Annotated in this window: 48 protein-coding genes, 1 tRNA gene, 1 pseudogene and 1 riboswitch (2 of these 51 cut by a window edge); of the genes and pseudogenes, 27 read left to right on the top strand and 23 right to left on the bottom strand. The window is 61.3% G+C overall.

Features of this window, described 5'->3' with window-relative positions; genetic code table 11:
• Positions 1 to 809, bottom strand: partial view of a RelA/SpoT family protein gene (locus BLW55_RS18590; protein ID WP_090329769.1) — the beginning only. The gene continues 1,444 nt to the left of window position 1, outside the view; the window shows 809 of its 2,253 coding nt (coding positions 1-809); it begins with the start codon at positions 807 to 809; its stop codon lies beyond the left edge, outside the window.
• Between the two features lie 133 nt (positions 810 to 942).
• Positions 943 to 1,341 (bottom strand): DNA-directed RNA polymerase subunit omega, encoded by a 399-nt coding sequence (rpoZ, locus tag BLW55_RS18585; protein ID WP_007008481.1) that lies wholly within the window; start codon positions 1,339 to 1,341, stop codon positions 943 to 945.
• Between the two features lie 296 nt (positions 1,342 to 1,637).
• Between rpoZ and BLW55_RS18580 the strand changes: the two genes are divergently transcribed.
• Both BLW55_RS18580 and BLW55_RS18575 read left to right on the top strand, forming a co-directional pair.
• Positions 1,638 to 2,228 (top strand): LabA-like NYN domain-containing protein, encoded by a 591-nt coding sequence (locus tag BLW55_RS18580; RefSeq protein WP_007008480.1) that lies wholly within the window; start codon positions 1,638 to 1,640, stop codon positions 2,226 to 2,228.
• Positions 2,225 to 2,890 carry a uracil-DNA glycosylase gene (locus BLW55_RS18575; RefSeq protein WP_090329768.1) on the top strand — a complete coding sequence of 222 codons (666 nt, stop codon included), beginning with the start codon at positions 2,225 to 2,227 and terminating at the stop codon, positions 2,888 to 2,890. Before BLW55_RS18580 ends, BLW55_RS18575 begins: the two co-directional genes overlap by 4 nt.
• A gap of 32 nt (positions 2,891 to 2,922) precedes the next feature.
• Here the strand turns inward: BLW55_RS18575 and smpB are convergent, their stop codons facing one another.
• On the bottom strand, positions 2,923 to 3,396 hold the full coding sequence (gene smpB, locus BLW55_RS18570) for an SsrA-binding protein SmpB (RefSeq protein ID WP_007008478.1): 474 nt from the start codon (positions 3,394 to 3,396) through the stop codon (positions 2,923 to 2,925).
• Positions 3,397 to 3,517: 121 nt separating this feature from the next.
• Positions 3,518 to 4,399, bottom strand: a complete 882-nt coding sequence (gene dapA, locus BLW55_RS18565) for a 4-hydroxy-tetrahydrodipicolinate synthase (protein WP_007008477.1) — start codon at positions 4,397 to 4,399, stop codon at positions 3,518 to 3,520.
• Positions 4,400 to 4,635: 236 nt separating this feature from the next.
• Here dapA and BLW55_RS18560 point away from each other — a divergent pair, with 236 nt between their 5' ends.
• Together BLW55_RS18560 and BLW55_RS18555 are read left to right on the top strand one after the other, a co-directional pair.
• Positions 4,636 to 6,711, top strand: a complete 2,076-nt coding sequence (locus BLW55_RS18560) for a lytic transglycosylase domain-containing protein (RefSeq protein ID WP_090329767.1) — start codon at positions 4,636 to 4,638, stop codon at positions 6,709 to 6,711.
• A 165-nt stretch (positions 6,712 to 6,876) separates the two neighbouring features.
• Positions 6,877 to 7,764 carry an alpha/beta fold hydrolase gene (locus tag BLW55_RS18555; RefSeq protein WP_090329766.1) on the top strand — a complete coding sequence of 296 codons (888 nt, stop codon included), beginning with the start codon at positions 6,877 to 6,879 and terminating at the stop codon, positions 7,762 to 7,764.
• A gap of 87 nt (positions 7,765 to 7,851) precedes the next feature.
• On the opposite strand, the gene BLW55_RS18550 is transcribed toward BLW55_RS18555, so the two are convergent.
• From BLW55_RS18550 to BLW55_RS18540, 3 genes are all read right to left on the bottom strand, one after another.
• Positions 7,852 to 8,787: a tyrosine-type recombinase/integrase gene (locus BLW55_RS18550; RefSeq protein ID WP_081784668.1), complete on the bottom strand. Its 936-nt coding sequence runs from the start codon at positions 8,785 to 8,787 to the stop codon at positions 7,852 to 7,854.
• A 402-nt stretch (positions 8,788 to 9,189) separates the two neighbouring features.
• Positions 9,190 to 10,332, bottom strand: coding sequence for a porin (locus BLW55_RS18545; RefSeq protein WP_025030096.1), 1,143 nt, complete (start codon positions 10,330 to 10,332; stop codon positions 9,190 to 9,192).
• A 161-nt stretch (positions 10,333 to 10,493) separates the two neighbouring features.
• Positions 10,494 to 10,584: transfer RNA gene (locus BLW55_RS18540), tRNA-Ser, on the bottom strand.
• A 495-nt stretch (positions 10,585 to 11,079) separates the two neighbouring features.
• On the opposite strand from BLW55_RS18540, the gene BLW55_RS18535 reads away from it, so the two are divergent.
• Both BLW55_RS18535 and BLW55_RS18530 read left to right on the top strand, forming a co-directional pair.
• Positions 11,080 to 12,192: a porin gene (locus BLW55_RS18535; protein WP_007008474.1), complete on the top strand. Its 1,113-nt coding sequence runs from the start codon at positions 11,080 to 11,082 to the stop codon at positions 12,190 to 12,192.
• A 161-nt stretch (positions 12,193 to 12,353) separates the two neighbouring features.
• Complete coding sequence (locus tag BLW55_RS18530; RefSeq protein WP_090329765.1) at positions 12,354 to 13,466, top strand: pyridoxal phosphate-dependent aminotransferase; 1,113 nt, start codon at positions 12,354 to 12,356, stop codon at positions 13,464 to 13,466.
• A 63-nt stretch (positions 13,467 to 13,529) separates the two neighbouring features.
• Here BLW55_RS18530 and BLW55_RS18525 read toward each other — a convergent pair whose 3' ends face one another.
• From BLW55_RS18525 to BLW55_RS18505, 5 genes are all read right to left on the bottom strand, one after another.
• Positions 13,530 to 13,964, bottom strand: coding sequence for a 6,7-dimethyl-8-ribityllumazine synthase (locus tag BLW55_RS18525; protein WP_090329764.1), 435 nt, complete (start codon positions 13,962 to 13,964; stop codon positions 13,530 to 13,532).
• Between the two features lie 83 nt (positions 13,965 to 14,047).
• A riboswitch (FMN riboswitch) is annotated at positions 14,048 to 14,200 on the bottom strand.
• A 60-nt stretch (positions 14,201 to 14,260) separates the two neighbouring features.
• Positions 14,261 to 15,364, bottom strand: a complete 1,104-nt coding sequence (locus tag BLW55_RS18520; RefSeq protein ID WP_090329763.1) for a DUF1513 domain-containing protein — start codon at positions 15,362 to 15,364, stop codon at positions 14,261 to 14,263.
• Entirely contained in the window at positions 15,345 to 16,415 is a 1,071-nt protein-coding gene (locus BLW55_RS18515) for an imelysin family protein (protein WP_090329762.1), read from the bottom strand. Before BLW55_RS18515 ends, BLW55_RS18520 begins: the two co-directional genes overlap by 20 nt.
• A 135-nt stretch (positions 16,416 to 16,550) precedes the next feature.
• A complete protein-coding gene (locus BLW55_RS18510) occupies positions 16,551 to 17,585 on the bottom strand; it encodes a P1 family peptidase (protein ID WP_007008469.1) in 1,035 nt (344 codons plus the stop codon).
• Complete coding sequence (locus BLW55_RS18505; protein WP_040665141.1) at positions 17,582 to 18,403, bottom strand: M55 family metallopeptidase; 822 nt, start codon at positions 18,401 to 18,403, stop codon at positions 17,582 to 17,584. The genes BLW55_RS18510 and BLW55_RS18505 overlap by 4 nt, the downstream gene beginning before the upstream one ends.
• A 294-nt stretch (positions 18,404 to 18,697) precedes the next feature.
• On the opposite strand from BLW55_RS18505, the gene BLW55_RS18500 reads away from it, so the two are divergent.
• The 6 genes from BLW55_RS18500 to BLW55_RS18475 all read left to right on the top strand — a co-directional run bounded on the left by BLW55_RS18500 (position 18,698) and on the right by BLW55_RS18475 (position 25,005).
• Entirely contained in the window at positions 18,698 to 19,891 is a 1,194-nt protein-coding gene (locus tag BLW55_RS18500; RefSeq protein ID WP_090329761.1) for an MFS transporter, read from the top strand.
• A 47-nt stretch (positions 19,892 to 19,938) separates the two neighbouring features.
• Complete coding sequence (locus BLW55_RS18495) at positions 19,939 to 20,505, top strand: cysteine hydrolase family protein (RefSeq protein WP_090329760.1); 567 nt, start codon at positions 19,939 to 19,941, stop codon at positions 20,503 to 20,505.
• 303 nt (positions 20,506 to 20,808) lie between these two features.
• Positions 20,809 to 21,417, top strand: coding sequence for a TetR/AcrR family transcriptional regulator (locus BLW55_RS18490; protein ID WP_090329759.1), 609 nt, complete (start codon positions 20,809 to 20,811; stop codon positions 21,415 to 21,417).
• A 13-nt stretch (positions 21,418 to 21,430) separates the two neighbouring features.
• Positions 21,431 to 22,591 carry an isovaleryl-CoA dehydrogenase gene (locus BLW55_RS18485; RefSeq protein WP_090329758.1) on the top strand — a complete coding sequence of 387 codons (1,161 nt, stop codon included), beginning with the start codon at positions 21,431 to 21,433 and terminating at the stop codon, positions 22,589 to 22,591.
• Positions 22,592 to 22,646: 55 nt separating this feature from the next.
• Positions 22,647 to 23,372: a flavodoxin family protein gene (locus BLW55_RS18480; RefSeq protein ID WP_090329757.1), complete on the top strand. Its 726-nt coding sequence runs from the start codon at positions 22,647 to 22,649 to the stop codon at positions 23,370 to 23,372.
• A gap of 25 nt (positions 23,373 to 23,397) precedes the next feature.
• The gene (locus tag BLW55_RS18475) at positions 23,398 to 25,005 is read left to right on the top strand and encodes a carboxyl transferase domain-containing protein (protein WP_090329756.1); all 1,608 of its coding nucleotides are present in this window, start codon (positions 23,398 to 23,400) and stop codon (positions 25,003 to 25,005) included.
• Between the two features lie 18 nt (positions 25,006 to 25,023).
• Here the strand turns inward: BLW55_RS18475 and BLW55_RS18470 are convergent, their stop codons facing one another.
• Both BLW55_RS18470 and BLW55_RS18465 read right to left on the bottom strand, forming a co-directional pair.
• Positions 25,024 to 25,650 (bottom strand): DUF922 domain-containing Zn-dependent protease, encoded by a 627-nt coding sequence (locus BLW55_RS18470; protein ID WP_007008461.1) that lies wholly within the window; start codon positions 25,648 to 25,650, stop codon positions 25,024 to 25,026.
• Positions 25,651 to 25,841: 191 nt separating this feature from the next.
• Positions 25,842 to 29,558, bottom strand: coding sequence for a TonB-dependent receptor (locus BLW55_RS18465; protein WP_244509137.1), 3,717 nt, complete (start codon positions 29,556 to 29,558; stop codon positions 25,842 to 25,844).
• Between the two features lie 914 nt (positions 29,559 to 30,472).
• On the opposite strand from BLW55_RS18465, the pseudogene BLW55_RS18460 reads away from it, so the two are divergent.
• Positions 30,473 to 32,427: pseudogene (locus BLW55_RS18460) on the top strand (acetyl/propionyl/methylcrotonyl-CoA carboxylase subunit alpha).
• An 86-nt stretch (positions 32,428 to 32,513) separates the two neighbouring features.
• On the opposite strand, the gene BLW55_RS18455 reads toward BLW55_RS18460, so the two are convergent.
• Positions 32,514 to 32,780, bottom strand: coding sequence for an SEL1-like repeat protein (locus BLW55_RS18455; protein ID WP_007008458.1), 267 nt, complete (start codon positions 32,778 to 32,780; stop codon positions 32,514 to 32,516).
• A gap of 573 nt (positions 32,781 to 33,353) precedes the next feature.
• Between BLW55_RS18455 and BLW55_RS18450 the strand changes: the two genes are divergently transcribed.
• Positions 33,354 to 33,698, top strand: coding sequence for a DUF2147 domain-containing protein (locus BLW55_RS18450; protein ID WP_007008457.1), 345 nt, complete (start codon positions 33,354 to 33,356; stop codon positions 33,696 to 33,698).
• 94 nt (positions 33,699 to 33,792) lie between these two features.
• On the opposite strand, the gene BLW55_RS18445 is transcribed toward BLW55_RS18450, so the two are convergent.
• Entirely contained in the window at positions 33,793 to 34,701 is a 909-nt protein-coding gene (locus BLW55_RS18445; protein WP_090329754.1) for a LysR family transcriptional regulator, read from the bottom strand.
• Between the two features lie 99 nt (positions 34,702 to 34,800).
• On the opposite strand from BLW55_RS18445, the gene BLW55_RS18440 reads away from it, so the two are divergent.
• Both BLW55_RS18440 and BLW55_RS18435 read left to right on the top strand, forming a co-directional pair.
• On the top strand, positions 34,801 to 35,151 hold the full coding sequence (locus tag BLW55_RS18440) for a DMT family transporter (protein ID WP_244509136.1): 351 nt from the start codon (positions 34,801 to 34,803) through the stop codon (positions 35,149 to 35,151).
• Entirely contained in the window at positions 35,148 to 35,465 is a 318-nt protein-coding gene (locus BLW55_RS18435; RefSeq protein ID WP_090329752.1) for an SMR family transporter, read from the top strand. The genes BLW55_RS18440 and BLW55_RS18435 overlap by 4 nt, the downstream gene beginning before the upstream one ends.
• Before the next feature lie 63 nt (positions 35,466 to 35,528).
• Here the strand turns inward: BLW55_RS18435 and BLW55_RS18430 are convergent, their stop codons facing one another.
• Complete coding sequence (locus tag BLW55_RS18430; RefSeq protein WP_007008453.1) at positions 35,529 to 36,233, bottom strand: glutathione binding-like protein; 705 nt, start codon at positions 36,231 to 36,233, stop codon at positions 35,529 to 35,531.
• 225 nt (positions 36,234 to 36,458) lie between these two features.
• Here BLW55_RS18430 and BLW55_RS20860 point away from each other — a divergent pair, with 225 nt between their 5' ends.
• The 4 genes from BLW55_RS20860 to BLW55_RS18420 are packed head-to-tail and all read left to right on the top strand — an operon-like array spanning position 36,459 to position 39,450.
• On the top strand, positions 36,459 to 36,629 hold the full coding sequence (locus BLW55_RS20860; RefSeq protein WP_007008452.1) for a hypothetical protein: 171 nt from the start codon (positions 36,459 to 36,461) through the stop codon (positions 36,627 to 36,629).
• 25 nt (positions 36,630 to 36,654) lie between these two features.
• A complete protein-coding gene (locus tag BLW55_RS20855; protein WP_177175111.1) occupies positions 36,655 to 36,828 on the top strand; it encodes a hypothetical protein in 174 nt (57 codons plus the stop codon).
• 46 nt (positions 36,829 to 36,874) lie between these two features.
• Positions 36,875 to 38,374, top strand: a complete 1,500-nt coding sequence (locus BLW55_RS18425; protein ID WP_007008451.1) for an AMP nucleosidase — start codon at positions 36,875 to 36,877, stop codon at positions 38,372 to 38,374.
• Positions 38,375 to 38,430: 56 nt separating this feature from the next.
• Positions 38,431 to 39,450 (top strand): endonuclease/exonuclease/phosphatase family protein, encoded by a 1,020-nt coding sequence (locus BLW55_RS18420; RefSeq protein ID WP_244509135.1) that lies wholly within the window; start codon positions 38,431 to 38,433, stop codon positions 39,448 to 39,450.
• Between the two features lie 262 nt (positions 39,451 to 39,712).
• Here the strand turns inward: BLW55_RS18420 and BLW55_RS18415 are convergent, their stop codons facing one another.
• The gene (locus BLW55_RS18415) at positions 39,713 to 40,564 is read right to left on the bottom strand and encodes a class I SAM-dependent DNA methyltransferase (RefSeq protein WP_090329750.1); all 852 of its coding nucleotides are present in this window, start codon (positions 40,562 to 40,564) and stop codon (positions 39,713 to 39,715) included.
• Between the two features lie 5 nt (positions 40,565 to 40,569).
• Positions 40,570 to 42,252 (bottom strand): electron transfer flavoprotein-ubiquinone oxidoreductase, encoded by a 1,683-nt coding sequence (locus BLW55_RS18410; protein WP_090329749.1) that lies wholly within the window; start codon positions 42,250 to 42,252, stop codon positions 40,570 to 40,572.
• Positions 42,253 to 42,784: 532 nt separating this feature from the next.
• Between BLW55_RS18410 and BLW55_RS18405 the strand changes: the two genes are divergently transcribed.
• From BLW55_RS18405 to BLW55_RS18390, 4 genes are all read left to right on the top strand, one after another.
• Positions 42,785 to 43,330, top strand: coding sequence for a DUF2585 family protein (locus BLW55_RS18405; RefSeq protein WP_342027746.1), 546 nt, complete (start codon positions 42,785 to 42,787; stop codon positions 43,328 to 43,330).
• Between the two features lie 82 nt (positions 43,331 to 43,412).
• Complete coding sequence (locus BLW55_RS18400) at positions 43,413 to 43,991, top strand: hypothetical protein (protein WP_090329747.1); 579 nt, start codon at positions 43,413 to 43,415, stop codon at positions 43,989 to 43,991.
• A gap of 72 nt (positions 43,992 to 44,063) precedes the next feature.
• Positions 44,064 to 44,885 (top strand): uracil-DNA glycosylase, encoded by an 822-nt coding sequence (locus BLW55_RS18395; RefSeq protein WP_090329746.1) that lies wholly within the window; start codon positions 44,064 to 44,066, stop codon positions 44,883 to 44,885.
• 217 nt (positions 44,886 to 45,102) lie between these two features.
• Positions 45,103 to 45,852, top strand: coding sequence for a hypothetical protein (locus BLW55_RS18390; protein WP_143038462.1), 750 nt, complete (start codon positions 45,103 to 45,105; stop codon positions 45,850 to 45,852).
• Between the two features lie 44 nt (positions 45,853 to 45,896).
• Here BLW55_RS18390 and BLW55_RS18385 read toward each other — a convergent pair whose 3' ends face one another.
• A complete protein-coding gene (locus BLW55_RS18385) occupies positions 45,897 to 46,286 on the bottom strand; it encodes a hypothetical protein (protein WP_007008444.1) in 390 nt (129 codons plus the stop codon).
• Between the two features lie 138 nt (positions 46,287 to 46,424).
• Between BLW55_RS18385 and BLW55_RS18380 the strand changes: the two genes are divergently transcribed.
• Positions 46,425 to 47,243, top strand: a complete 819-nt coding sequence (locus BLW55_RS18380; protein WP_090329744.1) for a helix-turn-helix domain-containing protein — start codon at positions 46,425 to 46,427, stop codon at positions 47,241 to 47,243.
• On the opposite strand, the gene BLW55_RS18375 is transcribed toward BLW55_RS18380, so the two are convergent.
• A complete protein-coding gene (locus BLW55_RS18375) occupies positions 47,238 to 48,191 on the bottom strand; it encodes a DMT family transporter (RefSeq protein ID WP_007008442.1) in 954 nt (317 codons plus the stop codon). The genes BLW55_RS18380 and BLW55_RS18375 overlap by 6 nt on opposite strands.
• 67 nt (positions 48,192 to 48,258) lie before the next feature.
• Complete coding sequence (locus BLW55_RS18370; protein ID WP_090329743.1) at positions 48,259 to 50,568, bottom strand: xanthine dehydrogenase family protein molybdopterin-binding subunit; 2,310 nt, start codon at positions 50,566 to 50,568, stop codon at positions 48,259 to 48,261.
• 187 nt (positions 50,569 to 50,755) lie between these two features.
• Between BLW55_RS18370 and pepN the strand changes: the two genes are divergently transcribed.
• Both pepN and BLW55_RS18360 read left to right on the top strand, forming a co-directional pair.
• Entirely contained in the window at positions 50,756 to 53,401 is a 2,646-nt protein-coding gene (gene pepN / locus BLW55_RS18365; protein WP_090329742.1) for an aminopeptidase N, read from the top strand.
• Between the two features lie 129 nt (positions 53,402 to 53,530).
• Positions 53,531 to 55,867 carry a PAS domain-containing sensor histidine kinase gene (locus BLW55_RS18360; RefSeq protein WP_177175110.1) on the top strand — a complete coding sequence of 779 codons (2,337 nt, stop codon included), beginning with the start codon at positions 53,531 to 53,533 and terminating at the stop codon, positions 55,865 to 55,867.
• A gap of 1 nt (position 55,868) precedes the next feature.
• On the opposite strand, the gene BLW55_RS18355 is transcribed toward BLW55_RS18360, so the two are convergent.
• Positions 55,869 to 57,393, bottom strand: partial view of a bifunctional [glutamine synthetase] adenylyltransferase/[glutamine synthetase]-adenylyl-L-tyrosine phosphorylase gene (locus BLW55_RS18355; RefSeq protein WP_090329740.1) — the 3' portion only. The gene runs 1,433 nt beyond the window's last position; the window shows 1,525 of its 2,958 coding nt (coding positions 1,434-2,958); its start codon lies beyond the right edge, outside the window; the stop codon is at positions 55,869 to 55,871.

The raw sequence follows: 57,393 nt of genomic DNA, 5'->3' as shown, positions 1-57,393 counted from the left end.
ATGCTGTCGACGAGCACGCGGAAGCCGAAAATGTCGGAAAGCTGCTCGAAGGAAAGCGCCTTGGTCTCCATCTTGCGGAACACCGACCAGGGCTTCTTCTGACGACTCTTTACCGTCGCCTCTATCTGATGTTCGGCGAAGAGATGCGACAGCGCCTCCTCAATGGCCTTGATGACCCCACGATTGCGCTCGAAAAACTCGGCAAGCCGCTCGGTGACCGCGCGGAAGGCCTCCGGGTTGATATGCCGGAAGGCCAGTTCCTCGAGCTCTTCGCGCATATCCTGCATGCCCATGCGTCCGGCGAGCGGCGCATAGATGTCCATCGTCTCTTCGGCGATGCGCAGCCTCTTGTGCTCGGGAACATGGTCGAGCGTGCGCATATTGTGCAGGCGGTCCGCGAGTTTCACCAGAAGGACGCGGACATCCTCCGAGATGGCCAGCAGGAGTTTGCGCAGGTTTTCCGCCTGGTGCGCCTTCTTCGACACGAGGTCGAGACGCTTCAGCTTGGTCAGCCCTTCAACCAGCTTGCCGATATCCGGACCGAACAGCTCGTCGATCTCGTCCCGCGTGGCGCTGGTGTCCTCAATGGTGTCATGCAACAGGGCGACAGCGATGGTCGCCTCGTCCAGATGCATGTCGGTCAGGATAGCGGCAACTTCCAGCGGATGCGAGAAATACGGATCGCCGGAGGCACGGCGCTGGTGGCCGTGCTTCTGCATTGCGTAGACATAAGCCTTGTTGAGTAGCGCCTCATTGACGTCCGGCTTGTAGCGCTGGACACGCTCGACAAGCTCGTATTGACGCATCATGAGCGGCTTCCTCGTTTTTGTTGTTGTTATCTACGCAAAGCAAAACATGCGCCGCGAAATTCACGGCGCATGTTTAAGATAGGCAGGAATGTTTCGGCAAGGAAGAGAATGCCGCGCCGAACATCCGTATCGATCAGAAATCGTCGCTTTTTTCCGGCGGAACGAGGCCTTCGATACCGGCAAGCAGATCTTCCTCGCTCATGCGGTCGAAGGAAATCTCTTCCTCCGGCTGATCGGCACCGGCTTCGGCGGAAGCGGCGGCCGGCTCGCTGATCTCGGGCAGGTCAGCCTCGGGCTCGTCCACCTCGACATGCTTCTGCAGCGAATGGATCAGATCTTCTTTGAGATCGCCAGGCGACAGGGTTTCATCGGCGATCTCGCGCAGCGCAACGACAGGGTTCTTGTCGTTGTCGCGGTCGACGGTGATCGCCTCACCCTGCGAAATCTGACGGGCGCGATGGCCGGCCAGAAGCACGAGCTCAAAGCGGTTATCGACCTTGTCGATACAGTCTTCAACGGTCACACGGGCCATTCAGTGCCCCTTTCATGCGTAAATCTGCAAGGAAATCCAGCGCGTCAATAGCCTGCCACATCGCAAAATTCAAGGCCAACGCTCAACGCCCGCTCTCCGATCAACACGGAAATGGGGCGTGGCGATGGCGGCGCAGCCTGCGTCTCGCGCGCTTGTATTTATGACGAATTTATATATTGGTTGGAACAATCATATTCCAGCGCTATTTCCTCATAAGAGATGGCTTTTTGGTCGATTTTCGGCCCGGAGCCTCTCATTTGAGCGCTGAACGTTTATTTGAAACAGGAATTTTGACGATGTTCGATCCGCGGGAAAAAATTGCTCTCTTCATCGATGGTGCCAATCTCTATGCCACTTCGAGAGCCTTAGGATTTGACATCGATTACAGGAAGCTCCTGAGCAGCTTCCAGGAACGCGGTTACCTTCTGCGCGCCTACTACTACACGGCCCTTGTGGAAGATCAGGAATATTCCTCCATTCGCCCGCTGATCGACTGGCTCGACTACAATGGCTACAAGGTCGTTACCAAGCCCGCCAAGGAGTTCACCGACTCGGCCGGGCGCCGCAAGATCAAGGGCAATATGGACATAGAGCTGGCGATCGACGCGCTGGAACTCAGCGACGTGGTCGACCACTATGTAATCTTCTCCGGCGATGGCGATTTCCGCACGCTGGTTGAGGCCCTGCAGCGCAAGGGCCGCAAGGTGAGCGTCGTATCGACCATCCAGTCCCAGCCGCCCATGATCGCCGACGATCTGCGCCGGCAGGCGGACAATTTCATCGACCTCTCGTCATTGCGCGAGGAAATAGGCCGTGCAACAAGCGAACGGCCTTCCCGCAAGGTGGAACCCGAAGACGACGCAGACGAGACCTTCGACGATCTATGACACCTGTTTCGGCGCGTGAAACCGAGCCGCCGCGCGACTGCCCACTTTGCCCGCGCCTTCACCAGTTCATTGCCGACTGGCGCGCCCGCGAACCCGAATGGCACAATGCGCCCGTTCCCACCTTCCTGCCCGAAGGAGGCGATGACGCCGTCGCATTTCTCATCGTCGGCCTGGCGCCGGGGCTTCGCGGCGCCAACAAGACGGGACGTCCTTTCACCGGCGATTACGCTGGAGACCTTCTTTACAGCACGCTGAAGACGTTCGGCTTCGCCAGGGGCAACTACGAAGCCCAGCCGGATGATAGCCTGTCCCTCGTTGATACGGCGATCATCAACGCCGTGCGCTGCGTTCCGCCGGAGAACAAGCCAGTGGGCGCCGAGATCAACACCTGCCGCCAGCACTTCTTTGCGCCGACGCTGAAGCGCTTCAAGAATCTCCGAGCAGTGCTCACGCTTGGCGTGATCGCCCATCAGTCAACCGTTCGGGCGCTCGGCGGGCGCGTTGCAGCCCATCCCTTCACACATGGCGGGCATCAGGAGCTTGCCGGACTTGCCATTTTCTCGAGCTATCACTGCTCACGCTACAACACGAACACCGGCCGTCTGACGGAAGAGATGTTCGTGAGCGTTTTCCGTGATATACGCGCGTTTCTGGATAAATAGAGTCCGATAGAGGCGCGGCGCCCGGCGCCTCTTCAGCCGTGCTGCTTCAGGAGCCTTGCTTTTTCCCGGTTCCAGTCGCGTTTCTTGGCCGTCTCGCGTTTGTCGTGCAGCTTCTTGCCGCGCGCCACGGCGAGTTGAAGTTTCGCAAGCCCACGCGCATTGAAATAGAGCCTGAGCGGCACGAGCGTCATGCCTTCGCGCTCGATCGACTGGGCCAGGCGCGACAGCTCGCGCTTGGACACCAGCAGCTTGCGCCTGCGCCGGGGCTCGTGGTTGAAGCGGTTTCCGGCGGAATACTCCTGAATATAGGAATTGATCAGCCAGCACTCGCCATCCTCGATGGAAGCATAAGCCTCCTGGATGTTCGAGTGACCGTCGCGCAGCGATTTCACTTCGGTTCCTGTCAGGACGAGGCCGGCTTCCAGCGTATCGAGCACCTCATAGGAGAAGCGCGCCTTACGGTTTTCGGCAATCGTCTTGACGTTGGGATTCTTGTCTTTTGCCATCATTTCCAAATGCGGCGGAAGCGCCGTGGCACTTCCGCTTTCCCTGGGACGGCAGAAGAGCCGCCCGTTCGTTTCACCGCATTTGTGCGACGCCAGGTGCCCTGCCCGGCTGCAAAATGCGTCAGTTCAGCAGCCCTGCATGCTGCATGGCAGCGTCGATGCGCTCCGCAGTCGAGGCCTCGATCGGCACAAGCGGCGAACGCACGGTGTTCTCGACCCGGCCGAGACGAGACAATGCGTATTTTGCACCGCAAAGCCCTGGCTCGATGAAAATCGCCTTGTGCAGCGGCATCAGCCGATCCTGCAACTCAAGCGCCTTTTCCTTGTCATTGGCGAGCGTGGCCGCCTGGAACTCGGCACACAGGCGCGGTGCGACATTGGCTGTCACCGAGATGCAGCCCACCCCGCCATGCGCATTGAAGCCCAGCGCGGAAGCGTCCTCGCCGGAAAGCTGGATGAAATCCTTGCCGCAGGTCATGCGCTGCTCGGAGACCCGGTCCACCTTCGCCGTCGCGTCCTTCACGCCGACAATGTTGGAAAAGTCCTTCGCCAGACGCCCCATGGTCTCCGGTGTCATGTCGATCACGGAACGCGGGGGGATATTGTAGATAATAATGGGCAAACTCGTGGCACGGGCTACAGCCGCGAAATGCTCATAGAGCCCTGCCTGCGTCGGCTTGTTGTAGTAGGGTGTGACCACCAGTGCCGCGTCGGCCTTCACTTCTTCGGCAAACTTTGCCAGCGCGATTGCCTCACGGGTCGAATTGGAGCCTGCACCGGCGATGACCGGAACGCGCCCCTGAGCCGCCTCGACGCATATCCGGACAACCTCGCGGTGCTCCTCATGCGTGAGCGTCGGGGATTCGCCGGTCGTACCAACGGGCACCAGCCCGCTGCTGCCTTCTGCAATCTGCCATTCAACGAGTTCGCGGAACGCTTTTTTGTCCAGGCTGCCATCCCTGGCAAACGGTGTCACAAGCGCTGTGAGAGACCCCCTGAACATAATGTCGAACTCCTGAATGAAATTGATGGTTTGCTGCCAGCCCAGGCCGGCGCCGGATGCTTCTAACCGAAGATCAGGCGGCGCACCATAGTCTTGCCATCTCTTGCCCGCAAGAATCCTGCAAAGATGGTGTGTTACGCCAGTATCCGTAGGCTCTGCGCCATCGTGAAACGATATTGCCTGTTCTGGAAGCAGCTCCTGCTGCCCAAAGGGTCCAACGTTCGGGACGTTTGTGTATGACGACAAAGGCTGCGCTTGCTTCGCTGCTTCTTCTTTCAGTCTCGCCACTCGCGCATGCGCAGGCCCTGCCGGACATGGGCCCGATCCCTTTCGCACGCCCCGACGCGCTCAACTCGCCTGCAGCCGCCATCGATGCGCTGACAAACACCGCCGCCGTTCGCCCGAATGTGATGGACGGCCAGGGCGGACAATCGGCCAACGAACGCGCCCTGATCGCGGGGCTCGATGCGCTCTCGCTAAGCGATCCGGCGACCGCGCGTACCCTTCGCAACCACATGAAGGAAGACAGTCTCGAACGGCGAATTCTGACCTGGGCCATGGCGCTTTCGGCGAGCGACACATTCTCGAGCGGCGAAATTGCGGCCATCGCCAGGGAGCTTGGCGACTGGCCCGGCATGTTGACACTGCGCGAGCATGCCGAGCGCGCGCTCTACCGCGAGAAGCAGCGACCACAGGTGGTGGTGAGCCTGCTTGGCGACACGGAGCCCAGAACCCTCGAGGGCACGATGGTGCTCGCCAGGTCATATGCAGCTTTGGGAGAAGAGGAAAAGGCGCGCGCGCTTGTCTCCGGATTCTGGCGAAAGGCAAAGCTCGATGCGACGGGTGAAACAGCCTTTCTGGAGGCATTCGATGATCTGCTTTCTAGGACCGACCACCGGGTGCGCATGGAGCAGATGCTGTATGACACGCGGGTGCGTTCGGCCGAACGGGTTGCGAAACGCGCCGGCGGCGCGGCCCTGACAAAGGCATGGGCGGCGGTTATTCGTGGTGACAGGAATGCGGAAAACCTACTCGACGCGGTGCCCGAGGCGGAACGCAGCGCCGGATACATCTTTGCCAGGACACGCTTCCTGCGCCGTGCCGGGCGCTTCGATGAAGCTGCCAGGCTGATGCTGACCGCGCCGCGGGATGCGGAAAGCCTGATCGATCCGGACGAATGGTGGGTGGAACGGCGCGTGCTCTCGCGCGAACTGCTCGACACCGGCGATGCGGAGACGGCCTACAGGGTGGCGGCTGCCCACTCGGCAGAAAGCCCCTCACGCGCCGCCGACGCGGAGTTTCACGCGGGATGGTATGCGCTGCGCGCCCTGAAGGACGCGCAAAAGGCCGGGCCGCATTTCGCCCGCATTGCGGAAATTGCCGAGGGTCCGATCTCGAATGCGCGTGCGAATTACTGGCTGGGGCGGGCGGTGGAGGCCGGTGCTCCGGGGGATGCAACCGCCTCCTATGAAGAGGCTGCCCGCTTCGGTGCAACGTTCTACGGGCAACTGGCGACAGCAAGGCTCGGTCGCGCCGCGCTTGCAGCCGATGCGCCGGAACCCGACGACGAAGACCGCCGCCATTTTTCCGCCCGCGAAATGGTGCGTGCAATCCAGCGCCTGGAGAAGACCAATCATCTCTGGCGCGCAGGCAGTCTTTATCGAAAACTGGCAGAGACGCTGGACAGGCCCGGCGAACTGACCCTGCTCGCCCGGATGGCCGAGGCGCGCGGCGATTACACGACCGCCCTGCGGGTCGGCAAGATCGCGGCAGGCCGAGGGCTCGACATCGGCGCACTGGCACACCCGGTGGGTGCCATACCCGTAGCCGCCGCCATCCCTTCCACCCGCCAGGCGCTCGCCTATGCGATTGCCCGGCAGGAAACCGAGTTCAATCCAGCGGCGGTTTCACCGGCCGGCGCGCGCGGCCTGCTGCAGCTCATGCCGGCGACGGCACGGGAGATGGCGCGCAAGAGCGGCCTTCCCTATTCGCGGGCGCGCCTCACAACCGATGCAACCTACAACGCAACCCTGGGGGCGGCCTATCTGGAAGAACAGCTCGCGCGGTTCAACGGTTCCTATATTCTCACCTTCGCCGGCTACAACGCCGGACCGAGCCGCGCGGCCGAATGGATGGAGCGCTACGGCGATCCGCGCGGGAAGCCGGTGGAAGACATTGTGGACTGGATCGAACGCATTCCCTATTCGGAGACGCGAAACTATGTTCAAAGGGTGATGGAGAACCTGCAGATCTACAAAATGCGTCTTACCGGCCGGTTCGACATTGTTGCGGATATTTCCGCAGGAAGCTGATTGAGTTGCCCGCCCCATGACCCGGCTATCGTTGACCGGGGCATCGTTTCACCGCACATGTGCGGACGTCAGGTGCACCTGCCTGATACTAAAATCCTCTGTGCCCGAGGCGTGGAGACAACTGATACGGGACGTCCTGGCTGATACGGGACGTCTCTGGGGGATATGATGTCTGAGCGCGGCTTTCGCGATGTCTTCTATTCAGCGCAGGATGGCCTGAAGCTGCATGCCCGCCTCTATGGCGAAGCCAATCCCGGCCTGCCGCTGGTCTGCCTGCCCGGCCTGACACGCAATGCCCGCGATTTTCATGCCCTTGCCGAAAAGCTCTCCACTGACGCCACCACCCCGCGTAAGGTGATCGCCTTCGATTATCGCGGACGCGGCCTCTCCGACAACGACCCGGACTGGCGACGCTATGACGTGACGGTGGAAGCCGCTGACATCGTTTCCGGCCTTGCCGCGTTTGGGGCGGAACATGCGGCCTTCATCGGCACGTCGCGCGGCGGGCTGATCATCATGGCCCTGGCCGGCGCACGCCCCACCCTCATGAAAGCCGTGGTGCTAAACGACATCGGCCCGGTGGTGGAGGGAGACGGGCTCGCCCAGATCCGCGCCTATCTGCAGCGCGCACCCAAACCCGGTACGATGGCCGAGGCGGTCAAAATCCAGAAGGCCATTCACGGAGAAGCGTTCCCGGCCCTCGAAGATGAAGACTGGTGGCGTTTTACCGAGGCGCTTTACAGAGAAGAGAAAGGGCGCCTGCGCGCCGATTTCGATCCCAAACTACTAAAGCCGCTGAAAGCGATCAACCTCGACACACCCCTTCCCGCACTCTGGCCGCTGTTTGAAGGCCTGAAGGCAACTCCGGTGCTGGCAATTCGCGGCGAAAACTCCCGCCTGCTTTCCAGCCGAACACTTGAGGAGATGGCCGCACGCCACCCGACAATGCAACAGATCGTGGTCGCCGGTCAGGGCCATGCCCCGCTTCTGGAAACGGGAGCGCTGCCGAAAGAGATTGCCGCCTTCATCAGGCGTGCGGAAAAATCAGCCTGAACCCGGACGAGCCAAGGTGCCCGCCCGCCGTTTCGGCGGGCAGGACCAGATTTTCTCCCACAACAGCGGCAAGGCATGGCCGCAAGGCTATGCCTGCTTAGCGGTGGCCGTTTTGGAGCAACGTTCGAGAACGCCGACGCAGGGGTCCAGATCACCTGTTGCCAGATGCGCGTAGCGCATGGTCATGGTCAGTGTCTGATGACCGAGCCACATCTGCACGCGGCGCAGATCGATGCCGCCCTGAACAAGACGGGATGCGCAGGTGTGGCGAAGAACATGCGGCACCACCTGGGTGTCCTGTGACAGCCCAATCTCCGCCTTCGCCTCGTTCCAGATCGTGCGGTACTGCGCCTGCCGAAGCATTGCAAACGGGCCCTTTTCCCCATTTCTGGGAAGGTTCGAGACCTCCTGAGCACGTTTTGTCAATGGTACCGATCGGGCACGTGCCGACTTGGTGATCCAGAAGCTCGCACGCCCGTCCCGCACGTCGTTCCAGGTAAGGCCAATGGCCTCGCCGAGACGACAGCCCGTATCGACCAGAAACACCGAAAGGCGCCAGGCATCCTCGCTGCGCCGGCGGATTGCCGCGAACAGCATTTCCTCCTCGCTGCAGGAAAGGAACCTTATGCGCCCGGAGCGCTCTTTCTGGCGCCGGAATTCCGGCAGGCTGTGAATGTCACCCATCTTATGCGCTTTCCGCAGAAGCTTGCTCAGCGCGGCCATCTTTCGATTGATGGTCGCATTGCTGTTTCCGCGGGCGCGCAGTTTGCCGATCAGTTCATCGAGCAGACTTTGCTCGAACGCACTGAATCGTTTCCCCATCAAGAGCTCATCAAGCTCACCGATGAAGAAGGTGACATTGTATTTATGCGTGCCAGGTTCCCAAAGTATGTCCCCATACTTCGTGAAGAGTTCTTTTAAACTGTACTCAGAAACGAGACGCAAATGCTCGCTACCGAACGTGACGGAATAGCGCGACCTCGAGAGGCCCCACTCGCTACCAGGACTATTGACCGCCCCCATGTCAGGTCACGTCCCGGGCGTTTATGTCAAATGCGTGTTCGGTAAAATTCTGAGTTGTGAACCACCCCTTCGAGATAAAAATTCTCGATTTCCCCAAGCTAGTCATATCCCCGGCTAAGGGGACTAGCACTCGTGACTTAGGCCAGTCCAGAAAAAAAAGCATTTTTTTCACTTACTTATGGCCCCGCCCTGATGAGCCCCTGACGGCGGGTTATGGTTTCTCCTTCCTGGAGTTTTCAAAAAATGTGACGAACTCGCCCTTGAGAGAGCCTGACTGAAGACTTCGCTAAACCCTGTCACCCGAAGCATTTGCGCCTATGACGCCCGCTACCAGCGATGTCTTCAAAGCCAAAACCCGGCGGATCTCTCCGCCGGGTTCCGTATTTTTTCTAACCGCGCATCTTAGAAGTTGCGCTGGAAGCGAACGAAGCCGCTCCAGTTGTCGACATTGCCAGCCGGCGTGTCGAGCTTTCCGTAGTTGACAGCGAGCTTCGCGTCGAAATTCTCGACGATCTCGTAGTCGACCGTGACGCCTGCGCTCAGGAAGTTCACGTCGCCACCCACAACCGAGGAAACAAAGTCGTTGCCGACATTGTCGTAGTACTGAGCACCGATAGAAGCTTTCAGCTTCGGCGTGAACTTGTAGCCAATGAGGCCACCCACGGACCACTCCGAACCGAAACGGATCGTGGACGGGATGCCCGTTCCAGTCACGTTGAACGGATCGGTCGAGTAGAAGTTGATGCCGCTCTCATACGTGGCGATTGCTTCGGCGAACAGACGATCAGTCAGGTTAGCCTTCACGATTGCCTTAAGCGCGAACTCTTCAGCGGTCGCGTCGTAAGCTGCCCAGAGGTCAGCAGAACCCCAACCCTGAGCGATGCCGACCTTACCGACGAAGTTCGGCGTGTAGTCGTAGTTGCTATCGGCTTCTTCAAGAGCGAGCGTTGCGGTAACGCCATTGCCTGCAACAAAGGTGTAGCTGATGAAGTGAACGCGATCGCCACCGCCGCTGTCGAACTCGCCGGAGAGGCCAGCATCGTAAAGCGTGTCAGAGAGACCCATGGAGAGGCCACCAAGCGAGATGATCGCCTGCTGAAGGCCAACACTCGAACCCACGCCAAGCGACAGTGCGTCACCATCGTTGACGCCAGCTGCCGGAAGCGGACCAGCGGTGGTCGCCCACGGCGTTGCCGAACCGGCCGGGGTGTAGCCAGCGTTGTTGCTGGTTGCGCGGAACTTGATGAACGCGCCAAGCGTGCCGTACTCGGTCTCGGAGCGGGCGTCGATGTTCAGCTCGCCGCGAGCGTACTTGTTCCAGCCGTCGTCGTTCTCATCCCAGTTGATCTGGTAGCGAACCATGCCGCCGATCTTCAGGCAGGTCTCGGTGCCGGGGATGTAGAAGAAGCCTGCGCCGTAGACGTCGCAAACGCGCACATATTCCATCGGCTCCGGCTCGGGGACGACGATCGGGTCGGCCGCCTTGGCGCCGGTTGCAGCAGCTGCGAGAGCTGCGGAGCCAATCAGAAGGCTCTTGAGTTTCATGTTCTGACCTCCAGTCAGAATCATGAGAAATCAGAGCCGGCCGCGGCTTCGATGCGCACAAGCGCAGACCAACTCATTGAAATAAAAGGGAAATAATCGCCACTAGAAAAGAGCGAGCTCTTTGCCGCCATTCAGGGAAATGAGAAGCCGGGGGAAATGAATGGCGGAGAGGATGGGATTCGAACCCACGAGACCCTTTTGAGGTCTACTCCCTTAGCAGGGGAGCGCCTTCGACCACTCGGCCACCTCTCCGGCGAAAGGCTGGATAAAGAAAACCGGCCGCACAATCAATACGGCATTCGCGATTCCGTGCTTTATTATAAGGAAATTCTGCATCCTGCCCGGCGCACGATGGGCGGCTGCATGAATCACCGGAAATCGCGGCGAGGAATCGCCGGGCCCGATACCAGTGATTCCGTATCAATTTGACTCGATTCGTCCCTGGACTACGGTAAATCCATCCCCCGGAACGCGTTTGTTATGCCGCTATCCGGCCTCCAAGTGTTAAGAAAGACTTACCCGGCGGCTCAGATCGTGTCATTTGTGCAACAGCCATTCCGGATAGACGACCGTCAGGGGGGCTTGCCGCGTAATCGCGGTTGAACCCGGCGCCCCCATGAGTAATGTCAGGCTCGGAAAGGGGGCGCGAAAGCGCGAACTTTTCTTTTCTTGGGGATGGGGCAGGGAACGCTGTCCTTCAGCAAAATACCCAGACCCGCATTTAGAACTTTGACTGGAGGTCAGAACATGAAACTCAAGAGCCTTCTGATTGGCTCCGCAGCTCTCGCAGCTGCTGCAACCGGCGCCAAGGCGGCCGACCCGATCGTCGTCCCCGAGCCGGAGCCGATGGAATATGTGCGCGTTTGCGACGTCTACGGCGCAGGCTTCTTCTACATCCCCGGCACCGAGACCTGCCTGAAGATCAGCGGCATGGTCCGTTACCAGATCGGTTACTCCGATGGTGACTTCGGCGACTCCGAAGGCTGGGACAAGTATGCTCGCGGCGAGCTGAACATCGACGCCCGCTCCGAGACCGAGTACGGCACGCTTGGCGCATGGATCAAGTTCCGCGGCACAAGCGGCAACACCGGCGCTCTTCCGACGGTCGGCCTGAACGACGGCGACGCTTACTCGCACGGCGTTACCAGCTCGGGTGTGAACCTGCAGCAGGCAGTGATCTCGCTCGGCGGCCTCTCCATGGGTATGTCCGACTCGATCTGGGATACGGGTCTCCACGGCGAGCAGGACCGCGGCTTCTTCCCGTACTCGCGCGTTCACTTCATCGGCTACAACTTCGCAGCAGGCAATGGCGTCACCTTCGCCGTCATGCTCGAAGAAGCTGATGACAACTACGACTGGACGCCGAATGTTGTCGGTAAGGTCGGCATCGCACAGGGCTGGGGCTCCGCAGACCTCTATGCCGCTTACGATGCAACGGCTGAAGAATTCGCGATCAAGGGTATCGTCAAGGCGAACCTCACCGACCGCTTCTTCATCCAGGCTCTGGCGCAGTACGAAAGCGGCGTGAGCTTCTACTCGGCCAACCCGTTCGACGGCATTGCTACCGTGACCTACGGTGGCGTGGCAGTCATGCCGGGTGCAGAATGGTCGCTCGCTGGCGTTATCGGCTTCAAGGCCACGCCGAAGCTGACCGCTTCTATCGGCGCCGCGTACTACAGCGAAGTCGGTCATAACGTTGTCTTCACCGACACCGACGCCTGGAATGTTGGCACGACCATCGATTACGAGATCGTCGAGAACTTCAACGCGAAGCTCGCAGTCAACTACACCCAGTTCGACACGCCGGCTGGCGATGCCGACCAGTTCCACGGCTTCCTGCGCTTCCAGCGCGACTTCTAATCAGAAGAGCCGTATAGCTTGAAGCGGGGCCCGGCATTTGCCGGGCCCCGTTTTTTTGTGTTGCGTGTCGCGGCCGAAGACCGCAAAGCGATTTCACACTTGCCGGGCTTGATGTAGGGTCGCCGCGTTCAATCAGAGAAAGCACAGACCAGACACGGCCCATGACACGACGCCCACCGCTTACCCCACTTGCACAATCCCTCCCTTCCACCGTGCCCTTCGTGGGGCCGGAAACGCAGGAGCGCGCCGCGGGGCGCCCATTTCGCGCCCGTCTCGGCGCCAATGAGAACGGCTTTGGCCCCTCGCCCCGCGTGATCGAGGCCATCGGGAGCGCGGCGCATCACGTCTGGAAGTATGGAGACCCAGAGAGCTCCGACCTGCGCGCGGCGCTGGCCAGCGAGCATGGTGTAAAACCAGAGAACATCGTCGTCGGAGAGGGCATTGACGGTCTTCTGGGCCTGGTCGCGCGCCTTTACATCGAGCCCGGCACGCCGGTCGTGACCTCGCTCGGTGGCTATCCCACCTTCAACTATCATGTCGCCGGCTTCGGCGGTCGGCTGGTGACGGTGCCCTATGCGGGCGACTACGAGAATCTCGAAGGTCTGTGCGAGGCGGCCATCGCCGAAAACGCGCCCCTCGTCTATCTCTCCAACCCAGACAATCCGATGGGCACCTGGTGGGAAGCGGGCGAGGTGCAGCGCTTTATCGAATCGCTGCCTGAAACAAGCATGCTCATCCTCGACGAAGCCTATGGCGAAACCGCGCCGGCGAGCGCCCTGCCCCACTTCGAGCCGGACCGGCCCAATGTCCTGCGCATGCGCACCTTCTCCAAGGCCTATGCGCTGGCCGGCATGCGCTGCGGCTATGTGATCGGCGAGCCCGAGACCATTCGCGCCTTCGACAAGATCCGCAACCATTTCGGCATGCCGGGTGTCACGCAGGCAGCAAGCCTCGCCGCGCTGCAGGACAAGGCGTATCTTCATAAAACACTCGAGCGGGTCAGCGCCTGCCGGGATCGCCTCGCGGCAATCGCCGCCGCGAACGCGCTGACCTCCATCCCCTCGGCGACCAATTTCGTGGCCATCGACTGCGGCGGCAGGGCCACAGCCGAGGCGGTGATGCAGGGGCTGCTTGAGCGCGACGTGTTCGTGCGCAAACCGGCAACGCCGGGGCTCGACCGCTGCATACGCGTCAGCGTCGGCCCGGACGATGAAATCGATGTGTTCGAGGCGGCTTTCGCCGAAGCGCTGGCTGCGGCGCACAACCGGCGCTGAGGATTAGGGGCAGGCAGGCATCGGCACTTCGCGACGCTTCCTCGCCCCTCACCTCAGCCTCTGTCAGGCAGCCAGTGCAGCGCGTGTCCTGCCGATCATCAGGGCGGCTTTTGCTGCTTCGCGCCCCTTCTCGACGAAATGCGCGCGATAGATTGCCGTGTGGTGCTCGGTCGGCTGGAAATGATGCGGCGTCAGCGAGACGGAAAGAACCGGAACGCCCGTATCAAGGCCCGCGCGCATCAGCCCGTCGACAACGGCCTGCGCGACGAAGTCATGGCGGTAGATCCCACCATCCACGACGAAGGCTGCGGCAGCGACGGCGGCATAACGGCCAGAGGCTGCAAGATCGCGCGCGACGAGTGGCATCTCGAAGGCGCCTGGCACGTCAAACACGTCAACCTGATCGGCCGGGATAAGCTCGCAAAAGCCTTCAAGCGCGCGGTCGACAATGCCGGCGTGCCAGTTGGCCTTGATGAATGCATAGCGGGTGTGTGTCATCGTGATCTCCTTTCGCAACGGACACGTCACCCAAGGCGATCACGGGCGATGGACCGCCGCCGAAGAACCGGCACACGGACATCGCGCGTTCTCTTCCATCCGGACTATCACCGTCGGCCCAGGAATTTCACCTGATCTGCTGACCCTTTCCGCAGTCTCGCGAAAAGGCGCTCGCGGGCTTGCGGCCAGTGCCGCTTACCGCCGGTGGGGAGTTTCACCCCGCCCTGAGAACGAGGCGAAGATAAGCACGGGACCGCCCCGGGGCAAGTCGCAAAATGCGGGTTGACGGTGTGTCTTCAAATGCGGCGGAGATGGTTGTCCCAGGCGGGAGCGGCCGGATCGACGGCGCGAACATTTTCGAGCGGCGCATCCGGGCCTGTGCGGACGATAGCGCCCCGCCCGCTGGTGCCCAGGAGACGATGACTGGAGAGTGGCGCGAGCCCGCAGCCATCCTTCAACGAGCGTTCGCCAAGGCACCGGCCCGTCCCGGCATCCCAGAACACAGCGAGCCCGCCGCGCGGTGACGAGGTGGCGACGATCTCGCCGGAAGCATCGGTTGCAACGGAGCCCACGTAGTTGTCGAGGGCCTTCAGGGTCGTCTCCGGGCCGGCGAAGAGCTCGATTGCCCTGCCCCGGCGATGACGGCCAACCAGTGGCGGTCGTGCATCGTCCTCGCCCTGATACTGGGCGCCGAACCAGACGGCGCCGAACCGGTCGAGCGTCATGTGGCGGATAGAGAGTTTGTGCAGTTCGGGGGTAAGCTCCGCCTGCTCGATCATCTCACCGGATTCAAGGTCGACATAGGAGAGGCTCGGCTTCATCGTCGCCAGATTGAGCTTGACCCGCTCATAGTCGGGATGGGTGAGGATGCCGCCATTGGCAATGCAAAGCGTCCTGCCGTCCGCCAGGAGGATCACCTCATGCGGGCCGATGCCACCGGTCTCGAACTCGCCGATGCGACGAAAGCCTGCGGTCGCGTCGTAGAGACCGGTGATGCCGCGTTCGCCTTCGTAATCATTCTCCGTGGCCAGCAGCAGCCTGCCGTCCGGGGTAAAGACGCCGTGCCCGTAAAAATGGCGGTCGGGGGGCGGAGCGAAGGCCAGCGGCTCGCCCTTGCCGTCGACCGAGAAGGCAATGGCAAAGCGGCCCGGCGAACGGGCAAAGGCGACGGCACGCCGGCGCGGTGCATCGATGGCAAAGGAATGCCCACGCGCCTCCAGCGGCAGGACGAGCCGCTCACGCCCGCTCGCGTCGATCACCGCAGCCTCAAAGCCGCCCGCGTTGAGCCGGGCCCCCAGAAACAGCGCCTCCTCATCCGCCCTGGCGTGCTTTGGGCCGAAAGCTGCGGCAGCGCTCGCAAGGGCCAGAAATGTCCGCCGATCAATCTCCATCGAGCGCATTGAACCCCATCACCAGTCCGAGTGCGCCGGAAAGCTCGCCATTGAGTGTGTGCTTCGCCCCTTCCATGGCGATAGTCGCGTAGGAGATGCGGCCGCGGTCCGGTTCTTCGGAGAAGGCCTCTTCCGGTGCCGTTTCGACCGCAAGCACGGCCTCCCGGGCGTGCGAGAGATCGAAGTCCATGCCACGACCGTAGGTATTGACGAGGTCGGACGGGCCATCGACAAAGCCTGCCGCGGCGATGAGCTTCTGCACGCCTTCGATCTGGGCTGCGACGAAAGCGAAGGTGTGGCCGCTGCGCCAGAACGGCGCACGTTTGCCACGGGCTTTCTCGACGGTTTTGCCGAGTGCCGGCAGAAGTTCGGCATTGCGGGCGAATTCCAGCGCCGTGCCGGCGGCCTTGACGATCTCGCCGGCCACTTCCGCGCTCGAACGGTATGGGTCGCGGTCGGCGGCGGGCGCGGTGAAGGCCGCGCGGAAGCTGGTGCCCTCGGCCCATGCCTCCTCCAGCTCCGCGGCAAGACCGGCGATGTTGGCGGAAATTGCCTCAGCGTATGCGCAGCGCCGTGCGTCAGTCGGCAGCGCATCTCCGCCCGCTCCGAAGAGCACATAATCGAGTGCCGGCAGGCCCTGCAGTGCAACGCTCTGGCTGGTGAGATCGTCCGGCAGGGGCTCTTCGGACGCGAGCAGTCCCTGCACCTGGCGCAGGGTGACGCCGCGCGGATCCGGCCAGAAGAAAATGCGTTCGAACCGATTTTCCGCGACCAGTGGCCCGAAGCGTAGGACCGAGACATGCGCAAAGGCTGAAAGCGTGTTGGCAAAGCCCGCATGAACGGCATTCAGATCATCTTCAGGCGTGCCGCTGCAGGCCTTTTCGAGTGCCTCGGACAATGCGCCGCTCGTCTCGCGAAAGCGAGTCAGCGCCGGGGTTACATAGCCCTCAACAACCCTGCTTCCAATGTCGGGGGCGATCATGTCCGGCGTGTCCTGCGCAAAAGCCGGGATGGCCGAAAGGCACAAGATCAGGGCAGATCGGGAAAGACGGGCATGCATCAAAGGTCTCCATAGCCGGGGTCTTTGTGCTGGCTGTCGCACCGAGGGGAGAGGAGATGTGCGAGGGCTGGCCGGAAGCCGGAGCTGGCTCCCTTGCTTCCGGCTTAACGCCGTCAGGGCGCAGGGACAAGGGCGTCAGCCCCCGTTTGGCAAAAGTTGATCGCGCAGGACGGGAAGCCTGAGCCCGTCATAGCCAGTGAGAGGCTCCGCGTTCCAGAGTCCGTTCAGCACCGCCTCTTCCGCCGCCTCCACGGCGGCAAGGAGCAACGGATCGAGCTGCGCCTCGGCCAGCCGCTCGACAGTCTCGATCTCGCTGTCGATGGAAAGCCTGTTGGCAGTGGAAAAGGCCAGAGCCACATCGCCGCTCTGGTCGCCCCAATAGCTTCCAAGCCGACCCAGCGCCGCACCCGCCCGCCGCGCGATGCGGGCAAGCTGACGTGAATCGAGTGGCGCATCGGTGCCATAGACGATGATGACGGAGCCCCTGTCCTGCGGATCGGCCCGACCCGGCTCCGGAGTCTCAATGCGGTCTCCCAGAAGCCTGAGATCGCCCGGCCGCCCGAAATTGGAAAGGACGAGGGCGCCCAGGGTGTGCGTGCGACCGGAAGGCAGTGCGACACGCCGCGACGCGCTGCCTATGGCGCCGGCAAAGCCGAACGTGCGCATGCCGGTGCCGGCTCCCACCGTGCCCTGCGCGAATTTCATTTCAGCAGCGGCCATCGCGTCATTCGCCATGGCTTCTGTGACGGCCAGCGCCTGTATGTCGCTGACACGCCCGTCATTGCACTCCAGAACCAGCGGGTTGACCGTCGGGCGGCTGCGGCCGATTTCAGGGTTTTGCGCAATCGCCCGGCGGATCAGCGCCGCGGTGCAGGCGGCAACGCCGAATGTGTTGGTCAAAAGGATCGGCGTTTCAATGCGGCCCAGTTCGGCAAGCTGCATCAGGCCGGCGCTCTTGCCGAAGCCATTGAGCACCGCGAGACCCGCCGGCACCGGGTTGCGGAACAGGTCGCCATCGTGCGGAAAGATCGCGGTAACGCCGGTGCGCGCGGTCTTCTCCCGATGGGTCCGGTGCCCGACGGTCACACCCGGCACATCGGCGATGGTGTTGGCGGGGCCCGCCGGCAGGTCCCACCATGTGCCTGCCCTGTCGAAGATGCGATCCGTCATGCCAATGCCGCCGCCATCAGTGAGAAGCCTGAGAGGATGCCGATTGCCTCGGCATGGCTCCCGGCGCCAAAGCGTATATCCAGCGCGCCGGTGCGCTCCGTAAACGGCATGAGCGCTGCAGCGTCCGCAAAGAGCTGCTTGCTGAAACTCACATCAATGGTGAGCGGCGACCTGCAGGGCGCTTCCACAACGGCATCTGCCGCCCGTTCAACGGCCCCGCACACCTCCTGCTCGATCTTCTCACGCGCCTCGCCCGGCGAAAGGCTTTCGGCGGCCGTCGCGTTGATGCAGCGTTTGACAGTGATTGAGCGGGCGGCGGGAAACTGCTCAGCGATCTCGGCTTCAAGCCGGTCATCGCCGCTGACGGCAAGCAGCGGCACGCCGATTTCAGCGGCATGACCGGCAAAAAGCGTCGGCTCGCCCGCCCGCACACCGTTCACCTCTATGCGGCGGAAAGCAAGACCGCTGATCGTGTGCGCGAGAACACCGAAATTGTCGGCTGCCGCATGGTAGCCGATCAGCACGGCGCCGGCATGGCCGGCATGAATGCCCTCGATCATCGACAGGGGCCGCGCCCGACCCGACACGACGCGGGCGCGCGGATCGAGCTGATCGACGATCATGTTGCGCATCGGCCCATGCGAATCGGCAACGGTCACCGCATCAGCGCCGCCTGCAAACGCCCCGCGAATGGCGGCGTTGGCCTCTTCGGTCATGAGACGCCGCGCCACCTCATATTCGGGATTGCCGCGCTGGCCCTGAAGAGCCTCATTGACGCCGGCCACGCCTTCGATGTCGACCGAAATGAAGATGTGCATGTGAAGGTCCCCAAAGTGAATCGCTGGCATTCGACTTGAAAAGCCCGGTAATTTCCAGCCCCACGACCGCACGGAAACGAGGCTAGGGGCTTGCGGGTCGACCTGTAGCGTGCAAAACAGGAATTGCGTTCGGCAACCTGCCGCAGGCGGTTCATCCGCAGAACGTCAAAGCACCCTCATTTCCTTCCCCCCGCCCCCCAGCGCAGTACCACTGCGTCTGTTCACCGGTGCTTCCCTCCCCCCTTCTTTCCGGCGCTTCGACTGCAATCCTTCATTTCACTCATGGAGAAACTCATGTCTTCACGGCTTTTTCTGCCGGTGCTTGCACTGGTCGTTTTCTTCGTCGGTGCGACGGAATTCATGATCGCGCCAATGCTGACACCAATTGGAACGGCCTTCGGTGCATCGCCTGCCGCTGCCTCCTGGCTGATATCCGGCTATGCGCTTTCCTATGCGCTTGGCGCGCCGCTCATCGGGCTCATCGCGCACCGGATCGACCGGCGAATGCTCCTGGCTGTCGCGCTGGCGCTTCTTGCCGCAGACGGGCTCGCCGTGGCGTTTGCCCCGACGCTCGGCATCGCCATTGCCCTTCGTGTGCTCGGCGGCGTGGCGGCGGCGGCGCTGATCCCCGCCGTCTTTGCCCTGATTGCCGACAGGCTCCCGGAAGCGCGGCATGCTGAGGCCATGGGGCTCGTGATGCTCGGCATGACGGCCGGCATTGCCCTCGGTCCCGCACTCGCCGGAATTCTGACGCAGGTTTTCGGATGGCGTGCGCCGTTTCTGGCAAGTGCCGCCGGCTGCCTCCTGCTGATATTTCCGGTCGGCCAGGTTCTCCGGTTCGATGGAGAAACACATGCGATGGCGGTCCGGCCGCGTTTCAGGGGCCTGAAACGTGATGTTCTCACGCTCCTTGCGGCAAAGGCTCTCTGGAACGGGGCAGCGGTCGCGGCCTTCGGTCTCAGCGGTGAAATGCTGCGCCAGCGCTTTGCGACAGACACACTTCAGACCGGCCTCTCGGTCGGCTTCTTCGGTGTTGGGCTGGCGATCGGCAATTTTTCAGTCGGCGTTGCCAAACGGATGCTTCGCGGCGATCAGGCGCTACTTTTTGCCGCCGTTCTGCTGCTAATCCTCACCTTCGCCGTGTTCCTGTTCGCACCGCTCCCGCTTGCAGGAGCACTCCTTTGTCTTGGTGGATGGGGCGTGGCGCTGGGTTTTGCCGCACCTGCCAGCACGGCCCTGATCGCACAGAGGGCCGGCGATACACGGGGACTTGTTCTCGCACTTTCCGAAAGCGCCAACAATCTGGCGCTTCTTGCCGTTCTGTCCCTCGCAGCTTTCACCCTTCAGACCATGGGCCCGATCGCCGCAGGCACGGTGCTTGCGGGCGGGCTTGCGACGGGCGCAGCGCTGCTTTTCCTGGACGTTTTGGTCCAGAAGCGCGCGGGAAAACACGGCAATGACTCTTGTGAGCGGGGCTATAGTCGCTAAGGGTCAGGACCCAACTAACAAACAGCGCTCAGGGAAACGAACAGGCAATGACTTTCCAGACTGATTTGAATGATGCCGTTCTTCTGCTGGTCGATTTCCAGCAGGCCTTCGATGGCCCTCCCTGGCCGCAACGCTGGAACAATGATGTCGACCGGAATGCCCTCGCCCTGCTCGCGGCGTGGCGGAAGGCACGGCGGCCCGTCATTCACGTGCGCCATGATTCCGTCGAAACCGGCTCCACCCTTCGCCCGGGTGAACCTGGCCATGCGATGCGGCCGGGCTTCGAGCCGCTGGCCGGCGAGCAACTCGTGACCAAGAGCGTCAACTCCGCATTCATCGGAACCGATCTCGACCTCAGGCTGCGCCGGCTTGGTGCGAAAACGGTGGTCACATGTGGCATTTCCACCGACATGTGCGTCTCGACCACAATCCGCACGGGCGCGAATATGGGATGGGCAATGATGCTGGTGGAGGATGCCTGCGACTGTTTCGCGCTTCCGGATGGCAAGGGAGGCACGCTTAGCGCCGAAGACGTGCACCGCGCTCACGTGGCGACACTCGGCTTCGAGTTCTGCAAGGTCACGTCGACTGACACGCTTCTGGAAGCGCTTTGAACCGAAGCGGGAAAATTCTGGAACCCCGGCCCGGCAGTCGCGTTCTAACTGCAACGGAGCCGCCCGTGTCAACCGGGCATGACGGTATGGAGAACAGGGCCGATTTTCCCGGTTTCCCGCCCTGGCATCAACGCATTGGCATACGTGCTTCTGTCCCGTCCGCGCGGCTCCGTTTTCTCCCCAAGCGCAAAGACCGCCCTGCCCCGTCATCCCGGATATGAAGGAGGCAAAGTTTTCGATCCGCCTCTCTCCATCCTTGAATTAATTGAACGTTCGTTTTATTATTGTAGAAAGGGAGGCTCCATGGCGCGAACGACCGGTTCTGACGGTGAAAAGACGGAAGCGGCGATCCGCGAGGCGGCGCTGGAGCTCATCGCACGGCTTGGCTTCGAGGCGATGTCGATGCGCCAGCTTGCGGGCCAGGTCGGTGTACAGCCAGCCGCGCTCTACCGCTATTTTCCGACCAAGGAAGAACTGCTCTACGCGCTCATGTGCGAGCACATGGAAAACCTGATCGCTTCCTGGGGGGAAGTGCGTCCTGCAACTGGCTCCGAAAAAGAAAGGCCGGCAGGACGCCTTGCAGCATTTGTCGAGAACCACATCCGCTTTCATCTTTCGCGCCGCAACGCCACCCATGTGAGCAATCTGGAACTGCGCAGCCTCTCCGAGGAACGCCTCCGGCACATTCTGGGCATGCGCAGCCAGTATGAAGGCGAGCTGCGGCGCATTCTTGCAGACGGCCAGAGCGACGGCGTGTTCCGCATCGACGATGTAGCGCTGACAGCGATGGCGATCATTCAGATGATCACGGGTGTGATTGTCTGGTTCCGCCCGGAACTGCGGCTTTCCGAAGATGAAGTCGCCGCTAATTACCACACCATGACCATGCGCCTTGTGGGCGCTGAGACGTGACCGGAGGAGACCGATGTACACGGGATCAATGAATTTCGGGCTTGGCGAGGACATCGACGCGCTGCGGGAGATGACGCATCGCTTTGCACAGGAAAAGATCGCGCCGTTGGCGGCGCAAATCGACGAGAGCAACGAGTTTCCCGCCCATCTCTGGCAGGAAATGGGTGCGCTCGGCCTGCTCGGCATGACGGTCGATCCGGACTATGGCGGCTCGGGGCTCGGCTATCTGGCGCATGTGGTTGCGATGGAGGAAATTTCACGGGCATCCGCTTCGGTCGGCCTCTCCTATGGCGCGCACTCCAATCTCTGCGTCAACCAGATCTGCCGCTGGGGGAACGACGCGCAGAAGGAAAAATACCTCCCCGCCCTGTGCTCGGGCGAAACCGTGGGCGCGCTGGCCATGTCGGAAACGGCTGCGGGTTCCGACGTCGTCTCCATGAAACTTCGGGCGGAAAAGCGCAATGACCGCTTCGTCCTCAACGGGTCGAAGATGTGGATCACCAACGGCCCGGATGCGGGCACGCTGGTGGTCTATGCAAAAACCGATCCCACCGCAGGGCCGCGTGGCATCACCGCCTTCATCATCGAGCGCGACATGAAGGGGTTCTCCGTCGCCCAGAAGCTCGACAAGCTCGGCATGCGCGGCTCCAACACGGGCGAACTGGTGTTCGAGGACGTCGAAGTGCCGTTCGAGAACCTGCTCGGCGAAGAGGGCAAGGGCGTCAACGTGTTGATGTCCGGGCTCGACTATGAGCGTGTGGTACTGGCCGGCGGACCGGTTGGCATCATGGCTGCCTGCCTTGATGTGGCAGCGCCCTATGTGCGCGAGCGCCAGCAGTTCGGCCAGCCGGTCGGTTCGTTCCAGCTCGTGCAGGGCAAGCTCGCCGACATGTACACGGCGATGAATGCCTGCCGCGCCTACGTCTATGCCGTGGCGTCCGCCTGCGACCGGGGCGAGACAACCCGCAAGGATGCGGCCGGCTGCATCCTCTATGCGGCGGAGAAAGCAACCCTGACGGCACTTGACGCAATCCAGCTTCTGGGCGGCAATGGCTATGTGAACGAGTTCCCCGCAGGACGGCTTCTGAGGGACGCAAAGCTCTACGAGATCGGCGCCGGAACGAGCGAGATCAGACGCTGGCTGATCGGGCGCGAGATGATGTCGGAGGCGTGAGAACCATGTCCGCTCCCGCGCGTTGACCGTGGTCAGACACGTCAGGAGAAGTATCATGCCGCTGAATGATCTGCAGAAGCGCCTTGCCGATGAAAACACCGCCAATTTTTCGGACCTGAAGGCGCTGTTCATCAACACGACACTGAAACCGAGTGATCGGGCCGCCTCGCACACGGAAGACCTCATGCAGGATTCCCTGGCGCTTATGGATCGGTGCGGCGTTGGGACCGAATACTTGCGCGCCGCCGATTTCAACATTGCCTTCGGGGTGTCGCCGGATATGCGCAAAGAAGGAGCGGCGGTCGACGACTGGCCGGAGAAGATTTGGCCAAAGGTGAGTGAAGCCGACATTCTGGTGATCGGTTCGCCCATCTGGCTTGGTGAGGAGAGCTCCATCTGCCGTCTTATCATCGAACGGCTCTACGCCCATTCCGGCCAGCGCAACGCGAAGGACCAGTATATCTACTATGGCAAAGTTGGCGGGGCCGTCATCACCGGCAATGAGGATGGCATCAAGCATGTAGCAAAGACCGTGCTCTACTCCCTTCAGCATGTAGGCTATACGATCCCGCCCCAGGCCGATTGCGGCTGGATTGGCGAAGCCGGTCCCGGTCCCTCCTACGGCGATGAAACCGAAGACGGCAAACGTGCCGGCTATGACAGCGCGTTCACACGCCGCAATCTGACATTCATGACCTTCAACCTTATGCACATGGCACGCATGCTGCGCGATGCGGGCGGCTTGCCAGAGCATGGGAATCAAACCACGGATTGGGCATAGTGCCCTATTCGCCGCAGGAGATCGCATGACCGTCCTTCAATCGCAGCTTTCCCCTTCCTCCGACGCATACAGGGCCAATTTCAACCGCATGCAGGCGCTGGTCGGCGAAATGGCCGAGAACGCCGCCGTGATCGAGCGCGGCGGGTCGGACGAGGCGCGTGAACGCCATGTTAAACGCGGCAAGCTTCTGCCGCGCGAACGGCTTGCGCAACTGCTCGATGTGGGCGCGCCATTTCTCGAGATCGGCCAGTTCGCCGCCTTCGACATGTATGGCGGGGACATCGCCTCTGCCGGCCTGATTGCCGGTGTGGGGCGCATCGAGGGACGCGAATGCGTCATCGTCGTCAACGACGCCACGGTGAAAGGCGGCACCTATTATCCACTGACGGTCAAGAAGCATCTGCGCGCGCAGGAGATCGCGCTCGAAAACAATCTGCCCTGCGTCTATCTGGTGGATTCAGGCGGTGCCAATCTTCCAAACCAGGACGAAGTGTTTCCCGACCGGGATCATTTCGGCCGCATCTTCTACAATCAGGCCAACATGTCGGCGAAGGGCATTCCGCAGATCGCCTGCGTGATGGGGTCGTGCACGGCCGGCGGCGCCTATGTGCCAGCAATGAGTGACGAAACGGTGATGGTGAAAGGCAACGCCACCATCTTCCTCGGCGGCCCGCCGCTCGTGAAGGCGGCCACCGGCGAAGTGGTAACGGCGGAGGAACTCGGCGGCGCGGAGGTGCATACACGCGAATCCGGCGTTGCCGACCACTATGCGCTGGACGATGAGCATGCGCTCGCGATCGTGCGGCGCATCGTCAAAAACCTGAATCGAAAGAAGAGCATATCGCTCGATCTTTGCAAACCGATTCCACCGGTTTACGACCCGCACGAGATCTATGGCATCATCCCCAGCGATACCCGCCAGCCTTACGATGTGCGCGAGGTGATCGCACGCGTGGTGGATGGCTCCGAGTTCGATGAATTCAAGGCCAATTACGGCACCACGCTCATTACAGGGTTTGCCCATATTTACGGGATTCCGGTGGGCATTCTGGCGAACAATGGCGTGCTTTTCTCCGAAAGTGCGCTGAAAGGCGCGCATTTCATCGAATTGTGCTGCCAGCGGAAAATCCCGCTTGTTTTCCTCCAGAACATCACCGGCTTCATGGTCGGACGCAAATATGAGGCCGGGGGTATCGCGCGCGACGGCGCCAAGCTGGTGACTGCGGTCGCAACCGCACAGGTGCCCAAGGTGACAGCGATCATCGGCGGCTCGTTCGGTGCCGGCAATTACGGCATGTGCGGCCGGGCCTATTCTCCCCGCTTCCTCTGGATGTGGCCCAATGCGCGCATTTCAGTGATGGGCGGCGAGCAGGCGGCAACCGTGCTTTCCATCGTCAAACGCGAAGGCATCGAGCGTAAAGGCGGACACTGGAGTGCGGAGGAAGAGGCCGATTTTCGCCGGCCCATTCTGGAGAAATACGAACGTGAAGGCCATCCGCTTTATTCGAGCGCGCGGCTTTGGGATGACGGCATTGTCGACCCTGCGAAGACACGTGAAGTGCTTGCCCTCTCGCTCGGCTCTGCGCTGAATGCGCCGATCGGCGATACGAAGTTCGGTGTTTTCAGGATGTAGGATTTTGGACGGGCGGCGTCAGTTGCTGCGCTGCCTGTCACCATTGATGAACTCCATGACCAGGCGGTGGACATTGCCGCCATCGCCCATCTCGACCCGGTCGAATTCGCGGCTGCGCTGACGCTGCTCCTGGGACAGGCGGCCAAGATGTTCCTGCAGTTTCACCCGCACCTTCCGGCACCCCGGATCCTGCTCTGCACGCAGGCCGACGGATACGGCCTCGATCTTCTTCACCATGTCGGTGATGATCTCTCCGTGGACACGCTCGTGGGTTCGCACACCGTCACTGAAGCGCTCCCATGCCGCCTGCGTCTGCGGGGGAAGGCTGCCTGAAACCTTCGGCAGGCGATAGGTGATGGTCAGCTTCGGTTTCGCCGATGCCAGAACGCAGGCACCGTCATTGCGCGGCTGATAGTCCCGTTGCCAGGTCAGCCTGAAATCCGTGTAGGCGATCACCCGGCGCACGCCGAGCTTTGGTCCGCGCTCGCCGATGGACCTGTAGAGATCAAGGGCGGTCGATCCGGAAATGGTGTAGGGCTCGATGCGCTCGACCGGCTTCCAGTCAGCCAGCGCCACGCCTGGAAAAAACGCCACTGCCGCAGCTGCATACGCCCAGCGGATATTGACCAAATCCAGTGCCCCCATAATACCCAGCGCTTCCGACCGAATTGCTGCAACTGAAATAACAGACCGCCAGAGCTTCGGAAAGGAAGCCCTGGCGGTTTAGCGTCCCGCGACTTTCGACAATGACTTTGTCCAAATGAGGACAGGTTGCTCTCGCTGTCGGGAATGGAGTGGCGGGCGCCTCCCCCCTCGAGCGACGCCCGCCTCGGGCCTCAGAACTTCCCGACAACGTTCAGGAAGGCTCCGCGGTCGTCCAGCGTCAGATCACGGAGATCGTCTGAGAAGCGCCCGAAATTGTAACCCGCACCGACCTTGAAGTTGTTGCCAACATGCCGGTAGAGGGCTGCGAGGGCGCCGTAGTCCATGGACTCGATTTCCGGAAGATAGAATGCCCGTCCTTCAATCATCGCATCCCAGTTCTTGACCACATGCAGGTCGGCGCGAAGGATGCCAAGATGTGCCGAAGACTTCTCCCAGCTACCCATTGACTTGCTGCCGTCACGGCTCCTTGCCCGGATTTCGCCGAGACGCATACCGTATTTGCCACCAATGGAGAGCCATGGCAGGAGATCGTAGGTCAGGTCAGCGGAGACAATGTGGCTGCGCTGAAGCGGCCCGTTCGTCGAACGCGACATGCTGCTGATCTGGTCATTGCCGGGAAGGTTGTAGAGATATGTATACCGCAGCAATGCGTTCAGCAGATCGTTGTCCACCGGTCGATAGGCGTACCCCAGCGATCCCTCGATATAGTCTCCGTTGTAGTATGTTCCAAATGGCGTCTGTGAGATAACGGCATCGACACTTCCAAGAACCCGACCGTACCCGTCGTGATCCATGGTAGCACCGGCACTCATGACATAGGTGTTGCGGGTGCGGGTTTCGTCGTCGGACCGCTCAAAACGGGCTTCGCCTCGAACGCGTGCGCTGACACCCATCTCTTCATCCTTGAAGCCGACACCCAGCGAACCTGCATAACGTTCGAAGTCGGCATATGGCGATCCGGTCGCGGGATTGATGCGCTCATCCTCGATGTTGCCGGCTTCGATACCGCCATCAAAGGTCCATGCGACATCCGGTGTGTAAATGACACCATAGCGCTGAGCCAGTGAATTGCGGCGTCCGAAGAGATCGAAATCGGCTTCCGAATAGGCCGAGATTACATCGCTCATGCGCTTCTTCACACCCGCGACCACCGCACCATGGTCACGACCCTGCAGATCATAGCCATAGCTGCCATCGGTTGCGCGATCGGGATCGAGGCGATAACCGATGTAGTAGTGATCTTCCGGCGTCGGGTCGTAGGTCAGGGCTGCGAGACCGCCAATTCCCGACTTGCCCCAGGATACCTCACCCTCAGCACCGAGTTTCTCACTCAGACGTACTTCGGCACCAACGCCGTAACGATCATTCTTGGCAATGTTACCTTTCCGATCCACCGTGCCCTGCACGAAACCGTAATAGAGGTAGTCGTCATTCTGCCGATAGTCGACGCGCAGACCTGCATCCAGCCGGGTACCGTCATAACCGGATTTGCCCGAAGCAATCGCTGCCGGCGAATGAAGCTTCGAATATGCAATGCCGAATGCAGCTTTCCAGTAGGCGTCAAAGGCGTAGCTGACTTCAAGCTCCGCATCGCTGCGTTCCCGCCCCTCCTCATTCTGATAATCGTCATACGACAATTTGAGGTTCATGTTGGCGCTCAGAGGAATTTCGGTTTCGACGCCCCAGCTGCGTTCATCAGCATCCACCTGTTCGGTCACGCTGGAAAAACCGGCCTCCTTCTGCTCGTAGTAGCCGCCAAGTCTGCCGGCAGTTCCGAGCCAGCGGAAATCCTTGAAGGCCATTTGACCACGGAGGCTCCAGGCTTTCGCCGAGAGGCCCTCACGCCCCGCCGTATCCTGATCGGCCAGGGTCAGACCGCCATCCGTGGAGCGAGACAGCCCAAAGCCGGGGCCCTTCGAATAGGCAATCTCACCGTCGATATAGGTATCATCTGAACGCTGGACCCTGAGGTCTGCGCCATAGGCTTTCTGGTCAGACAGTCCCGTTGAGTCCTTGATCCCCGTTGCGCCCAGTCGAACATGTTTTCCAACCCAGGTCTGCGCGCGGCCGCCAAAGACGTAGTTCTCCATATCGCCCGCGCGAGCTCGGTATTCGTACTGGGCGACCATATAGGCCTTGAGACCACCCAGTGCGCCATCGCGAACCGCACCGTCATCAATGGAACCGGATGACAAAGGCGCGTCGAGAATGACAACACCCTGCAGATAGTCGATCGTGTAATCTTCGCCATAGACCAGCGCCCGCCGTTCGATGATCCGGCCCGTGACCTTGTCCCGATATTCGATATGCAGCGTTTCGGAGCCCTCTATGATGCGCTGCCTCTTGAGAAAATAGGCTGAGCCGCCGGTCCCCAGGAACTCGTCACGCTGCGGCAGTGTATCAGGTTTGGCGGCAAAGGCCGTTGCTTCGAACTTGGGCTGGCCATTCGCGGTGTTGCCCGCCGAGCGGAGGACCATCTCGGCGCCATAGAGACCGCGATCCACCTGCAGGAAGCGCGTGCCTGAAATCTTGGTCTTGTAGTTGCCCCACATCACATGACTTTCACCGCGCTGCAGGCGCACATAGAATTTCCCGTTTGTGGGAGCATCTTCCACCGAGGTGGAGTCATCCCCATACACAGGATAATATTTGTCTGGATCAATGCGACGGAGGAGTTCCCTCGGGTCTCGGGCATCAAGGTCCCTGAAAAGGTTCCTCACCTCGTTTTCGCCGGTATCGGCGGCTGCTGTGAGAAGGAATTTTCCCTTGATCTTGCCGCGAAGATAGAATGCCAGGCGGCCCGAATTCCACACCTTGTCGAATTCGCCCGTCCGTACCTCCTCAATTCCGCTGTCGCCGGTCCGCTTGCCGACGGTGAAGTCTGCAAGCGCGACATAGAACCAGTCGTTTGTCGGTATGTTGACATCCCGGCTGAAGTAAAGGCCACCCGCCTTCGAACCGCCGTCGACAGCGACATCGACCACATGCTGGCCTGGCGGCAGAATGCGCTGGGTGACGAAAGTGCCCTTTGGATCAAGTGGCACGAGCTCGTCAAAGGCGACGATCCCATATCCATCGGGAACATTCTTGCCATAGACCGTTATCGCACCGCCATAGACCGGAATATTGCGGAAGGCAGTCCGGTCCTCCGCATTGCCCGGCGCCACGCCATGTCCGGAATCGGAGAGGAATTCGCCGCGCGTGCTGGCGATGGTCATCGGCACCGTTTCATCGAAGCGGCCCTTGGCATCGTAGACACGCAGCACATAGCGGAACTCACGGCCGCTTCGTGCGGGCATGACCCAGGCGGCCTCGTCGTTAACATTGATCGGGACGACAGCCACAGGCTTGTTGGCCCAGGCGACATTGTCCTCGTATATGCGCACCTCTGCCCGACTGATGAATGCAGGATAATTGGAGGTCGCATAGAAACGGATTGGCTCCCCTTCCCGAAAGATGCGCTGTACGGGCACGGTCGACACGTTAAGCAATGGCTCGGCGTCCAGCCCGTCGAACTTGATCTGAATATCCACGGAACTCAGATCGAGATCTGTCTTCCGCTGCTTGTCGACGGAACGTGCATTAGGCGAGACGCCAAACATGCCCTCGTTCGTGATCTGGCCACTTTCATCGACGACCTGGCCATCAACGGAAATGACGAACGGGACGGCAGGCCGGTCACCGGGCCCCGCCCGTTCCGTGTTCTCACCGATCCGCAGCCTGCCAACGGAGCTGTTGTCCAGCATCTTTCCCCGCATCGCGGCAGGACAGGCCACACCGCCACAATCGCCCTCGAGGTCGACCAGCGGTGGCAATTCGTCCCCCTTGTATACGGGGGAACCGTCTCCCGGCACGACCATTGGAGCTCCGCCAACCGTTCCCTGCATGGGCGCGCCTCCGACGATACGGGCGTTCTGCCTCAGGGGTGACGGAGAAAAAAGCGGCGGCTCGGGAATAACCTCCCTCCCCTCCATGTCCGCTGCTAAGAGCGGGCCGATTTGCAGAGTAGCCGAGATTGTTACAAGACTACTCGCGAACAGAAAGCGGGATGGTGAATATTTCATCATGGAATTTCCATCTGTTGTCTGCTGACAAGTTCAGCGAATTGCTCCGCTTCACGCCTCCGAAGGTCCCAAACTCACTGTCGTACGCGCGGCCGCTGCGGTTCACCGGGAGTGCAACCCCACCGGTCCGCCTTTTCTCGCCTGTTGTTTTGCTACCCGCGCGCCGAGAGGCCATACGCTCCCGGTTTCGCAACGCTTCACTACTCGAGCAGCTCAAACGCGCGTACAGAGTTTCAAGATCAAATTACGTCGAACGCGAACCGGCTGTTTTGGAATTCCCCGATCGGACCAGGCAAAAGGCCATAAAAGTCAGGCCGTTTCGGGATACACACAGCAGTATTCTCTGCGTCGGAAAACGGATCATCTAAAGAACGCAAAGCACATGTCAGACATGCAAGCCGCATGAACACCCCGACACTTTGGCAAAAACATAATTGAAAGATGCGGTTATGAAGCAGTTGTTTTGGGTATTCTTACCGAATTGCGGGCTCGACGATACTGTATGAATTACCCGGCGCCTGTATCAGGCCTGCGCGGGATTGCCAGATTCAGGAACCTATCCCAAAATGCGGGCCGCTGCACCGGCAGCCTTCAATGCCGTTCCGTGCCGTCGAATCTAGAGGCAACCGCACGTGGCATCGGTTCCTGCGGAATGAATGATGGCCCAAGCAGATTTCCCGCCACAAAACACGCTCAACGCATTATGGTGTCTCTGCTTCGTAGGAGGAACGCTCTGCATGTTTGACAAGATTCTGATCGCCAATCGTGGGGAAATCGCCGTCCGGATCATCCGAACCGCCAGGCGTCTGGGGATCGCCACGGTTGCGGTCTATTCCGATGCGGATCGGGACGCGCTGCACGTGCGCATGGCCGATCAGGCGGTGTGCATCGGCCCGGCTCCGGCGACCGAGAGCTATCTCGATGGAGACAGAATTATCGCTGCTGCGCTTGAAACCGCAGCGCAGGCCATCCACCCGGGCTATGGCTTTCTCTCGGAGAATCCCGACTTCGTCGAAAAGGTGGAGAACGCCGGCCTTATCTTTGTCGGCCCGTCGTCGCAGGCCATTCGGGCAATGGGGCTGAAAGACGCCGCAAAACGGCTGATGGAAAAAGCGGGAGTGCCGGTCGTTCCCGGCTATCACGGCGATACGCAGGCGCTAGTCGCGCTCGCTTCCAAGGCCAATGAAATCGGCTATCCGGTTCTGATCAAGGCGCGGGCGGGCGGCGGCGGCAAGGGCATGCGTCTGGTGTCCGATCCCGATGCGTTCCCGGATGCTCTGGCCGCGGCCCAAAGGGAAGCAAAGGCTGCCTTCGGCGATGAACGCGTGCTGGTGGAAAAATACATCCAGACCCCCGGCATATCGAGGTGCAGGTTTTTGGCGACAACCATGGAAATGCCGTGCATCTCTTCGAACGCGACTGCTCGGCCCAGCGCCGCCACCAGAAAGTGATCGAAGAAGCCCCCGCGCCCGGCATGAACGAAGAAACGCGGGCAGCGATGACCGAGGCAGCCGTGAAGGCCGCCCGGGCCATTTCCTACAGCGGTGCCGGCACGATCGAGTTCATTGTCGATGCCTCGGAAGGATTGCGACCGGACCGGTTCTGGTTCATGGAGATGAACACGCGACTGCAGGTGGAACACCCGGTGACGGAGATGATCACGGGGGTCGACCTGGTGGAATGGCAATTGCGGGTGGCGGCGGGCGAGCCCCTGCCACGCACACAGGACGAAATCACTGTGAGCGGCCACGCAGTGGAAGCCCGGCTCTACGCCGAGGATGCAACACGTGACTTCCTGCCGGCAACCGGCACCCTGCACCATTTGCGCTTTCCCGATGGCATCGAAACCGCGCGCCTGCGCATTGATGCCGGCGTTGCGGAAAAGGATGCCATAACCCCGTTCTACGATCCGATGATCGCCAAGCTGATTGTCCATGCGCCCACACGGGAGGAGGCGATCGAGGGGCTCGCCGGCGCGCTCGAGAAGACCGAGGTCGCCGGCTCGACCGTCAATCTCGGCTTTCTGACACGACTTCTGCGCGACGATGATTTTTCTGCCGGGCGACTGGAGACCGGCCTGATCGGACGCAAGCAGGACGTTCTGACCAAAACTGCCCCTCTTAAGGCGCGGCATCTTGCGGCAGCCATTGCGGCAACGAGCGGAGCCGCATCTTCAGAAGATACATCCGATCCGTTTTCCACAATTTCGGGTTACGGCCATTTCGGGCCGCTCCGCCACAAACGCACGCTGATAAACGGTGAAGAGGCGGTGGAAGCCCGCGTGGCGGCGCAGGCCGATGGCGCGCTGGCAGTTCACCTTGGTGACGATGAAGCCAGCCGGCCAATCATCGTACGCCGCGATGACCCCACCCGCATCGCTTCATGGCCGGGCCATATTACGGTGTTCGAGGGCGCGGATGCGCTGACGCTCAAGGTGCCGGACCGGCTGCAGGCAGCCGAGGAAAGCGGCGGCGGCGACCGGCTCAGAGCTCCGATGCCCGGGCTGGTGAAGCTGGTGCGCGCTTCGGTCAACGAGATGGTCCAGAAAGGTCAGCCGCTACTGGTGCTCGAAGCGATGAAGATGGAGCACACCATCACCGCGCCGCATGACGGCGTCGTCGCCGAAATCGCGACCGAAGGTCTGCAGGTCAATGACGGCGCGATGCTCGTCCGCTTTCAGGAAGCAGAGTAGACTCGCGCACACGTAAAGGCGCCCTGCGTTCAGGACCCGGCCCGTTTCAGACCGGATCCTGAACGTTCCGCCCCCCGGCATCAGCATCAGTGCATCGTCATCCATTCACGGGCATCGCGCAGCGCCCTGGCCAATTCCGGCTTGGACATGCCGGCGGCCAGTTCCGAGCGCAGCTCCGCAGCGCGCTCGGAGCCCTTGATGGCTGCAATGTTGAACCATTTGTGCGCGGCCACCAGGTCGACATCGCAGTCGCGGCCGGTCGCATACATCATTCCAAGTTGAAACAGCACGTCGGCCTGGGTGGACGAACCAGCCGTACCGAAGCCTGCTTCCTGAACGTCGTAACGTGCCATAATCCAAGATCCCTGTTTTTCTCCCGAGAGCCTTTGTTCTTGCCCTTCCGGGCCAGCCCTTCGATGCTTTCGAGAATGCAGGGTGCGGCTGAAATCGCCGTTAAATCTTGTGCTTAATTAGAAGAAAACAAAGTTCAAATTTTCAGTAAATGCCTGATTTTGTTAAGCATCGCAAACCCGCAGGGCATCGGGATTTCAGTGGTGAGAGCCAGGCGAATTCGTTAACGCCGTTTGCAAGATTTCGTTAACCACGCCGCACGCTTGAAGAGGCAATTTTCTGAAAATTCTAATTGTGCGCCGCGCGGTTTCGTCCCTTGCGGCGGGCAGAAAACCGGGCCGGTCACGGCCTTCTGCGCCATTTCCCGCTGCATTCGCGCGAATGCTGCTGTTCAGTCTCCCGCCCGACAGGCGAACCCCTCGAAGAACGCGAGCCATAGCGCGGTGGCGGTACTGCGGGCACCGACCATACTGTTTCAGCTTTTGCCACGGTTGCGGCCTGCCACCACAAAAAGCGGTTGTACTACGTTTACGTTTGCGTAAGCTGAGCCCGCAACATCATTGGGAGGAAGACTGATGATTGGCAGAGTTGTTTTGAGCGGTGCCGCGCTGCTTCTGGCTTGTGGCGTTGCAATGGCCGACCCCATTGAGGGGAACTGGAAGACGGAGTCCGGCGCGACGGCACAGATTGCGCCATGTGGCGGCTCCTATTGCATCACGCTGAAAAGCGGCAAGCACGCCGGCAAGAAGATCGGCACGTTTCAGGCTGCCGGCGGCAGCAAGTATACGGGCAAGATCACCGATCCGGCCAACGACAAGACCTATTCCGGCAAGGGCACGCTCTCCGGCAACAGCCTGAAGATGGGAGGCTGCGTGCTCGGCGGCCTGATCTGCCGCAACCAGACCTGGTCGCGTCTCTAGGGCAGGCGTCATCCAGATCGTTAGCCTCAGATTGAACACAGCCCCCAGTCAGAGCCCTTTCACGCCCTTCCTCCCTGCGGAAGGCGTGGGGGGCTCATTCTGTGATCAGACCTTCACTGCGCATTTGTGCGAGAATGATCTCATGTGCGCGTGATTGCAGTGCGGCTTCGGCCTGCGCCCCGATGGCAAGCGGCTCGCGGCTGCAGACGAAATACGGATACCAGGCCGCACCCAGGCCGTGACTGATCTGTCCTAGCTGCGCATCGTCTTCTTCCGACAACAGGGATTCGGGCACGTAACCCCAGCCCAGCCCATCGCAGATCGCATCCTTGCCAAGCTCGAAGCTGCTGAGCGCGATGCGCTCGCTGCCCATGGCGTCGAGGTGAAAGCGTTCGCGCTGCGTGCTGTCGAGATATGTGATCTGCGGCAGGATGGCGAGATCATCGTCGGCGACGTAGCTCATGGAATGAAGCGGATGGCTCCGGGCCACCATCATGCGCATGCCAATCCGCGCAATGACACGACTGTAGAGCCCGGATGCCGGGCCGGCACGGCCCGAAGCAATGAAATAGGCGATATCGAGCTGCCCTTCGCGCACCAGTTCAGGAAGCACATCGCTTTCCGCATAGCGCATGCTCAGCCGCACGTCCGGCCGCGCCCGGCGAATGGCCCGGATCACATGGCGCCAGAAGTTTTCCGACAGGACATCGTCGCGCCCGATCCTCAGTTCTCGGCCCGCGGTCTCACCACCGCGCGCGCAGCGCTCGATGATGCTGTTGGACAGCGCGATGATGCGGGCACAGTCATCCAGAATGTGCTCGCCCACCGGCGAGAGAGCAAGGCTGTTGCCGCGCCGCACGAACAACGCGGCCCCAAGCTCATCCTCAAGCGCCGCGATCGCCATACTGACCGTGGAGCGGTTGCGCCCAAGTTGGAGCGCCGCTCCCGAGATGGAGCCTGCGCGCGCCGCAGCCACGAAATACTCCAGATAATCCAGTCTCACGGCAAAGCTTCTTCGTCAAAAATCCTGTCGCTGAGCGATTTTCCATACTTGAAATGGGCGGATATCTCAATCGAGTGACATAAAACTTGATCTGACAATATGAGGTCGAAATTGCACTGGTTCTATCTGATCGCTGCGGTCTTTGCAGAAGTGGTCGGAACCACACTCATGAAACTCCTGGTATCCGGCGGCGCGCTTCTTCAGGGAACGCTGGCGGCGATTGCGATGATCGGCATCGCCTATCTCTTTCTGGGGCGCGCAACGCTGCGCATACCGGTCGCGCTTGCCAATGCGTTCTGGGAAGGGTTCGGCATGATCCTGATCGCCCTCACCTCCCTCTACCTTCTCGACGAAACGATCTCGCTGATTCAGGGCGTCGGCATCGGTGTGGCGCTGCTCGGGATCGCTGTGATCAACTATGGTCACCACCAGCAGGGTGAGACACGATGAGCATCTATATGGTTTATGTCCTGGGATCGGTGGCGCTCGACATCCTCGCCAATCTGGCGCTGGAGAAATCGAACGGTTTCGCACGCAGGGGCTGGGGAACCGCTGCCGTCCTGCTCATCATGGCGGCCTTCGCGCTTCTGGCGCTGGCCGTCACCGGCATGGACCTCTTTATCGCCTATGCGGTGTGGGGCGTGCTTTCGATCCTCGGGACGGCGCTGGCCGTCTGGCTCGTCTTCGGCCACCGCCTCAACCTGACGAGTTGGCTGGGTGTGGGCATTCTCATCCTCGCCATCCTGCTGATACGCCTCGGATAGACAAAGGAAGCAGGGCGGGCGCCCGAAGGACGCCCGCCCTGCCTGAAACGTTCAGGACTGAAGTCAGCTGGCGCGCTGCCCGAAGAGAACTTTCTGGGCTTCCTTGTCCTCAGCGATATTGCGGCGATGCTCCTGACCGACCTCCAGCGCGCGCACGACCGCCGGCCGCGCCATGATGGTCTCGAACCAGCGCTTGAGGTTCGGAAAATCGTTGAGATCCTGCCCCTGCTGCTCATACGGCTTCACCCAGCCGATGCTCGCCATGTCGGCGATGGTGTAGTCATCGCCGGCGAGGAACGGCCGGTCTGCGAGACGCTTGTTCATAACGCCGTAGAGGCGGTTGACCTCATTGGTGTAGCGCTCGATGCCGTAGGGAATCTTTTCCGGCGCGTAATTGCGGAAGTGATGCGCCTGGCCGGCCATGGGGCCGAGACCACCCATCTGCCAGAACAGCCACTGATCGACTTCAACGCGGGCACGCTCGTCGGTGGGATAGAACTTTCCCGTCTTGCGGCCGAGATACTGAAGGATGGCACCGGATTCGAACACGGAAATGGGCTCACCACCCGGACCTTCAGGGTCCACAATGGCCGGCATGCGGTTGTTCGGCGCGATCTTGAGGAAGGAGGGCTCGAACTGCTCGCCCTTGCCGATGTTCACAAAGTGCACATCGTAGGGCAGCCCGGTTTCCTCAAGAAAAATGGTGATTTTCCAGCCGTTGGGCGTCGGCCAGTAGTGAAGCTCAATCGGCTTGGTCTGGGTGGTCATGTGTCGTTGCCTCCAGGTGTTGGGCGCCGCGCGGTCGGGGGAGGATCGCGGCGATACCCGGGCAGGTAAGCACCATCTGCACACTTTGCAACGCGCTCGCTGATAAACGATCCGTTATCTGCCCATAATGGGGGGGTTAACACTGCTGAACCCTGGATGAATGCACCTCTCAGTCTCGGTTCAGTCCGCGTCTGCCAAAGTGATGGCGACACTGAGGACGAACCAATGTTGATGCGCCGCTTTTCAATTGTCTGCCTGATCACCGCCCTCTTCGGCATGGGGCTCGCCATACTGGTCGCAGAGGCCGGCAGGCCTTCCGATCCCTGGCAGGACAACCGGCCGTTCTCCTGCTCCGCGGAGCAGGCCGCCCTTTGCGGCAGAACTGCGCTGCGCTGAACGAGACGAGTTGAGGTAAGAGACGATGCGGACGATCACAAATATGGCCCGGGGATTGATGTTTGCCGCCCTGATCGGCTCACCGCTGCTTGCGGTCCAGAACGTCCGTGCCGGTAATGAGAACATCATCGAAGGGGATTATGAACGCTCGAGCGGCGCCGGTCTCGTCCTGATGGTCAGCCTGAAGCGCTCGCGTTAGATCGGGTCGGGCCTTGAGAAGAAAAAGAATATCCATATAAAAGGCCATGGAACATAGAATATACCCTCAGCCCATTCAGACGATTTCGAGCCCCGAGCCTTTTGCCCGGAAAAGCTTTACCGATGCCCGCGAAGCCGTTGCGGCATTGAAGGCGCTCTATGAGCGCAACACCGCATTCCTGCGCGATGCCTTCGCGCAGGTGGCCAAAGACGGCGAGAGCGACCGCCGCTTTCGCGCCTTCTATCCCGAAATCAGCCTTGCCACGGGCTCCTACGCCCAGATCGATACGCGGCTTGCCTATGGCCATGTGGCTGCGCCCGGCGTCTATGCCACGACAATCACGCGGCCCGACCTCTTCGACGACTATCTGATCGATCAACTGAGCCTGGTCATCCGCAATCACGGCGTCCCCATCACCGTCTCCGAATCGGAAACACCGATACCGCTCCATTTTGCGTTCCTCCAGGACACTTATGTGGAGGGCTCGATAGCCGACCGGCTGAAACGGCCGTTGCGCGATCTTTTCGATGTGCCGGACCTCAACGCTACGGACGATCATATCGTCAACGGCACGCATGAGGCCCCGCCCGGCGAGCCCCTGCCGCTCGCACCCTTTACCGCACAGCGGGTCGACTATTCGCTGCACCGGCTTTCTCATTATACGGCGACCGCACCGGCGCACTTCCAGAACTTCGTGCTCTTTACGAACTACCAGTTCTATATCGACGAGTTCTGCGCGCTTGCCCGCGAGATGATGGCCGAGGGCGGAAACGGCTACACCTCCTTTGTGGAGCCGGGCAATATCATCACAAAGGCCGGCGAGACGAGCCCGTCCGCCAGCGCCCTTGCCCGTCTGCCGCAGATGCCGGCCTATCACCTGACGCGTGAAGGACATGCAGGGATCACCATGGTGAATATCGGTGTCGGCCCCTCCAACGCCAAGACGATTACCGACCATGTGGCGGTGCTGCGCCCGCATGCCTGGCTGATGCTTGGCCATTGCGCGGGCCTGAGGAACACGCAGGCGCTCGGCGACTATGTGCTGGCACATGCCTATGTACGCGAGGACCACGTGCTCGACGACGACCTGCCCGTCTGGGTGCCGCTGCCGGCGCTGGCGGAGGTGCAGGTGGCGCTTCAGGAAGCAGTGGCCGAGATCACTGGACTTTCCGGCTATGAATTAAAGCGCATCATGCGCACCGGAACAGTCGCCACCATCGACAACCGCAACTGGGAACTGCGCGAACAGCGCGGACCGGTGCAGCGCCTCTCACAATCCCGCGCAATCGCGCTCGACATGGAATCGGCCACAATTGCCGCCAACGGTTTTCGCTTTCGCGTCCCCTATGGCACGCTGTTGTGCGTTTCGGACAAACCGCTGCACGGTGAGCTGAAGCTGCCGGGCATGGCCACCGATTTCTACAAGAGGCAGGTTTCGCAACATCTCAAGATCGGCATGAGGGCCGTAGAAAAGCTTGCGGCCATGCCGCCGGAACGGCTTCATTCGCGCAAGTTGCGAAGCTTTTTCGAGACCGCCTTCCAATAGCCCGAAAATGCGGTTAGGCGCTGCTGCATCGAGACGGAAACAATGGGCGCGAGGCAATGAAGAGACCGAGAATCGCATCAATGCTGCCGGCCTTTCTGGCCATCGGCGTGGTTCTGGTGTCTTTTCCGCTGGTCGCCGGTTTCTGGGGCAGGCTGCACCCTGCCCTCGATTCCATGGCGCATTTTCGCATTCACCTTGCCGTGCTGATCGCTCTTCTGGCCGCACCGCTGCTTTTTGTGAAAGGCTGGCGTCAGATCGGTGCGGCGGGAACCGTGCTTGGCATTGCAACGCTGAGCGCAACGCTGCTTCCCGTTCAGGCGTCCACCGGTTCGGCAAGGGCCGGAGAGACAGACGCGCCGGCGGCACGGTATAGGCTTCTGCAACTCAACCTGCGATATGACAATGCAACCCCCAAGCAGGTCTTTTCACTGATCGGCCGCACCAAGCCCGACATCGTCACGCTGAACGAAGTCTCGCGCATGTGGGTGGAAGAGCTGAAGTTTCTCGAAGCGGCGTATCCCTATCGCGTGATCTGCCCGCCGCCGGCGCGCATCGGCGGGGTTGCCATTCTCTCGCGCCGGCCCTTCACCGACCCGTCCGCCTTTGCCTGCTATGACCGCGGTTCGATGGCCGTGGCGACGGTTCGGCTTGGCGCGGATGCGGTGGAGATCGGCACGCTGCATCTCGGCTGGCCCTGGCCCTTTGAACAGCATCGACAGGTGGGGCGTGTGGCGCCTGTGCTCGAACGCCTTCCCGATACCGCCATTCTGGCCGGCGACCTGAACGCAACCCCATGGAGCGTGACGGCCCACCGTGTGGCGGCAGCCGGGCGGCTGGATCTCTTGCCGGGGGTCGGTCCCACATGGATGAAGTCGATCGTGCCCGAAAGCCTCCGCCGGCTCGCAGGCCTGCCGATCGACAATCTGTTCACCAAGGGCCGGATCGTGCCATTTTCGGTCGAGCGGCTGGAGGATGTCGGCTCCGATCACCTGCCCGTTCTGCTTGAATTCGGCATCATGCCCGGCAATGAGCCGGCCGAGGTGATCGAAGTGAAGCTCGCCAGAAACGGAAACTAGGGTCAGGACCTATTAATATGGCCGCAATGGTCGGCCTGATCTGTGCGGATACGCGAAGCAAGGCCGCAGGAAGACTTCATGTCTTTCATGGTCTTGCGACAAAGTAGCCCGTGCTGATCAGGCCGATCCGAAGGACGCTCGATAAACCGGCGACCTGCCGCGTCAAACCCCTTGACCAGGGGAAAGGCCCCGCTCTGCGGGCTTTTCCTTGCATCTCTTGGTCTATCGAACGCCATTGTGGCCATATTAATAGGTCCTGACCCTAATCGGCTGGCTTCCTGCGCGCGATGACCAAATGGCCGGGAACCGGCTTTCCCATTTCATGCCGCACCACGATGCCGCCGATGGCGAGCCCCGCAAAGCCGTGCCTGGCGAGCATTTCGGCGAGATAGCTCTCGGAATGGGCGAAGCGCTGATGCGGCCCGACCATGAAGGCGCGCCCGGCGAGCACCTCGTCCGGCAGGGTCTCGCTTGAAAAGGCGAGAACCGCACCGTCCACGGATAGCTCCGCTGCGCCGGCGAAGAAAGCATCCAGATCGCCCAGATAGGGCAAAACATCGGTCGCGGTGATCAGATCGAAGGGTTCGACATCCGCGTGATGGAGAAAGTCCACCGCATCGCCCACATAGAGCGCGTCGTAGACCTCTTTCTCGTCGGTGACCTCAATCATGGTCTCCGAAAGATCAATGCCGGTGATGTGGTCCGCGATGTCGCGCAGAATCTCTCCGGCAAGCCCCGTTCCACAACCGAGATCCAGCATGCGGCTGAACGGCCCCGGCGCCACCTCATCCAGCGCCCTGCGGGTCAGTGCCGGCACATCGTAGCCGAGTTGATCGACCAGAATGCTCTCAAACGCGCCGGCGTGCTGGTCGAACAGGGTCGCCACATAGGCTTCCGATGCGCGCGCCGGCGTCTCGCCCCGTCCCATTGACGCAAGCCGCACCGCGGCACCGCCATGGTCGGCAGGATCGAGAGCGAGCACCTCCCGATAGGCGGCAGCGGCTGCATCAAGATCGCCGGCCTTTTCGAGCGCAAGGGCGCGGTTATAGGCCTCGGCCAGCGCCTCTTCGTCGATGGGGCTGGTGGTTCCGCTTTCGGGGTCGGGCTCGGACAATGGTGTTACATCCCGGTATAGACGGGCCCCTCGCCGCCCTGCGGCGGCACCCAGTTGATGTTCTGGTTGGGATCCTTGATGTCGCAGGTCTTGCAGTGGACGCAGTTCTGCGCGTTGATGACGAAGCGGGCGTCAGCCACATCGCTGCCATCGGTGAGCGCATTGCCGTCAGCATCCACCCATTCATAGACACCCGCAGGACAGTAGCGCGAGGACGGACCGGCATAGACGGCGTATTCCGACGTCTTCTGCAGTTCCATGTCCTTCACCTGGAGATGAACCGGCTGCTCCTCCTCGTGATTGGTGTTGGACAGGAATACGGAGGAAAGACGGTCGAAGGTGAGCACGCCATCGGGCTTGGGATAGTCGATGGGCCTGTGTTTTGCGGCCGGCTCCAGCGACGCCGCGTCGGTCTTGCCATGTTTCAGGGTGCCGAACAGCGAGAAGCCGAACAGCGAGTTCATCCACATGTCGAAGCCGCCAATGCCGACGCCCAGAAGCGTGCCGAAGCGCGACCAGAGCGGCTTGACGTTGCGCACCTTTTTCAGGTCCTTGCCGATGTCCGAGGCGCGCCAGGCGGCCTCATAGCCTTCCAGCGTGTCATTGCCACGCCCCGCGCCCAGCGCTTCCACGACATGCTCGGCGGCAAGCATGCCCGAGAGGACCGCATTGTGAGACCCCTTGATGCGCGGAACATTGACGAAGCCTGCCGAGCACCCGATGAGCGCACCACCCGGAAAGACGAGTTTTGGCACCGACTGATAGCCGCCCTCCGTGATGGCGCGGGCGCCATAGGAGATGCGCTTGGCACCCTCGAACGTATTGCTGATCGCGGGATGCGTCTTGAAGCGCTGGAATTCCTGAAATGGCGAGATGAAAGGGTTTTTGTAGTTCAGGTGAACCACGAAACCGACCGCCACCTGATTGTTTTCCAGATGATAGAGGAAGGAGCCACCGCCGGTTTTCATGTCGAGCGGCCAGCCGAAGGAATGCTGGACGAGACCCGGCCTGTGATTCTCCGGCTTGACCTCCCAGAGCTCTTTCAGGCCGATGCCGAATTTCTGGGGTTCGCGATCCTCGGAAAGGCCGAATTTCTCGATCAGCTGCTTGGCGAGCGAACCGCGTACGCCCTCGCCGATCAGGACATATTTGCCCAGAAGCGCCATGCCGGGCTGATAGTTGGGACCGTGCGAGCCATCGCGCTCGACGCCCATATCGCCGGTGGCGACACCGATGACCGCGCCATCGTCGTTGTAGAGCACTTCGGCGGCAGCAAAGCCCGGATAGATTTCAACGCCCAGTCCCTCGGCATAGCCTGCAAGCCAGCGGCAGACATTGCCGAGCGAGACGGCGTAGTTGCCGTGATTGTTCATCAGCGGCGGCATCAGAAAATTGGGAATGCGCATGGAGCCCGCCGGCCCGAGAACCAGAAACTGATCGTCGGTGACGGGTGTCTTGAACGGGTGATCGGGATCGTCGCGCCACTCCGGCAGAAGCCGGTCGATGCCGATGGGATCGACGACAGCACCAGACAGGATGTGCGCGCCGACTTCACCGCCCTTTTCGAGAACGACGACGGAAAGCTCCGGGTTCAGCTGCTTGAGCCGGATGGACGCGGCCAGCCCCGCCGGCCCTGCGCCGACGATGACCACATCGAATTCCATGCTTTCGCGTTCCACTTCGCTCATTCCACCCTCCGCAGTCTTTTTCTCTCGCGCGCCCCTGCTCTCGTTTCGTGCCGGCGCGATCCGGATACCCATCAGTCCCGCATAACGGTTTCAACGCCGGGCTATAGCGCATCCGCGCGCCTGTCGAAACCGGAGATGTTGCATCAATCCATTCCTGTTTGACGCCAACTGATATTACTTTAACGTAAACGTAAATAATTGAGAAATCAGGCGTAGGCAATTCCTGTTTGCCTCCCGGATCGAATCCAAGCAGTTTCAGCCTGTTTCACGATGGAGGGTGCGGGACATGCACAGCAACACCGCGCATGCCCAGTTTGACCGTGTTCGATCTTGAAGCGACTTTGTTGTGCGAGGTTTGTGGTTCGGCGGGCTCACCATGAGGGTGAGTGCATGACTGCAAAGTCCCGCATTCCTCCTGAGGACCCTGTCAAACAATGCGCCACATCAATGCAGTGGCGTGTCATCTACCATGAAAGAAGTGGCTATGAGTGAAAACCGGCTATTGGCGGCATACAGACAAAGACCGGTTGCCGTGACCGCTTTCTGCGTACTCGCGATCCTTGCCATTCAGGCGTTTTTCCTGAAGTTCATGGGGCAGACGACGATCTGCGACTGCGGGACGGTTAAGCTCTGGTATTCGGACCCATCGGGGCCTGAAACCTCCCAGCACATCGGCGACTGGTACACCTATTCGCACTTCCTGCACGGGCTGCTGTTCTATGGGCTCATCTGGCTTGTCGCGCCGCGTATGCCGGTCGGCTATCGCCTTGCGCTGGCCGTGGGGCTGGAAGCGGCCTGGGAAATGGCCGAGAACACGCCCATGGTGATCAACCGCTACCGGGAATCGGCGCTCGCCCAGGGTTATTACGGAGACAGCGTGATCAACTCGCTCTCGGACACGTTTGCCACCATCGTCGGCTTCTTCTTCGCGCGATTATCGCCCCTCTGGCTCAGCGTTCTTCTGGTGGTTGCGACGGAGATTTTCATGGCGGTCATGATCCGTGACAATCTCACGCTCAACATTCTCCAGCTTGTCTATCCCTCGCAGGCGATTTCCAACTGGCAGTTGGGCGGCTGAAGCCGCCGGCGATACCGTTTCTCCAGAACACCAAACGGCGGTATAATACGGTAGGAAGGGAGGTGTCGTCCTGCCCCGTGCCATGTCCATAACCGCATTCCTCCTGTCTGCAGCCCTACTGGGCGCAGGGCCGGGAGACGACGGTCGCTGGCAGGCCGGACAATATTCCTTTTCCGATGAGCTTGGCGGGTTCCGCATCCAGGCGGTTTCGGGGACAGGCTCGCGCAGCGACCCCGTGCTCCTTAGGCAGGAGCTTTATACGGCCTCTGCCGTTGTGCTGGTCATCCGCACCACCGGGGAGGTGCCGCGTTACGCCTATGACGAACGGGCCGGCGCCGGCTACCTCTTCATCGAAATCGAGACGCTCAATGCAAGCAACCTGCCCTGGGTAGAGTTTGAATTCGAGCTGCAGGAGATGCGCGGCATCTCGAGTGTCTACGGGGACGGCCTCTCTTTCGATCAGAGGAATGTCGGCTCCGCCCAGATCGGCTCCAGCGCATTTGCCACCCACGACCGTAAATTCGAGCCCTATGACCGGCTTCTGTTTCAGTCAGGCACGGTCGATGCGGGCCATTCGGTGACATTTCGGCTCCTGATCACCGACCTGACGCCGAAGCCGGTGTTTTATCTGGTGCAGGACCCGCGCATTCCCGCTTCCTGAACTTGCAACCACGGGCAAAGAAAGAGAAAGTGCCTCTTTCAACATATGCCGACAATCAGGATTTCGGACGCAATGGATTCCGCTGGACTAAGGGAGCTGCTGACCTTCTACGCCGATGCCGGCGTGGACGAGCCCCTTCTGGAGGAAGCGGCGGACCGGTTCGAGGAAACACGCACAGAAGCCGAGAAAAGGGCTGCCCAGCGCCAGCCTGCACAGCAGAAGGCGGTTGCGGCCCCGCAGGCCCGGCCAGCCGCTCCCGCTGCAGCCAGAGCAGCGGTTCCGGACGATGCGCAGGCCGCACGGGCGCGCGAGATAGCAAAAAGCGCCGAAAGCCTGGACGCTCTGCGCGAGCAGCTTTCCGCCTTCGACGGCTGCAACCTGAAGACAACGGCAAAGAACACCGTTTTTGCCGATGGCAACCCGCAGGCCGGCGTGATGTTCGTCGGCGAAGCGCCGGGCCGCGACGAGGATATTCAGGGCCTGCCCTTCGTCGGCCGCTCCGGCAAGCTGCTCGACCGGATGCTGGCGGCAATCGGGCTCGACCGCACATCCGTCTACATCTCCAACGTGATCCCGTGGCGGCCACCGGGCAACCGGGACCCCTCCCCTCTGGAGACGGAAATCTGTCGCCCGTTCATCGAACGGCACATTGAGCTTGTTTCGCCCAAAATTCTCGTGACGCTCGGGAACCCTTCCACCAAGCTACTCCTGAACACGCAGACCGGCATCATGCGGATGCGCGGCAACTGGGCCGTGCACAGGACGCCGTCGGGCCTCGAAATCCCAACGATGCCGACGCTGCACCCGGCCTATCTCCTGCGCAACCCGGCACACAAGAAGCTCGCCTGGCATGATTTCCTGGCCATCAAACTCAAGCTGGAAGAAGCAATCTGAGACTGCAAGCGAACGCGAATTAAGGCCGCATTAACGCTGTTGGCGCAGAGTGGCGCATCTCAACAACGTCCCGGAGTCGAGCATGTTTGTTCGCGTCAGTTCCGGGGGGCGCCTGATTTTTCTGTTACCTTTCCTCATTTTTGGACCAAGAGCCGCGGTCGGCGCTGATCTGGTGATCGGCGGTCCGCCTGTCCCACCCAGCGTGGAAAACGCACCCTTGCTGCTCAAATTCGGACCGCGGTTTTCCGGCTTCATTGAAGTGAACTCTGCCCTGGGCAAGGCGAGCCTGGATGAAGATTCTGGCAAAAGCAGCGGCTGGGCACTACGCGGAGCGGTCAACCTGCCAGTCAGGGAGCGTTGGAATGTCCAGCTCGACGGCCAGTTCGCAAAACTGAAGTTCGAAGACCTTTCCGACCAGACGATGGATTTCGGAGCGCATGCCTATTATCGCAGGGAAAACCGCTACGCCGTCGGTCTCTACGCACAATATGAGCGGCTATCCGCCGAGACCCTGGCACTTGGGCCCATGGAAACGTCAGCCGGGCTGGAAGGTGCGGTTTTTCTCAGCCAGTCGACGGTTCTAGGCCAGGTGGGCCTGGGCAAGGGGCGTCTGGAAGAGCAGGATGCGTCCAAGCTCAACGGCCTTATCGGCGCACGCTATTACCACACAGACAATCTGCGTTTCGATCTGGATGCCGGATTTGAGCAATTGCTGAGCGACGATGCGACGCTGAAGACCTACTCCGTGTCTACCGCCGCCAACTATCGGCTCTCGAACAGACCAATCACTGCCTTTGGCGGATATCGCTACCGTTCCTCCTCGCTGACATCGGGCGCAACCCATAGCGAGGACATGAAATCTCACGGCATCGTGGCAGGGTTTCGCTATCATTTCGGCTCCACCAGCCTGAAAGACGAAGAGCGCAACGGCCCGCTCTGGACCGCCGCGCCATATCTCGATTACTGAAGAAACGAAGGCTGGGCCGTGCGGTTGCGCGGTCCCGGACCCTCTTAGTTTTGCGCAGCGCGCAGGGCTGCCAGCTGAAGCAGAGCGAACACCGCGACTGCAACGGCCTGAACGCAGACGAACGCTATGCCAAGCGGATTGGGAGCGACCCAGCCGCTTGCGAGCAGGGCGAAACTCGCCACAACCCAGACGGCGTTGAGCAGAACAATGTCGATCAGCACAAGGCGCGGTGTTTTCGCACGCGCGGCAATAACCAAAAGCATCGTCACGAACGGCACCAGCACAACACCGGCCCAGAACAGAAGCGCTTCAGGCAGGGCGAGAAGACGCGATAGCGGGCCGGCCGCGACAACAAGGAGCAGCGCGGCACCGCCACTCATGGCAGCGTCGAACCGAAGCGTTTTCCTCAGTGTGGGTGTAAGGGCGAGCGACATGTTCTTGTCCTTCCTGCAAGGGGTTTGTGGCGAGCCAGTTACGGCGTTGACGCAGTGAAGCCTGTCGGATGAACCGCCGCCTGGCGATTACGTGAGAGGTAATGGAAATGTGCGGCGGACAGCTTTAGGGTCTCCGCCATGGAGATCGAGAACACCATCGCATCGAAGAGCAATGCCGGTTCCCTGCTCAAAGAATGGCGCGAAAGACGGCGCATGAGCCAGCTTCACCTGGCGCTCGAAGCCGGCATCTCGCAACGCCATCTGAGCTTCGTGGAAAGCGGGCGATCCAACCCGTCACGCGACATGGTTCTGCTGTTGTCGGAAAGCCTCTCCGTGCCGCTTCGGCAACGCAACCGCATTCTGCTGGCCGCAGGCTATGCGCCCGGCTTTTCCGAGCGAGACCTGCATGATCCGACACTGAAGCCGGCGATGGACGCGGTGCAGACCGTGCTCGACGGCCATGCGCCCAACCCCGCCATCGCCATCGACCGCCACTGGACAATGATCGCCGCGAACGGGGCCATCGCGCCGCTGCTCAGGGGCGTAACGAACGCAGAGCTCCTGAAGCCGCCCGTGAACGTGCTACGCCTCAGCCTGCATCCCGAGGGCCTTGCGCCCAGCATTGTCAATCTCGTCCCGTGGCGGGCGCATGTTCTGGAAAGGCTGCGCCAGCTCATCGACCAGACCGCCGATCCGCAACTGACATCTCTGGAGAAGGAACTCGCGGCCTATCCCGTTAAAAAGAACGGGCCGGAGCCGCGGCCCCAAGCGGCAGACATGATAGCCGTTCCGCTTCGGCTGCGTCTGGGTGAAACCGAACTGTCGTTCATCACCACAACGACCGTTTTCGGCACACCGATGGACGTGACTCTGTCGGAACTCGCCATTGAAAGTTTCTTCCCGACCGACACTGCAACCGCCGCCTTTCTGCGGCAATTGCACGATGGCGCTTCATGAGGCCGGCGGCACGAAACGACGGGCTGCCACACGCTTGAGGCCGAGCCGGCGCTCGCGCCAGATAATGAAGAGTCCTGCCCCGATGACAATCATGCCGCCCACCAGCGTGTAGAGGGTCGGAACATCGCCGAAGGCGAAATAGCCGATGACGATGGCCAGAAGCATGGAGGTGTATTCAAACGGCGCGATGGTCGAGAGTTCCGCGTGACGGTAGCACTCTGTCATGAGAATCTGCGCCACACCCCCGCACACACCAGCCCCCGCCAGAGCGAGATATTGCTCACGCGAGAGATCGGCCCAGCCGAAGGGAATGGTAAACAGGGAGAGCACGGTGGCCGTGACCGAGAACCACAGGACGATGGTGGCGGTCTTCTCCGTCTGCACGAGGCGGCGCACGAGGAGCATGGCGACCGCCGAGCCCGTCGCCCCGCACAGGGCTGCGATGACACCCACCGCCTGAGCGGCTTCAAGGCCGGCATCGCCGGTAAGCAGAGTGAGTTTGGGCCAGGCGATGATGATAACGCCAACAAAACCGACGGCGACGGCGCTCCAGCGGTAGATGCGCACGACCTCGCCCATGAAGATTGCCGACAGCACCACAACGATGAGCGGTTGCGCATAGTTGAGCGTGATTGCATCGGGCAGCGGCAGGCGCGTCAACGCGAAGAAGCCGAGCCCCATGGCCGTGACGCCGACAAGGCCGCGCATGATGTGACTGACGGGGTGTGTGGTGCGAAAGGCCGTTGCCAGTTCCCGACGCCAGGCGAGCATGGCGATGATCGGAAATATGGCAAAGAAGGAGCGGAAGAAGACGATCTGGCCGGACGGCACCATCCCCGCCGATTTGATCAGCGAGGACATCATGACGAACACGGAGACCGAAATGACCTTCAGCGCGATGCCCATTAATGGCTGGCGTTCAGCGCCGACTTCGGTCACAGCGGGCATGATCTGTTTTCCTATAAGGCCGGTAAGGACGCAGGACAGTGCATCGAATTGATCGAGCGTGGCTGCATCACGCCGCGTCCCTGGCCTGCCGGATCGTCTCCCACACACGCGATGGCGTGGTGGGCATGTCGATATGGGCAATGCCATGGGCACGGTAGAGCGCATCCGTCACCGCGTTGAGAACCGCCGGCGTGGCGCCGATCGTGCCAGCCTCGCCTGCCCCCTTTATGCCCATCGCGTTGGTGGTCGAGGGCACGTTGCGGGTCTCAAAATGAATGAACGGAAGATCGTCGGCACGCGGCATCGCGTAGTCCATAAAGCTCGCAGTGACCAATTGCCCATCCTCCGAGTAGACCGTGTCTTCCGTCAGTGCCTGCCCGAGGCCCTGCGCAACACCGCCATGGACCTGCCCGGCAAGCAGGATCGGGTTTACGGTAGCGCCGAAATCGTCGACGATCCAATAAGCAATAACTTGCGTGCGGCCGGTTTCCGGATCGATTTCGACTTCGCAGATATGCGTACCATTGGGATAGGTCGCCTCTTCCTGCACGAACTCGCCGAAGCCCTCCAAATCCTGAGGCGCTTTTGCGGCCCTGGCGATGGCTGCAAAATCGACCGCGCGGTCCGTGCCAACAATGCGCGCTGCACCGCCCGACAGTTCGATGTCATCGAGGGACGCTTCCAGTTCGTCCGCCGCCAGTTTGCGGATTTTCTCAGCCAGGTCTTCGCCGGCCCGCGCGGCCGAGACACCGCCTAACGGAATGGAACGCGAGCCGCCCGTGCCGCCACCGGAGGCCAGCTCGTCGGTATCGCCCTGACGCACGGTGATCCTGTCGATGTCGATATTGAGTTTGTCGGCCACGAATTGCGCATAGGCGGTGGCGTGTCCCTGGCCGTTGGACTGGGTGCCGATCAGAAGCGTGACGGTGCCATCCTCGTTCAGCCGCACATGGGCAGGCTCCGAACCGGCAAAGGCGCAGGCTTCAATATAGGTGGCCATGCCGATGCCGCGCAGTTTGCCGTTGCGCCGCGATTCCTCAAGCCGCTCATCGAACGTGGCCCAGCCGGCGTTCTCCATGCATTTGTTCATGTGCCCCTCGAACTCGCCGACGTCGTAAAGGCGGCCAGTCTGGGTACGATAGGGAAACTGCTCCGGCCTGATGAAGTTACGGCGGCGGATTTCGTCACGCCCGATGCCAAGATCGCGCGCACAGGCGTCCACCAGCTTCTCAAGCAGGAATGCAGCCTCCGGGCGGCCCGCCCCGCGATAGGCATCCACCGGGCAGGTGTTGGTGTAGACGCCGTTGATCGTCACATCGAGCGCCTGAATGTCATAGACGCCTGTCGACATGGAGACGCCGACAAACGGGATGAATGGGCCGTACTGTGAGATATAGGCGCCCATATTGGCCGTGAGACCGACCCGCAGGCCAAGGAAACGCCCGTCGCCATCCATCGCCATCTCGGCGGCCACAACATTGTCGCGCCCCTGCGCATCTGTCATGAAATGCTCATTGCGGTCACCGGTCCATTTGACCGGGCGGCCAAGGCGTTTCGCCGCCTCCATGACCATCGCGTATTCACGATAGACGAAGGTTTTCGGGCCGAAACCGCCACCAACATCTGGCGTAATCACGCGCAGGTTTTCCGGCTCGATGCCGAAGGTCTTGCACAGAATGCCGCGCATGGAATGAACGCCCTGCGAACCGGTGGTCAGCACGTAGCGGTTTTCGTCATCGCGCCATTCGGCAAGTGCCGCGCGCGGCTCCATATAGTTGCAGACGAGACGGTTGTTCACGAATTCAATACGGGTGACATGCTCAGCCCTGGCGAATGCCGCGTCCGATTTTTCCCTGTCGCCCACGTGGTAAAGAAAGGCGCGGTTTGAGCCGAGCTCCGGCCAGACCAGCGGAGCATCCTCGGAAAGGGCGGCGGCGGTCGAGGCTATGGCTTCCTCATCGTCGAAATCGATTTCGATCAGTTCAGCTGCGTCCTGCGCCTGCGCCCGGCTTTCCGCCACCACCAGCGCCACCGCATCGCCCACATACTGCACGCGATCCCGACACAGGATAGGAATGTCGCGCGTGGGGGCGCGTGTTCCGTCGGGCTGTTTCTGCATGGCGCCGGAGCGCAGATCCTTCAGATGCGCCACATCCGCACCCGTGAGCACCAGATGGACACCCGGTGCTGCCCTTGCCTCCTCGACCGACGCAATGGTGAATGTGCCCTTGGCAACAGGCGAACGCACCACGTAGAGATGCAGCGTGCCTTCGGGCAGGAAATCGTCCGTGTAGCGTCCCCGGCCCGTAATGAATGCCGCATCTTCCTTGCGGCGCACGGAGGCACCCATCCCGAATTTCGGCGTCATCACAGTCATGCGGAATCCCTTCTGGCCAATCGCGAATTGGCCGATGTTCGGTGAGCTGGCTGGAAACAGTCGAGCGACATATGCTGTCTTAGTTTTGTCGAGCCTAATGATTGTGTAAAGAGCAACAATTCGATTTTGTTGGACCAGACAGCCCACAGATTGCCGGCCTGCGCCCCGGGCCCTAGAAAGAGTTGAGATGCGTACAGAAAGCGGCCAGATTTTTCGTCTCGAAGACTACCAGCCGAGCAACTATCTCATTCCGGAGGTAGCGCTGGATTTTCAGCTGAACGCCGAGGAAACGCTGGTAACGGCCAGGCTTCAGGTGGAACGCATCGCCCGCGCTCCCGCCGACGCTCCCCTGATTCTGGATGGCGACGGGCTGGTGCTGGAAGCCCTTGCGGTCAATGGCACCGAGGCGGAGCCTGCCGATTATGATGCCTCTCCCGACCGTCTGACGATCAGCCGGCTGCCGGCCTCGCGCCGGTTCGAGTTGACCATCGTGACCCGGATCGCGCCATCGAAGAACACGACGCTGATGGGGCTCTACGTTTCCAGTGGTGTTTTCTGCACCCAGTGCGAGGCCGAGGGCTTCCGCCGCATCACCTATTTCCTCGACCGGCCAGACATTCTGTCCGTCTATACCGTGCGCATGGAAGCAGATCGCAAAGACGCGCCGCTTCTTCTGTCGAACGGCAATCCGGTGGAAAGCGGTGATCTCGCCGACGGGCGTCATTTCGCCGTCTGGCACGACCCCTTCCCAAAACCCTCCTATCTGTTCGCTCTCGTGGCCGGCGATCTCGGTGTGGTGAAAGACCGCTTCACGACCGCTTCCGGGCGCGAGGTCGACCTCGGCATCTATGTCGAGCACGGGAAGGAAAAACGGGCGGCCTACGCGATGGACGCGCTGAAGCGCTCGATGCGCTGGGACGAGGAACGTTTCGGGCGGGAATACGACCTCGACGTGTTCAACATCGTCGCCGTCTCGGATTTCAACATGGGCGCGATGGAGAACAAGGGGCTCAATGTCTTCAACGACAAGTATGTGCTCGCCGACGAGGACACGGCCACGGATGTCGATTTCGCCAATATCGAGGCGATCATCGCGCATGAATATTTCCATAATTGGACAGGCAACAGAATCACTTGCCGGGATTGGTTCCAGCTCTGCCTGAAGGAAGGTCTGACGGTTTTCCGCGACCATGAATTCTCCGCCGACGAGCGCTCGCGCGCCGTCAAGCGCATCGCCGAAGTGCGCGGCCTGCGCGCGCATCAGTTTCCCGAGGATCAGGGCCCGCTGGCCCATCCGGTGCGGCCGCGTCGCTACCGCGAGATCAACAATTTCTACACGGCGACCGTTTACGAGAAGGGCTCGGAAGTTGTCCGCATGCTGCGCACCATTCTGGGCGAGGACGCCTTTCGGGCCGGCATGGACCTCTATTTCGAGCGGCATGACGGGCAGGCCGTAACCATCGAGGATTTTGTAAAAGCCTTCGAGGACGCTTCCGGGCGGGACCTCAGCCAGTTCTCGCTCTGGTACCATCAGGCCGGCACGCCCAATGTGGCGCTTTCATCGCGCTATGACGGCAAGGAAAAAGCGCTGACAGTGGAGATCGAACAATCGGTGCCGCCCACGCCCTCCGAAAGCCGCAAACGCCTGATGCACATACCGCTCGCCTTCGGCCTCGTCGGGCCTGACGGGATAGACCTCGACTATCAGAGCGTGGAAGGGGCGAGCGTCGAAAACGGTGTGATCCACCTGCGCAAGCGCAGACACCAGATCGTGTTCAAGGGGGTGAAGGCCCGTCCCGTCCTGTCGATCAACCGGGGTTTTTCGGCCCCGGTGACCCTTTCGGTTGAAAGTCGGGCCGATGAACAGCTTTTCCTCGCCCGCCACGACAGCGACCCCTTCTCGCGCTGGCAGGCGCTGAACACGCTTCTGACGGATGCGCTGATTGCCGCGAGCAAAGCGGTGCGCGGCGGCAAGAAGCCGGTGTTTGAGGACGAACTCATCTCGGTGACCATCGACCTCGCTGCAGACGAAACGCTCGAAGAGGCTTTCCGCGCGCTGATCCTGAGCGTACCGGGCGAAGCCGATGTGGCACGCGAAATCGGCCGGGACATCGACCCGGATGCGATCCACACCGCACGCGGGGCGCTACTGATGGCCATTGCGCAGGCGGGAAGCCAGACTTTCCGCGCGCTTTACGAGCGTCTGCTCGACAATGCGCCGTTTTCTCCGGATGCGCGCAGCGCGGGACGCCGTGCCCTGCGCAACACGCTGATTGAATTTCTCGCGCTGGAGGATGCCGGCCCCGAGGCCGCCTACCGGCAGTTCGAGGACGCCGACAACATGACGGAGCGCGCGGGTGCGCTCACCGTTCTGGCGCAGCATTTCCACGACACCGACGTCGGGCGGGCAGCGCTCGCGGCTTTCGAGAAGCGTTACCGTGACAACCCGCTGGTGCTCGACAAATGGTTCCAGATCCAGGCGATGATCCCATCGGCCGCGACGGTTTCCCTGCTTCGCAGCCTGATGGAGCATCCGCACTTCTCGCTTGCAAACCCGAACCGCGTGCGGGCGCTCGTGGGCACGTTCTCCATGGCGAACCAGACGGCGTTCCATAGCGCCGATGGCGAGGGCTATCGTCTCGTCGCTGAGACGGTCGCCGCGCTCGACAGTCACAATCCACAGGTGGCGGCGCGTCTTGCCACCGCGTTCCGCTCCTGGCGGTCGCTTGAAAAGGGCCGGCGCGAGCACGCGCGCAAGCTTCTTGCCGAGATGGCCAAGCGGAAAGACCTCTCGCGCGACCTTGCCGACATACTGGAACGAACGCTCGCCTGAGGGCGGGCGTTAATATCTTTTTTACCAAGACCACTGGACAAGGCGAATCACCTTTGATTCCTTATGGATGATTCGGCAGCAGGCGGAGCCGAATCACCGAACTTAACGAGGAACGAGGGAGCCCGTCGGATGGCGAAGGCAGGGGGTTGGGCTTTGCCCCTGATAGCGGGCATGGCTGCCGGGCCACGAACCCGACGCGCAAGGCGCATGGGACTGGCAGGCAACGCCAAGATTATTGCAGCTCCGGCCTATGAACGTCTTCTGGCCATAGAGCCCTATCTGCGCCGTTCCATTCCGGTTCTGATCATCATCTTTCTTCTGGTGCTGGCGGCAGCACGGCTTCTCTCGCTCTTCACCTGGCGCGACGACATCGAACGCGACGCACGGACCATGCTCGCGCTGGCGGCGGATTCGCTGGCCGCAAGCGTGGCAATCGACACGACCGAGACCGAGCCGGCACAGAAGGCGCGCATGCTCATCGAAGAAGCGATGCGCCGCGCCGGATCGGAAGACGAACGCGTGCTCGCCATCACCGATGAACATTTTGGCGTCCTGGCCACCTCGCCCAACGGACAGAACCTCATCGGTCGCTCGCTCGAAGACGTGTTGACGGGCGGCCAGCCGCTCTTCCTGTTCGGCGCGCGCGCCGGAGTGATGAATGTGGAGATTGCTGGTGAGCAGTGGCTGGCGTCGCTTGTCCATGTTGCCGGTCAGGAGGGCGCTGCCGTCGCCCTCACCTCACGCGACGGTCTCTTTGCCGACTGGCGCCGCTCCGTTTCGATGAATGTTTCGCTGTTTGCCCTGACCGCGGGCATCCTTATGGTGATCCTCTACGCCTATTTCAGCCAGGCCGCGCGCGCCCAGGCTGCCGACCGAATTTACATGGAAGCACACCAGCGCATCGACATGGCCATGGTGCGCGGCAAATGCGGCCTCTGGGACTGGGACATGGTGCGCGGCAAGATGTTCTGGTCGCGCTCCATGTTCGAGATGCTGGGCTACGAGACCACCGACGAGATGCTTTCCTTCGGTGAGGTCGCGGCAATCATTCACCCCGACGATGGCGATCTGTTCGATCTGGCCAACCGCATCATGGCGCGCGAGATCGATCATGTGGATCGTGTCTTCCGTATGAAACGCGCCGACGGACAGTGGGTCTGGGTGCGCGCGCGGGCGCAGGTGGTAGACCCGAACGCGCCTGAGCTGCACCTGATCGGCATCGCCGTGGATGTGACCGAGCAGCGCACGCTTGTGCAGCAGACGGAAGCGGCCGACCAGCGGCTGCGCACGGCGATCGAGAGCATCGGCGAGTCCTTCGTGCTGTGGGACTATGCCGAGCGGCTCGTCATGTGCAACACCAAATACAAGCAGGATCTGGGCGTCGACCAGAGCATGATCGTCACCGGCGCGCGTCGCCGTGACATCGAAGCGCTGGCACCGGCCTTCCGCTCAGAACGCAGACTGGCTGTGCCCTCGGGCAATGGCAACGGCGCCACCTATGAGAGGCAGCTCGCCGACGGACGCTGGCTGCAGGTGACGGAACTGAAAACGCGCGACGGCGGCACGGTCTCCGTCGGCACCGACATTACCCAGCTCAAGCAGCACCAGGGCAAGCTTGTCGACAGCGAGCGCCGATTGATGGCGACCATTCACGATCTCAGCCTCGCGCGCCGCGCCGAGCAGGAGCGCACACGCGAACTCAGTGAGCTCAATCGCAAATACATGCGCGAGACCGAGCGTGCCGAGGCGGCAAACCGGGCAAAATCCGAATTCCTGGCCAACATGTCGCACGAGCTGCGCACGCCACTCAACGCGATCATCGGTTTCTCGGAAGTGATGGAGTCGGGCATGTTCGGGCCGCTCGGATCTGAGCGCTACGAGGAATATGTGCGCGACATCTGTTCGAGCGGTTCCTACCTGCTCGGCGTCATCAACGACATTCTCGACATGTCGAAGATCGAAGCCGGCCAGTTCTCGGTCGATTGCGAGGAAATCGATCTGTGCCCACTGATCCGCGAGACCGTACGGGTGGTAGAGCTCCAGGCAGCGGAGAAATCGATCGCCATGAAGATGGACATCCCAGAGCGGATGCAGGTCTTTGCCGACCGCCGCGCAATCAAGCAGATCGTCATCAATCTGCTGTCCAACGCCGTCAAGTTCACCGGCGAAGGCGGGCATATATCGCTGCGCGCGCGCAAGGTCGGGCCGGCGGTCACGCTCACCATTGAGGATTCAGGCTGCGGCATCCCGCGGGATGCCCTGAAAAAGCTCGGCCGCCCCTTCGAACAGGTTCAGAACCAGTTTTCCAAGAACCACACGGGCTCCGGTCTTGGCCTTGCCATTTCCCGCTCGCTGGCGGAACTGCATGGCGGCGTTCTGAAAATCCGCTCGACGGAAGGCGTAGGCACCATCGTATCGGTGCGCCTGCCTGCGGAAGAGCGCAAAAAGCCGGCCGTGGCCGCCTGAGTTAAACGACCGGACCCACCAGTTCTTCGAACAGCCGCCGCACCCTGCCCGCCGTTTCTTCCACATGCGCTTGCAGAATGCCGAGTTCCGGCAGATCGGTCTGCCGCAGCATGAGGTCGGCGAAGCCGGGCGGCGCCTCGTCCGGATCAAAACCGCCTTCAAGGCAAAGCCGTGTGGTCTGCGTGAGGGTCATATAGAGATGATGCGCATCGACGAGTTCCTGGCGCGCCTGAGGCGCGCAGAACGTCTCTGAAAGAGAGGACAGAACCTCACTGGTGGCAGTCGCCTCGCTTTCGGACGGGGTGTTTCCGGTCAGCACGGCCACCTGGGCGATGAATTCGAGGTCGATGAGGCCGCCTGGAACAAGCTTCAGATCCCAGACGTCGCGGGCAGGCTTCTCCTCTTCCAGTAGCCGACGCATCTCGGCTGCTTCGTTGCGGATCTTCTGCGTGTCCCGTGGCAGGGCGAGGATGTCGTGCACCTCCTTTTCGACACGCTCGATCAGCGCCCTGTCACCGACGAAGGCGCGCGCACGCGTGAGTGCCATGTGCTCCCAGGTCCAGGCATCGTTGCGCTGATAGCGCGCAAAAGCATCGATATGCGTGGCGACCGGCCCCTTGTTACCCGAGGGGCGAAGGCGCAGGTCCAACTCGTAGAGCACGCCCTCTGCGGTCGGCGCGGAGACGGCGGCAATCAGCCTCTGGGTCAGGCGCGCGTAATATTCCGAAGGCGCCAGCGCTTTCTGCCCGTCCGAATAGTCGGCATCCTCGTCGTGATCGTAAAGCAGGATCAGATCTATGTCTGAACCCGCCGTCAGCTCGCGGCTGCCAAGCTTTCCCATGCCCAGAATGGCGACACGCCCGCCGGCGATGCGGCCGTGGCGCCCGGCGAAGTTCTCAACCACCGCCTCGAGCGCGGACTCAACCGTGAGATCGGCCAGGTCCGAGAACGCCTTGCCGGCGCGCGCGGAATCGATGGCCCCGGTCAGGAGCCTTATACCGATCAGAAACTTCTGCTCGGCCGCAAAAATGCGCAGCCTGTCGAGTATTTCCTCGTAGATCTGCGCGCCAGCCAGAAAGGTCTCCAGCCGCTCGGAGAGATAGGCCCGGTCGGGGAGCTCGGAGAGTAGCGCCGGATCGAGAAGTCCGTCGAACACGTGGGGCCGCCTGGTGATGATCGCGGCCAGGCGTGGCGCTGCGCCCATGATGCTCACCAGCATGTTGAGCAGGGCCGGATTGGACTGCAATAGCGAGAAAAGCTGAATGCCGGCCGGCAGTCCCGCCAGAAACGCATCGAAGCGCAACAGCGCCTCATCGGCGCGCCGCGTGCTTCCAAAAGCCTCGAGAAGGGCCGGTGTGAGCTCGGTCAAACGCTCGCGCGCTTCTGCCGACTGCGTCGCGCGGTAGCGTCCATAATGCCAGCCGCGGATCACGCGGCACATGTCGCTTGGCCGCTCGAAACCGAGTTCGCTCAGGGTTTCCAGCGTGCCCGGATCGTCCACATCGCCGGTAAAGACCAGATTGCCG

This window comes from Nitratireductor aquibiodomus, from assembly GCF_900105565.1.
Classification (GTDB): Bacteria; Pseudomonadota; Alphaproteobacteria; order Rhizobiales; family Rhizobiaceae; genus Nitratireductor; species Nitratireductor aquibiodomus.
This window is presented reverse-complemented; position numbering and strand designations above follow the sequence as displayed.

Excerpts from the sequence above, each read along its gene's own strand:
- rpoZ (WP_007008481.1), bottom strand. The coding sequence starts at position 1,341 with ATGGCCCGTGTGACCGTTGAAGACTGTATCGACAAGGTCGATAACCGC.
- BLW55_RS18580 (WP_007008480.1), top strand. The coding sequence starts at position 1,638 with ATGTTCGATCCGCGGGAAAAAATTGCTCTCTTCATCGATGGTGCCAAT.
- BLW55_RS18575 (WP_090329768.1), top strand. The coding sequence starts at position 2,225 with ATGACACCTGTTTCGGCGCGTGAAACCGAGCCGCCGCGCGACTGCCCA.
- smpB (WP_007008478.1), bottom strand. The coding sequence starts at position 3,396 with ATGGCAAAAGACAAGAATCCCAACGTCAAGACGATTGCCGAAAACCGT.
- dapA (WP_007008477.1), bottom strand. The coding sequence starts at position 4,399 with ATGTTCAGGGGGTCTCTCACAGCGCTTGTGACACCGTTTGCCAGGGAT.
- BLW55_RS18560 (WP_090329767.1), top strand. The coding sequence starts at position 4,636 with ATGACGACAAAGGCTGCGCTTGCTTCGCTGCTTCTTCTTTCAGTCTCG.
- BLW55_RS18555 (WP_090329766.1), top strand. The coding sequence starts at position 6,877 with ATGATGTCTGAGCGCGGCTTTCGCGATGTCTTCTATTCAGCGCAGGAT.
- BLW55_RS18550 (WP_081784668.1), bottom strand. The coding sequence starts at position 8,787 with ATGGGGGCGGTCAATAGTCCTGGTAGCGAGTGGGGCCTCTCGAGGTCG.
- BLW55_RS18545 (WP_025030096.1), bottom strand. The coding sequence starts at position 10,332 with ATGAAACTCAAGAGCCTTCTGATTGGCTCCGCAGCTCTCGCAGCTGCT.
- BLW55_RS18535 (WP_007008474.1), top strand. The coding sequence starts at position 11,080 with ATGAAACTCAAGAGCCTTCTGATTGGCTCCGCAGCTCTCGCAGCTGCT.
- BLW55_RS18530 (WP_090329765.1), top strand. The coding sequence starts at position 12,354 with ATGACACGACGCCCACCGCTTACCCCACTTGCACAATCCCTCCCTTCC.
- BLW55_RS18525 (WP_090329764.1), bottom strand. The coding sequence starts at position 13,964 with ATGACACACACCCGCTATGCATTCATCAAGGCCAACTGGCACGCCGGC.
- BLW55_RS18520 (WP_090329763.1), bottom strand. The coding sequence starts at position 15,364 with ATGCGCTCGATGGAGATTGATCGGCGGACATTTCTGGCCCTTGCGAGC.
- BLW55_RS18515 (WP_090329762.1), bottom strand. The coding sequence starts at position 16,415 with ATGCATGCCCGTCTTTCCCGATCTGCCCTGATCTTGTGCCTTTCGGCC.
- BLW55_RS18510 (WP_007008469.1), bottom strand. The coding sequence starts at position 17,585 with ATGACGGATCGCATCTTCGACAGGGCAGGCACATGGTGGGACCTGCCG.
- BLW55_RS18505 (WP_040665141.1), bottom strand. The coding sequence starts at position 18,403 with ATGCACATCTTCATTTCGGTCGACATCGAAGGCGTGGCCGGCGTCAAT.
- BLW55_RS18500 (WP_090329761.1), top strand. The coding sequence starts at position 18,698 with ATGTCTTCACGGCTTTTTCTGCCGGTGCTTGCACTGGTCGTTTTCTTC.
- BLW55_RS18495 (WP_090329760.1), top strand. The coding sequence starts at position 19,939 with ATGACTTTCCAGACTGATTTGAATGATGCCGTTCTTCTGCTGGTCGAT.
- BLW55_RS18490 (WP_090329759.1), top strand. The coding sequence starts at position 20,809 with ATGGCGCGAACGACCGGTTCTGACGGTGAAAAGACGGAAGCGGCGATC.
- BLW55_RS18485 (WP_090329758.1), top strand. The coding sequence starts at position 21,431 with ATGTACACGGGATCAATGAATTTCGGGCTTGGCGAGGACATCGACGCG.
- BLW55_RS18480 (WP_090329757.1), top strand. The coding sequence starts at position 22,647 with ATGCCGCTGAATGATCTGCAGAAGCGCCTTGCCGATGAAAACACCGCC.
- BLW55_RS18475 (WP_090329756.1), top strand. The coding sequence starts at position 23,398 with ATGACCGTCCTTCAATCGCAGCTTTCCCCTTCCTCCGACGCATACAGG.
- BLW55_RS18470 (WP_007008461.1), bottom strand. The coding sequence starts at position 25,650 with ATGGGGGCACTGGATTTGGTCAATATCCGCTGGGCGTATGCAGCTGCG.
- BLW55_RS18465 (WP_244509137.1), bottom strand. The coding sequence starts at position 29,558 with ATGCAGGGAACGGTTGGCGGAGCTCCAATGGTCGTGCCGGGAGACGGT.
- BLW55_RS18455 (WP_007008458.1), bottom strand. The coding sequence starts at position 32,780 with ATGGCACGTTACGACGTTCAGGAAGCAGGCTTCGGTACGGCTGGTTCG.
- BLW55_RS18450 (WP_007008457.1), top strand. The coding sequence starts at position 33,354 with ATGATTGGCAGAGTTGTTTTGAGCGGTGCCGCGCTGCTTCTGGCTTGT.
- BLW55_RS18440 (WP_244509136.1), top strand. The coding sequence starts at position 34,801 with ATGAGGTCGAAATTGCACTGGTTCTATCTGATCGCTGCGGTCTTTGCA.
- BLW55_RS18435 (WP_090329752.1), top strand. The coding sequence starts at position 35,148 with ATGAGCATCTATATGGTTTATGTCCTGGGATCGGTGGCGCTCGACATC.
- BLW55_RS18430 (WP_007008453.1), bottom strand. The coding sequence starts at position 36,233 with ATGACCACCCAGACCAAGCCGATTGAGCTTCACTACTGGCCGACGCCC.
- BLW55_RS20860 (WP_007008452.1), top strand. The coding sequence starts at position 36,459 with ATGTTGATGCGCCGCTTTTCAATTGTCTGCCTGATCACCGCCCTCTTC.
- BLW55_RS20855 (WP_177175111.1), top strand. The coding sequence starts at position 36,655 with ATGCGGACGATCACAAATATGGCCCGGGGATTGATGTTTGCCGCCCTG.
- BLW55_RS18425 (WP_007008451.1), top strand. The coding sequence starts at position 36,875 with ATGGAACATAGAATATACCCTCAGCCCATTCAGACGATTTCGAGCCCC.
- BLW55_RS18420 (WP_244509135.1), top strand. The coding sequence starts at position 38,431 with ATGAAGAGACCGAGAATCGCATCAATGCTGCCGGCCTTTCTGGCCATC.
- BLW55_RS18410 (WP_090329749.1), bottom strand. The coding sequence starts at position 42,252 with ATGAGCGAAGTGGAACGCGAAAGCATGGAATTCGATGTGGTCATCGTC.
- BLW55_RS18400 (WP_090329747.1), top strand. The coding sequence starts at position 43,413 with ATGTCCATAACCGCATTCCTCCTGTCTGCAGCCCTACTGGGCGCAGGG.
- BLW55_RS18395 (WP_090329746.1), top strand. The coding sequence starts at position 44,064 with ATGGATTCCGCTGGACTAAGGGAGCTGCTGACCTTCTACGCCGATGCC.
- BLW55_RS18385 (WP_007008444.1), bottom strand. The coding sequence starts at position 46,286 with ATGTCGCTCGCCCTTACACCCACACTGAGGAAAACGCTTCGGTTCGAC.
- BLW55_RS18380 (WP_090329744.1), top strand. The coding sequence starts at position 46,425 with ATGGAGATCGAGAACACCATCGCATCGAAGAGCAATGCCGGTTCCCTG.
- BLW55_RS18375 (WP_007008442.1), bottom strand. The coding sequence starts at position 48,191 with ATGCCCGCTGTGACCGAAGTCGGCGCTGAACGCCAGCCATTAATGGGC.
- BLW55_RS18370 (WP_090329743.1), bottom strand. The coding sequence starts at position 50,568 with ATGACTGTGATGACGCCGAAATTCGGGATGGGTGCCTCCGTGCGCCGC.
- pepN (WP_090329742.1), top strand. The coding sequence starts at position 50,756 with ATGCGTACAGAAAGCGGCCAGATTTTTCGTCTCGAAGACTACCAGCCG.
- BLW55_RS18360 (WP_177175110.1), top strand. The coding sequence starts at position 53,531 with ATGGCGAAGGCAGGGGGTTGGGCTTTGCCCCTGATAGCGGGCATGGCT.